Source organism: Albidovulum sediminicola (assembly GCF_025751575.1).
Lineage (GTDB): Bacteria > Pseudomonadota > Alphaproteobacteria > Rhodobacterales > Rhodobacteraceae > Albidovulum > Albidovulum sediminicola.
The window spans coordinates 111,734-166,264 of the sequence record NZ_JAOWLA010000006.1 but is presented as its reverse complement, the minus strand read 5'-3'; the positions used below and the strand labels follow the sequence as shown (position 1 = coordinate 166,264).

58 protein-coding genes and 1 tRNA gene (2 of these 59 only partly in view) are annotated in these 54,531 nt (G+C 67.0%); 40 read left to right on the top strand and 19 right to left on the bottom strand.

From position 1 onward, the window contains the following. Positions 1-2,817: the 3' portion of a non-ribosomal peptide synthetase gene (locus OE647_RS08370; protein WP_263721268.1), read on the top strand. 1,071 nt of this gene lie to the left of the window's left edge; the window shows 2,817 of its 3,888 coding nt (coding positions 1,072-3,888); its start codon lies beyond the left edge, outside the window; its stop codon occupies positions 2,815-2,817. 35 nt (positions 2,818-2,852) lie between these two features. Here the strand turns inward: OE647_RS08370 and OE647_RS08365 are convergent, their stop codons facing one another. Then, positions 2,853-3,284, bottom strand: a complete 432-nt coding sequence (locus tag OE647_RS08365) for a DUF302 domain-containing protein (RefSeq protein ID WP_263721267.1) — start codon at positions 3,282-3,284, stop codon at positions 2,853-2,855. Between the two features lie 235 nt (positions 3,285-3,519). Continuing rightward, the gene (locus OE647_RS08360; RefSeq protein WP_263721266.1) at positions 3,520-3,807 is read right to left on the bottom strand and encodes a cupin domain-containing protein; all 288 of its coding nucleotides are present in this window, start codon (positions 3,805-3,807) and stop codon (positions 3,520-3,522) included. Positions 3,808-4,064: 257 nt separating this feature from the next. Here OE647_RS08360 and OE647_RS08355 point away from each other — a divergent pair, with 257 nt between their 5' ends. The 8 genes from OE647_RS08355 to OE647_RS08320 all read left to right on the top strand — a co-directional run bounded on the left by OE647_RS08355 (position 4,065) and on the right by OE647_RS08320 (position 12,906). Next, positions 4,065-5,096: a LacI family DNA-binding transcriptional regulator gene (locus OE647_RS08355; protein ID WP_263721265.1), complete on the top strand. Its 1,032-nt coding sequence runs from the start codon at positions 4,065-4,067 to the stop codon at positions 5,094-5,096. A 119-nt stretch (positions 5,097-5,215) separates the two neighbouring features. Then, positions 5,216-6,517, top strand: a complete 1,302-nt coding sequence (locus OE647_RS08350) for an ABC transporter substrate-binding protein (protein ID WP_263721264.1) — start codon at positions 5,216-5,218, stop codon at positions 6,515-6,517. Between the two features lie 117 nt (positions 6,518-6,634). Beyond that, positions 6,635-7,501, top strand: coding sequence for a carbohydrate ABC transporter permease (locus tag OE647_RS08345; RefSeq protein ID WP_263721263.1), 867 nt, complete (start codon positions 6,635-6,637; stop codon positions 7,499-7,501). An 8-nt stretch (positions 7,502-7,509) separates the two neighbouring features. Further along, positions 7,510-8,340, top strand: coding sequence for a carbohydrate ABC transporter permease (locus tag OE647_RS08340; protein ID WP_263721262.1), 831 nt, complete (start codon positions 7,510-7,512; stop codon positions 8,338-8,340). A 10-nt stretch (positions 8,341-8,350) separates the two neighbouring features. After that, positions 8,351-9,355 carry an ABC transporter ATP-binding protein gene (locus OE647_RS08335; protein ID WP_263721261.1) on the top strand — a complete coding sequence of 335 codons (1,005 nt, stop codon included), beginning with the start codon at positions 8,351-8,353 and terminating at the stop codon, positions 9,353-9,355. After that, the gene (locus OE647_RS08330; RefSeq protein ID WP_263721260.1) at positions 9,352-10,125 is read left to right on the top strand and encodes an L-iditol 2-dehydrogenase; all 774 of its coding nucleotides are present in this window, start codon (positions 9,352-9,354) and stop codon (positions 10,123-10,125) included. The genes OE647_RS08335 and OE647_RS08330 overlap by 4 nt, the downstream gene beginning before the upstream one ends. 29 nt (positions 10,126-10,154) lie before the next feature. Then, positions 10,155-11,621, top strand: coding sequence for a mannitol dehydrogenase family protein (locus OE647_RS08325; RefSeq protein WP_263721259.1), 1,467 nt, complete (start codon positions 10,155-10,157; stop codon positions 11,619-11,621). Positions 11,622-12,396: 775 nt separating this feature from the next. Beyond that, entirely contained in the window at positions 12,397-12,906 is a 510-nt protein-coding gene (locus tag OE647_RS08320; RefSeq protein ID WP_263721258.1) for a Hint domain-containing protein, read from the top strand. Between the two features lie 3 nt (positions 12,907-12,909). Here OE647_RS08320 and OE647_RS08315 read toward each other — a convergent pair whose 3' ends face one another. Further along, positions 12,910-13,671, bottom strand: a complete 762-nt coding sequence (locus tag OE647_RS08315; protein WP_263721257.1) for an RlmE family RNA methyltransferase — start codon at positions 13,669-13,671, stop codon at positions 12,910-12,912. 68 nt (positions 13,672-13,739) lie between these two features. Continuing rightward, complete coding sequence (locus tag OE647_RS08310; RefSeq protein WP_263721256.1) at positions 13,740-14,852, bottom strand: Ppx/GppA phosphatase family protein; 1,113 nt, start codon at positions 14,850-14,852, stop codon at positions 13,740-13,742. Between the two features lie 292 nt (positions 14,853-15,144). On the opposite strand from OE647_RS08310, the gene OE647_RS08305 reads away from it, so the two are divergent. From OE647_RS08305 to OE647_RS08290, 4 genes are all read left to right on the top strand, one after another. Continuing rightward, positions 15,145-15,825, top strand: a complete 681-nt coding sequence (locus OE647_RS08305) for an outer membrane protein (RefSeq protein WP_263721255.1) — start codon at positions 15,145-15,147, stop codon at positions 15,823-15,825. A 236-nt stretch (positions 15,826-16,061) separates the two neighbouring features. Continuing rightward, positions 16,062-16,358 carry a virulence factor gene (locus OE647_RS08300; RefSeq protein ID WP_263721254.1) on the top strand — a complete coding sequence of 99 codons (297 nt, stop codon included), beginning with the start codon at positions 16,062-16,064 and terminating at the stop codon, positions 16,356-16,358. Positions 16,359-16,388: 30 nt separating this feature from the next. Next, positions 16,389-17,312, top strand: a complete 924-nt coding sequence (locus OE647_RS08295) for a methylenetetrahydrofolate reductase (RefSeq protein WP_263721253.1) — start codon at positions 16,389-16,391, stop codon at positions 17,310-17,312. A gap of 15 nt (positions 17,313-17,327) precedes the next feature. Beyond that, positions 17,328-18,287 (top strand): methyltetrahydrofolate cobalamin methyltransferase, encoded by a 960-nt coding sequence (locus tag OE647_RS08290; protein ID WP_263721252.1) that lies wholly within the window; start codon positions 17,328-17,330, stop codon positions 18,285-18,287. A gap of 57 nt (positions 18,288-18,344) precedes the next feature. Here the strand turns inward: OE647_RS08290 and OE647_RS08285 are convergent, their stop codons facing one another. Continuing rightward, positions 18,345-19,079: a GNAT family N-acyltransferase gene (locus OE647_RS08285; RefSeq protein WP_263721251.1), complete on the bottom strand. Its 735-nt coding sequence runs from the start codon at positions 19,077-19,079 to the stop codon at positions 18,345-18,347. Between the two features lie 67 nt (positions 19,080-19,146). Between OE647_RS08285 and msrB the strand changes: the two genes are divergently transcribed. After that, the gene (gene msrB, locus OE647_RS08280; RefSeq protein ID WP_263721250.1) at positions 19,147-19,563 is read left to right on the top strand and encodes a peptide-methionine (R)-S-oxide reductase MsrB; all 417 of its coding nucleotides are present in this window, start codon (positions 19,147-19,149) and stop codon (positions 19,561-19,563) included. Between the two features lie 5 nt (positions 19,564-19,568). Here msrB and OE647_RS08275 read toward each other — a convergent pair whose 3' ends face one another. Then, positions 19,569-20,024: an outer membrane protein assembly factor BamE gene (locus OE647_RS08275; RefSeq protein ID WP_263721249.1), complete on the bottom strand. Its 456-nt coding sequence runs from the start codon at positions 20,022-20,024 to the stop codon at positions 19,569-19,571. Positions 20,025-20,133: 109 nt separating this feature from the next. Here OE647_RS08275 and OE647_RS08270 point away from each other — a divergent pair, with 109 nt between their 5' ends. From OE647_RS08270 to OE647_RS08235, 8 genes are all read left to right on the top strand, one after another. Beyond that, positions 20,134-20,682 carry a YceD family protein gene (locus OE647_RS08270; protein ID WP_263721248.1) on the top strand — a complete coding sequence of 183 codons (549 nt, stop codon included), beginning with the start codon at positions 20,134-20,136 and terminating at the stop codon, positions 20,680-20,682. 199 nt (positions 20,683-20,881) lie between these two features. Further along, positions 20,882-21,088, top strand: a complete 207-nt coding sequence (gene rpmF, locus OE647_RS08265) for a 50S ribosomal protein L32 (RefSeq protein ID WP_263721246.1) — start codon at positions 20,882-20,884, stop codon at positions 21,086-21,088. Positions 21,089-21,111: 23 nt separating this feature from the next. Beyond that, the gene (plsX, locus tag OE647_RS08260) at positions 21,112-22,233 is read left to right on the top strand and encodes a phosphate acyltransferase PlsX (protein ID WP_263721245.1); all 1,122 of its coding nucleotides are present in this window, start codon (positions 21,112-21,114) and stop codon (positions 22,231-22,233) included. Continuing rightward, positions 22,230-23,204 (top strand): beta-ketoacyl-ACP synthase III, encoded by a 975-nt coding sequence (locus OE647_RS08255; protein WP_263721244.1) that lies wholly within the window; start codon positions 22,230-22,232, stop codon positions 23,202-23,204. The genes plsX and OE647_RS08255 overlap by 4 nt, the downstream gene beginning before the upstream one ends. Before the next feature lie 92 nt (positions 23,205-23,296). After that, on the top strand, positions 23,297-23,599 hold the full coding sequence (gene ihfA / locus OE647_RS08250; protein ID WP_263721243.1) for an integration host factor subunit alpha: 303 nt from the start codon (positions 23,297-23,299) through the stop codon (positions 23,597-23,599). An 11-nt stretch (positions 23,600-23,610) separates the two neighbouring features. Then, positions 23,611-24,345 carry a MerR family transcriptional regulator gene (locus tag OE647_RS08245; protein WP_263721242.1) on the top strand — a complete coding sequence of 245 codons (735 nt, stop codon included), beginning with the start codon at positions 23,611-23,613 and terminating at the stop codon, positions 24,343-24,345. Positions 24,346-24,420: 75 nt separating this feature from the next. Continuing rightward, positions 24,421-24,498, top strand: a tRNA-Pro gene (locus OE647_RS08240). A 57-nt stretch (positions 24,499-24,555) separates the two neighbouring features. Further along, positions 24,556-25,638, top strand: coding sequence for a 2'-deoxycytidine 5'-triphosphate deaminase (locus OE647_RS08235; protein WP_263721241.1), 1,083 nt, complete (start codon positions 24,556-24,558; stop codon positions 25,636-25,638). 14 nt (positions 25,639-25,652) lie between these two features. On the opposite strand, the gene scpB is transcribed toward OE647_RS08235, so the two are convergent. From scpB to OE647_RS08205, 6 genes are all read right to left on the bottom strand, one after another. Beyond that, positions 25,653-26,228, bottom strand: a complete 576-nt coding sequence (gene scpB / locus OE647_RS08230) for an SMC-Scp complex subunit ScpB (protein WP_263721326.1) — start codon at positions 26,226-26,228, stop codon at positions 25,653-25,655. A 65-nt stretch (positions 26,229-26,293) separates the two neighbouring features. Continuing rightward, complete coding sequence (locus OE647_RS08225) at positions 26,294-27,082, bottom strand: segregation and condensation protein A (RefSeq protein WP_263721240.1); 789 nt, start codon at positions 27,080-27,082, stop codon at positions 26,294-26,296. A gap of 3 nt (positions 27,083-27,085) precedes the next feature. Beyond that, positions 27,086-28,120 carry a glycoside hydrolase family 3 N-terminal domain-containing protein gene (locus tag OE647_RS08220; protein WP_263721239.1) on the bottom strand — a complete coding sequence of 345 codons (1,035 nt, stop codon included), beginning with the start codon at positions 28,118-28,120 and terminating at the stop codon, positions 27,086-27,088. Continuing rightward, on the bottom strand, positions 28,096-29,031 hold the full coding sequence (locus OE647_RS08215; RefSeq protein WP_263721238.1) for an SPOR domain-containing protein: 936 nt from the start codon (positions 29,029-29,031) through the stop codon (positions 28,096-28,098). The genes OE647_RS08220 and OE647_RS08215 overlap by 25 nt, the downstream gene beginning before the upstream one ends. A 67-nt stretch (positions 29,032-29,098) precedes the next feature. Beyond that, positions 29,099-30,844, bottom strand: a complete 1,746-nt coding sequence (gene argS, locus OE647_RS08210) for an arginine--tRNA ligase (RefSeq protein ID WP_263721237.1) — start codon at positions 30,842-30,844, stop codon at positions 29,099-29,101. A gap of 68 nt (positions 30,845-30,912) precedes the next feature. After that, positions 30,913-32,103 (bottom strand): deoxyguanosinetriphosphate triphosphohydrolase, encoded by a 1,191-nt coding sequence (locus OE647_RS08205; RefSeq protein ID WP_263721236.1) that lies wholly within the window; start codon positions 32,101-32,103, stop codon positions 30,913-30,915. A 69-nt stretch (positions 32,104-32,172) separates the two neighbouring features. Here OE647_RS08205 and OE647_RS08200 point away from each other — a divergent pair, with 69 nt between their 5' ends. From OE647_RS08200 to OE647_RS08190, 3 genes are all read left to right on the top strand, one after another. Continuing rightward, complete coding sequence (locus OE647_RS08200; RefSeq protein ID WP_263721235.1) at positions 32,173-32,505, top strand: HesB/IscA family protein; 333 nt, start codon at positions 32,173-32,175, stop codon at positions 32,503-32,505. A 168-nt stretch (positions 32,506-32,673) separates the two neighbouring features. After that, positions 32,674-33,453 carry an exodeoxyribonuclease III gene (gene xth / locus OE647_RS08195; protein ID WP_263721234.1) on the top strand — a complete coding sequence of 260 codons (780 nt, stop codon included), beginning with the start codon at positions 32,674-32,676 and terminating at the stop codon, positions 33,451-33,453. A 4-nt stretch (positions 33,454-33,457) separates the two neighbouring features. Continuing rightward, positions 33,458-34,735, top strand: a complete 1,278-nt coding sequence (locus OE647_RS08190) for an NAD(P)/FAD-dependent oxidoreductase (protein ID WP_263721233.1) — start codon at positions 33,458-33,460, stop codon at positions 34,733-34,735. Positions 34,736-34,740: 5 nt separating this feature from the next. Here the strand turns inward: OE647_RS08190 and OE647_RS08185 are convergent, their stop codons facing one another. Next, a complete protein-coding gene (locus OE647_RS08185) occupies positions 34,741-35,910 on the bottom strand; it encodes an FAD-dependent oxidoreductase (protein ID WP_263721231.1) in 1,170 nt (389 codons plus the stop codon). A gap of 66 nt (positions 35,911-35,976) precedes the next feature. Further along, complete coding sequence (gene dksA / locus OE647_RS08180) at positions 35,977-36,399, bottom strand: RNA polymerase-binding protein DksA (RefSeq protein WP_263721230.1); 423 nt, start codon at positions 36,397-36,399, stop codon at positions 35,977-35,979. 183 nt (positions 36,400-36,582) lie between these two features. On the opposite strand from dksA, the gene OE647_RS08175 reads away from it, so the two are divergent. The 7 genes from OE647_RS08175 to OE647_RS08145 all read left to right on the top strand — a co-directional run bounded on the left by OE647_RS08175 (position 36,583) and on the right by OE647_RS08145 (position 42,054). Next, positions 36,583-37,422, top strand: a complete 840-nt coding sequence (locus OE647_RS08175) for an AAA family ATPase (protein ID WP_263721229.1) — start codon at positions 36,583-36,585, stop codon at positions 37,420-37,422. A gap of 248 nt (positions 37,423-37,670) precedes the next feature. Further along, positions 37,671-39,038 carry a DUF2927 domain-containing protein gene (locus OE647_RS08170; protein ID WP_263721228.1) on the top strand — a complete coding sequence of 456 codons (1,368 nt, stop codon included), beginning with the start codon at positions 37,671-37,673 and terminating at the stop codon, positions 39,036-39,038. Next, on the top strand, positions 39,035-39,199 hold the full coding sequence (locus OE647_RS08165; protein WP_263721227.1) for a hypothetical protein: 165 nt from the start codon (positions 39,035-39,037) through the stop codon (positions 39,197-39,199). Before OE647_RS08170 ends, OE647_RS08165 begins: the two co-directional genes overlap by 4 nt. 4 nt (positions 39,200-39,203) lie before the next feature. After that, positions 39,204-40,385, top strand: coding sequence for a vWA domain-containing protein (locus tag OE647_RS08160; protein ID WP_263721226.1), 1,182 nt, complete (start codon positions 39,204-39,206; stop codon positions 40,383-40,385). Then, positions 40,382-40,723 (top strand): hypothetical protein, encoded by a 342-nt coding sequence (locus tag OE647_RS08155; RefSeq protein ID WP_263721225.1) that lies wholly within the window; start codon positions 40,382-40,384, stop codon positions 40,721-40,723. Before OE647_RS08160 ends, OE647_RS08155 begins: the two co-directional genes overlap by 4 nt. Next, positions 40,720-41,313 (top strand): DedA family protein, encoded by a 594-nt coding sequence (locus OE647_RS08150; protein WP_263721224.1) that lies wholly within the window; start codon positions 40,720-40,722, stop codon positions 41,311-41,313. Before OE647_RS08155 ends, OE647_RS08150 begins: the two co-directional genes overlap by 4 nt. Positions 41,314-41,349: 36 nt before the next feature. Then, positions 41,350-42,054 carry a M48 family metallopeptidase gene (locus OE647_RS08145; protein ID WP_263721223.1) on the top strand — a complete coding sequence of 235 codons (705 nt, stop codon included), beginning with the start codon at positions 41,350-41,352 and terminating at the stop codon, positions 42,052-42,054. A 55-nt stretch (positions 42,055-42,109) separates the two neighbouring features. Here the strand turns inward: OE647_RS08145 and OE647_RS08140 are convergent, their stop codons facing one another. The 3 genes from OE647_RS08140 to OE647_RS08130 form a co-directional block, all read right to left on the bottom strand. Beyond that, the gene (locus OE647_RS08140; protein ID WP_263721222.1) at positions 42,110-42,658 is read right to left on the bottom strand and encodes an RSP_2648 family PIN domain-containing protein; all 549 of its coding nucleotides are present in this window, start codon (positions 42,656-42,658) and stop codon (positions 42,110-42,112) included. After that, positions 42,655-43,854 (bottom strand): RSP_2647 family RNA methyltransferase, encoded by a 1,200-nt coding sequence (locus tag OE647_RS08135; protein WP_263721221.1) that lies wholly within the window; start codon positions 43,852-43,854, stop codon positions 42,655-42,657. The genes OE647_RS08140 and OE647_RS08135 overlap by 4 nt, the downstream gene beginning before the upstream one ends. Positions 43,855-43,938: 84 nt before the next feature. After that, a complete protein-coding gene (locus OE647_RS08130) occupies positions 43,939-44,109 on the bottom strand; it encodes a hypothetical protein (protein ID WP_263721220.1) in 171 nt (56 codons plus the stop codon). A 173-nt stretch (positions 44,110-44,282) separates the two neighbouring features. Between OE647_RS08130 and edd the strand changes: the two genes are divergently transcribed. From edd to OE647_RS08115, 3 genes are all read left to right on the top strand, one after another. Continuing rightward, positions 44,283-46,088, top strand: coding sequence for a phosphogluconate dehydratase (gene edd, locus OE647_RS08125; protein WP_263721219.1), 1,806 nt, complete (start codon positions 44,283-44,285; stop codon positions 46,086-46,088). A gap of 102 nt (positions 46,089-46,190) precedes the next feature. After that, positions 46,191-46,832, top strand: coding sequence for a bifunctional 4-hydroxy-2-oxoglutarate aldolase/2-dehydro-3-deoxy-phosphogluconate aldolase (eda, locus tag OE647_RS08120; protein WP_263721218.1), 642 nt, complete (start codon positions 46,191-46,193; stop codon positions 46,830-46,832). A 56-nt stretch (positions 46,833-46,888) separates the two neighbouring features. Further along, positions 46,889-47,116, top strand: a complete 228-nt coding sequence (locus OE647_RS08115) for a hypothetical protein (protein WP_263721217.1) — start codon at positions 46,889-46,891, stop codon at positions 47,114-47,116. 375 nt (positions 47,117-47,491) lie between these two features. On the opposite strand, the gene OE647_RS08110 is transcribed toward OE647_RS08115, so the two are convergent. Together OE647_RS08110 and OE647_RS08105 are read right to left on the bottom strand one after the other, a co-directional pair. Next, on the bottom strand, positions 47,492-47,767 hold the full coding sequence (locus OE647_RS08110) for a hypothetical protein (RefSeq protein ID WP_263721216.1): 276 nt from the start codon (positions 47,765-47,767) through the stop codon (positions 47,492-47,494). Positions 47,768-47,795: 28 nt separating this feature from the next. Continuing rightward, the gene (locus OE647_RS08105; RefSeq protein WP_263721215.1) at positions 47,796-50,579 is read right to left on the bottom strand and encodes a [protein-PII] uridylyltransferase family protein; all 2,784 of its coding nucleotides are present in this window, start codon (positions 50,577-50,579) and stop codon (positions 47,796-47,798) included. Between the two features lie 116 nt (positions 50,580-50,695). On the opposite strand from OE647_RS08105, the gene OE647_RS08100 reads away from it, so the two are divergent. From OE647_RS08100 to OE647_RS08080, 5 genes are all read left to right on the top strand, one after another. Then, complete coding sequence (locus tag OE647_RS08100) at positions 50,696-51,175, top strand: YbaK/EbsC family protein (RefSeq protein WP_263721214.1); 480 nt, start codon at positions 50,696-50,698, stop codon at positions 51,173-51,175. Positions 51,176-51,279: 104 nt separating this feature from the next. Beyond that, positions 51,280-51,732 carry a DUF2852 domain-containing protein gene (locus OE647_RS08095; RefSeq protein WP_263721213.1) on the top strand — a complete coding sequence of 151 codons (453 nt, stop codon included), beginning with the start codon at positions 51,280-51,282 and terminating at the stop codon, positions 51,730-51,732. A gap of 136 nt (positions 51,733-51,868) precedes the next feature. Continuing rightward, entirely contained in the window at positions 51,869-52,705 is an 837-nt protein-coding gene (locus OE647_RS08090; protein WP_263721212.1) for an arginyltransferase, read from the top strand. A 222-nt stretch (positions 52,706-52,927) separates the two neighbouring features. Further along, positions 52,928-53,533 carry a TRAP transporter small permease subunit gene (locus OE647_RS08085; RefSeq protein ID WP_263721211.1) on the top strand — a complete coding sequence of 202 codons (606 nt, stop codon included), beginning with the start codon at positions 52,928-52,930 and terminating at the stop codon, positions 53,531-53,533. After that, on the top strand, positions 53,530-54,531 hold the 5' portion of the coding sequence (locus OE647_RS08080; protein WP_263721210.1) for a TRAP transporter large permease. Its footprint extends 738 nt past the window's final position; only the first 1,002 of its 1,740 coding nucleotides appear in the window; it begins with the start codon at positions 53,530-53,532; its stop codon lies off the right edge, out of view. The genes OE647_RS08085 and OE647_RS08080 overlap by 4 nt, the downstream gene beginning before the upstream one ends.

Below are 54,531 nucleotides of genomic sequence, written 5' to 3'. Positions count from 1 at the left end.
TCCAAGCGCCGGATCGACCTGCGCGAGGAAGGCGACATGCCGCTTTCCATCGCGGTCTATGCGGACGCGGCGATGCGGATCGACCTCGAATTCGACCCGGAACTGGTGTCCGAGGACAAGGGGGCGCGGATGTTGACGCATCTGTGCAACCTGCTTTCGACGCTTGCCACCGCCGATCCCGATACCCCGGTTCACGCGCTAGAGATGATGGACGCGGACGAACGCGCCGCGCTTATCGCGCTCGGCACGCCGGAGCATACGGTCGGTGAACCCTTTGATCTGGTCGACCGCTTCCGCGCGACCGTCGCGCGGGCCCCCGACGCCATCGCGGTGGAAGCGGCGGGCATGGCGGACGACCGCCTCAGCTACGGCGCGCTTGAGGCCCGTTCCGACCGGCTGGCCGCCCTACTCCAGTCCGAGGGTGCGGGCCCCGGAGAGATCGTCGCCATCAAGCTCGGCCGCTCGCCGGATTATGTCGTGGCGCTCATCGCCGTACTCAAGACCGGCGCGGCCTTCCTTCCGGTGGACCCCGCCTACCCGGAGGCCGTAATCGCGCATATGCTGGGCGACAGCGCCGCGCGGCTGATCGTGACCGACGACGCGGCCTTTGCAGTTCCCGGCGCGCGCGTCATCAGGCCCGACGCAGATCCGGGCGATAGGACACTCTCCCCCTTGCGCCGGGATCCAAACGGCCGGGCCTATGTCATCTACACCTCTGGCTCCACCGGCTTGCCGAAAGGCGTGGTGATCCCCGACAGGGCGCTGGCTGGCCATGTCGACGCGGTGACGCGGCTCTATCGTCTTACCCCGGACGATCGGGTGTTTCAGTTCCTGAGCCTCTCCTTCGATTTCTCGCTGGAGGAGATCATCCCGACGCTCCTTTCGGGCGCGACGCTCGTGTTGCGCAGCGACGCTGCGGCAGACTCCGCGCGCACCTTCCTTGACGAGATCGCAAGCCAGCGCGTGACAACGGTTTACCTGCCAACGGCTTTCTTCCATGTCCTGGTCGATTTCATGTCGTCCGGCGGGCTGCGGATGCCGCCCGGCGTCCGAACGATGAACATCGGCGGCGAACGGGTCGATCCCCGGGTCCTGCGGGAATGGCTGCGGATTGAGCCCGAGATCGAGACGCTGAACGGCTACGGCCCGACGGAGACCACGATCACCTGCACTGTGTTTCGCGCAGGTCCCGATCTTCCCGAAGGCGAGATCCCGATCGGGTCCGCGACCGACCACACCTGCCTCTATGTCGCGGCCAAGGACGGCAGCCTTGCCCCCCGCGGTGCGATCGGAGAGCTGTGGATCGGCGGCGTGGGCGTCGGCGACGGCTATCTCGGCCTGCCGGACCGGACCGCCCTCTCCTTCCTGCCCGACCATTTCCGCGGCAAGGGCCGCGTCTACCGCTCCGGCGACAGGGCAAGCTGGCGCCCTGACGGCGACCTCAATTTCCTGGGCCGGAAGGACAGGCAGGTAAAGCTGCGCGGCGTTCGCATCGACCTGGGTCAAATCGAGCGCGCGCTGGAACGATCGCGACCGGACCTGCAGGTCCTGGCCGCCGTGCGCGACCCGAACACGCCCAAGGCGCGTCTGCTGGCCTGGGCCATGGCCCCTGACGGTGCCGCCCCGGTGGACATCGAGGCGCTGAACCGCGCAGCAAGGTCGGACCTGCCAGCCGCGATGCGCCCGCAGATCATCGCCGTCTCTTCCTTCCCGCGCACGGCCAGGGGCAAGATCGACCTCGCGGCGCTGCCGGAACCGGAACACCACCCCCCACGCGTCGAGGACGACACCCCGATGAGCGAGCTGGAGACACGGATTGCCGCGCTCTTCACCCAAACGCTCGGTGGCACTCCCATCGGCGCACAGGACGACTTCTACGAACTCGGCGGGCATTCGCTGCTGGCCGCGAGCCTTGTCGGTCGGATCGAAACCGAATTGGGCGCAAAGATCAGCGTGCTGGAGTTGCGCAAGAATCCGACGCCACGCGGATTGGCCGAGGTGATACGCCGGGGATCGAGCGGGCCGAGGAACATCTTCCCGATCCAGCCCCTTGGTAGCAGGCCGCCGCTGTTCGCCGTGCATATCCTGGGCGGTGTCGATGGCGATTACTACACTGGCCTGGCCGAACAGCTGGGACCGGACCAGCCGGTGCTTGGCCTTTCCATCGGCGTGCAGGCGCGCGACAAGCCGACCGGGATCGAGAATACCGCAGAGCGGTATCTGGAAGAGATTCAGGAGTTTCACCCCGAAGGGCCGATCAACCTTGCCGCTGTGTCGCTGGGGGCCTACTTCGCCTGGGAACTCGCGCGGCGCTTGCGCGCAGCCGGGCGGGAGGTTGGGCTTCTCGTCCTCTTCGATGCGGCGGGACCGGGCGGCCGGGGCAATGTCTCGGGCCTGGCGCGGGTCCGCGCCAACCTCCGGACGATCCGTCACCGTGGTTACGGGGCCATCCCGGCCGCCATCGCGAACCGCTTGGAGGACCTGCGCTTCCGGCGGATCGCCAGCCGCCGCAAGCACCGCGCAAGCGCGGGCGAGCATATGGAGCTTGTGACCGGCGTGGACTTCATCGTCGCCAACCAGATGGCCGTGGACGCCTATGTGCCGCAACCGATCGATGTGCCGCTTACCATCTTCCGATCACAGGAGAACTTCTTCGATTCCGAAGCCTGCATCCGCAGCGGGCTTGGATGGCAGCGGGTGGCGCAGGGCGGGTACGAGGTGATCGACGTGCCAGGCGGGCATCTGACGATGCTGGACCCGCCGCATGTCACGATCCTGGCCGGGCATATCGCCCGCGCGCTGTCCAAGGGCGGATGACCGGAGGCCCGGCGGCGGCCGTCGACGCGCGTCGCTCAGTCCGCGACGGCCTCGCGTGCGATCTCGTCCAGCAGGCTCTGGACCTCCTGCATGGGGCCTTCCGGATAGCTGCGATACCCCACAATGACCTGCCCGTCGGTATCGGCCACGAAGATACCGTAGGGGCAATGCGCGATGTTGAGGGGATCGGCCTCCATCACCCGGCGCGAGGTGACGGCGGAGCAGAACAGGAAGACGTCGGCCGCATCGAAAAGCTTCACATCGCTGCCGACATCGGCACCGGTCCGCTCCAGCATCGCGCCGACATGGCTGACGTAATCGACGACCAGCCCCCGTCCGACGATGGCGCTTTCCACCGCGAAGGTCGCGTCATCGAAACTGGCGTCGGTGGCATAGGTCGTCACGCCCTCCGCGAAGGCAGGGGCCGACAGGGCCAAGGCGAAAATGGGTAGGGCAATCGGTTTCATGGTGTCCTCCCGGGTCACTGACGCGCACAAGGTGCCGCGGCCGCCGCAGGGTCAAAAGAGCGTAACGAAATCCGGCGCGCCGCGGTGCTGGCGGCTTTCGTGAACGGCGCCACCCAAGTCATTGATCCACCGCCCATAAGCGCATGTCACGGCGCGGCGGCCAACACATTCAGATTATGCAGAATCAAGGTGCCGCGCAAGCGCGCGGCCGCCCTGCGGTGGCGACCGTCCGGCTCTACTTCAGTTCGACCTCGACGAAAGACATTGGGGCCGCGCCGCGGTTGATCACATTGTGCTCGACCCCGCAGGGGCGCTTGTATGCTTCGCCCGCGCGCACGGTCGCCTCACGCGCGGTGCCGCCGGGCTCTTCGAGCAGCATCGCGCAGTCGGTGACCGCGCAGATGACATAGTCCATCCCGTGCCTGTGCCAGCCGGTCTCGGCCCCCGACGCGAAATCGAAGCGGGTGACGCGCACGGCGTCGTCCTCCAGCAGAAGCGTCGCGATGGCTTGGGGTCGTGTCATCTTTGCGTCCTCCTTCAAGCGCGGTCGGGGCCGGTCATGCCTGCCGGCCTGCGTCGCTATTGGTCTATCCCAACTAGCCCGCGACCGGAATGGACTGCGAAACCGCCCGCGCCTCATGGCCGCCCCTTGGCCACGATGCCATGAGAGGCCGCCCATCAAATTTCGACCGCCAGCCTTGATTTTTTCCGCGCGGTAAGAAATTGTAAAAAGAAATCGTAAGTTTCACAGGCGGGCGACTGGCCCACGGATTGGCACCTATGTCGGCGGAAAAGATCAAGAACATGGAGGAGTTTGCCGCGCTCAGCGGGATCTCTCGCCCGACCGTGTCGAAATACTTCCATGACCCGGAGAGCGTGCGACCCTCGACGCGCGAACGGATCGAGAAGGCGCTGGAACAGTACGACTACCGGCCCAACATTTTCGCGATGAACCAGAACCGCAAGCTGACGAAGAATGTCGGCATTCTGGTGCCTTACCTCGCGGACCCCTTCTTCGCCGAGATCGCGCGGCGAATCGAGACCTCGATGATCCAGGCGGGGTATCGCCCCATCCTGCTCAGTTCACACGGCGATCCCCGGCTGGAGGTCGAGAACCTGGACCTGCTGCGCTCCATCAAGCCCGCAGGCGTGTTGCTGGCACCGTTGGGGCGCGCCTCCGAACGCGCGGCGATCGAGAGATTCTGCAAGGACATCCCGACGGTCAACTTCGACGCGAATATCGAAGGGGTCGGGGAAGCCTTCGTCGGCCATAATAACACCCAAGCAACTGAATTAATGATAGAATACCTTACAAGATCGGGGGAACCGCCGGTCTTCTTCGAGATGCGCTCGCCCCCCAACCCGAACGCGCGCAAACGGCACAAAGCCTATGTCGCGACAATGGAGCGGTTGGGTCACACGCCACACATTATCCAGGTAGAGGGAGAAGGCTGGGAGCTTGAGGAAATCGGCTACCGCGGCGGCATGACGGCGATCACCGGCCGGCAGCTTTCGACCAACACCATCTTTTGCAGCAACGACCGCCTGGCGATCGGCCTTCTGGCGGCGGCCTATGAGCTGGGCCTGCGGGTGGGGCTTGGCGGCGGTTGCGCGCTGCGGGTCGCCGGGCATGACAACCACCCGTTCTGCCGTTACACTTGCCCCACGCTGACGACGATTTCGCACAACTACGGCGCCATCGCCGCGACCAGCGCGCAGACCTTGGTCGAGCTGATCGAATCGGGGGAGCGCAGTGCCGAACGACGGACGCAGCTTTTCGATGGCGAGTTGATCATGCGGGCCTCTGCGTAGAGGCCTGATTTGGCGCGGGTGCAAAAATATAATTTACGCGCGTAAAAAATTAAATTGACTCCCCGCGCGCTTCGGCGTTAGGCTGTTTCCCGTCACATCCAGAAACAGGGAGGAGTCGGATGTACCTTAGGAACGCACTTTGTGCGGTTTCGGCGCTATCGCTTTTCGCGGCCGGCGCTGCCACGGCCGAGAACATCGTGATCGCGACCGTCAACAACGGCGACATGATCCGCATGCAGGGCCTGACCGACGATTTCACGGCCAAGACCGGTCACACCGTGGAGTGGGTCACGCTTGAGGAAAACGTGCTGCGCCAGCGCGTGACCACGGACATCACGACCAAAGGCGGTCAGTTCGACATCATGACGATCGGCATGTACGAAACGCCGATCTGGGGCAAGAACGGCTGGCTGGTGCCGCTGAACGATCTGTCTGCCGACTACGACGTCGCCGACATCCTGCCGGCCATGGCGGGCGGCCTGTCCTACGAGGGGACGCTTTACGCCGCGCCCTTCTACGGCGAAAGCTCGATGGTCATGTACCGCACCGACCTGATGGAAAAGGCCGGGCTTTCCATGCCCGAGGCGCCGACCTGGGACTTCATCCGCCAGGCAGCCGCCGCGATGACCGACCGCGCCAACGACATCAACGGCATCTGCCTGCGCGGCAAGGCCGGCTGGGGTGAGGGTGGCGCCTTCATCACCGCGATGTCGAACTCGTTCGGTGCGCGCTGGTTCGACATGGACTGGAAACCGACCTTCGACAGCGAGGCCTGGCTGAACACCCTGACCTTCTTCAAGGGCATGATGGACGAGAGCGGCCCCGCCGGCTACGCGACCAACGGCTTCAACGAAAACCTGTCGCTGTTCCAACAGGGCAAGTGCGGCATGTGGATCGACGCGACGGTTGCGGCGTCGTTCGTGACCAACCCCAACGACTCGACCGTGGCCGACAGCGTCGGCTTCGCGCTGGCACCGGACAATGGTCTGGGCAAGCGGTCGAACTGGCTTTGGGCCTGGGCGCTTGCCATTCCGGCCGGCACCCAGAAGGAAGCGGCCGCCAAGCAGTTCGTCGAATGGGCGACCTCGAAGGGTTATATCGAACTGGTGGCCTCGAAAGAGGGCTGGGCCAACGTTCCCCCGGGCGCGCGGACCTCGCTTTATGAGAACCCGGACTACCAGGCTGTGCCGTTCGCCAAGATGACGCTCGACTCGATCCTGTCGGCGAACCCGAACAGCCCGACCGTGGATGAAGTGCCCTATGTCGGCGTCCAGTTCGCCGCGATCCCGGAATTCGCGGGCATCGCCACGGACGTGAGCCAGGAGTTCTCGGCCGCCTACGCCGGTCAGCAGACCGTGGAAGAGGCGCTGGCCAAGGCCCAGGCCATCGCGACCGACGCAATGGAAGCCGCCGGCTACTAAGCCCGGGCTTCCGACGCCGGGGGGGCGGTCCGCCGCCCTCCGGCCCCCACCGATCCTTGCAAAGACCAGGACACCGCAAGCACTGTGCATCTTGCGCAATCAAGGGAGGTTTGCCCGATGGCCACGAAAGCTTCGCGTTCCGCCGCCCGCGTCATGATGGCGCCCGCCGTCATCCTGCTTTTGGGCTGGATGCTCGTGCCGCTGATCATGACCCTGTGGTTCTCTTTCCGGAACTACCAGCCCCTGCGCGGCGGCGACCTGGGTTTTGCCGGGTTCGACAACTACATCCGATTCGTCACCTCCTCGGCGTTCTGGCCCGCGGTGGTCGCAACGCTCGTTATTGTCGTGGGCGCGCTCGCCATCACCGTAATGCTTGGGGTGCTGCTCGCCATCCTTCTCGACCAGCCGATGTGGGGACAGGGGGTTGTGCGCATCCTCGTCATCGCGCCCTTCTTCGTCATGCCGACCGTCTCGGGCCTGCTGTGGAAGAACATGTTCCTCGACTCGGTCAACGGGCTGTTCGCGCATCTCTGGAAGTTCTTCGGCGCGACGCCCGTCGAATGGCTGATCGAAAATCCCTTCCTGAGCATCATCGTCATCGTCTCCTGGCAGTGGCTGCCGTTTGCCACGCTGATCCTTCTGACCGCGATCCAGAGTCTCGACAGCGAGCAGCTGGAGGCCGCCGAGATGGACGGCGCGCCGGTCCTCAAGCGGTTCTGGCACATCGTCATCCCGCACCTGAGCCGGGCGATCACCGTCGTGATCCTGATCGAGACGATCTTCCTCTTGTCGATCTTCGCCGAGATCTTCGTGACCACCGCCGGCGCCTTCGGAACCAAGACGCTGACCTACCTGATCTTCCAGCGCGTGCTGGAAAGCCAGAACGTGGGCCTGGGTTCGGCAGGCGGGGTCTATGCCATCATCCTTGCCAATATCGTCGCGATCTTCCTTATGCGGATCGTCGGCAAGAACCTGGACGCGTGAGGTAGACCATGGCACGTGCCGTCACACAACGCCGCAAGACCTTCAACACCGCCCTCGCCTGGGCCGTCGGGCTCGTGATCTTCTTCCCGATCCTCTGGACAATCCTGACCAGCTTCAAGACCGAAGGCGATGCCATCGCCTACCCGCCGAAGTTCCTGTTCTTCGACTGGACGCTGGAAAACTACTCGATCGTCCAGGACCGTTCGGACTACATGCGCTACCTGTGGAACTCGGTCATCATCGCCGGGGGCTCGACGCTCCTGGGGATCATCGTGGCCGTCCCTGCGGCCTGGTCGATGGCCTTCGTGCCCTCGAAGCGGACCAAGGACATCCTGATGTGGATGCTGTCCACCAAGATGCTGCCTGCGGTGGGCGTGCTTTACCCGATCTACCTGATGTTCATCAAACTCGGGCTGCTTGACACCCGCACCGGCCTCGTGATCGTGCTGATGCTCATTAACCTGCCGATCATCGTCTGGATGCTTTACACCTATTTCAAGGAAATCCCCGGCGAGATCCTGGAAGCGGCGCGCATGGACGGCGCCACCCTGCGGGAGGAGATCCTCTACATCCTGACGCCGATGGCCATCCCGGGCATCGCCTCGACCGTTCTTCTGAACGTCATCCTTGCCTGGAACGAGGCCTTCTGGACGCTGAACCTGACGGCGGCGAAAGCCGGTCCCCTGACCGCCTTCATCGCCAGCTATTCCAGCCCCGAGGGCCTGTTCTACGCGAAACTCAGCGCGGCCTCGACCATGGCCATCGCGCCGATCCTGATCCTTGGCTGGTTCAGCCAGAAACAACTAGTTCGCGGCCTGACCTTCGGCGCGGTGAAGTGAGGGGAAAGACATGGGACGCATCGTACTCGACAAGGTGAGCAAGCGCTTCGGCGATGTCGAAGTCATTCCGCCGATCGACCTGGTGATCGAAGACGGGGAATTCGCGGTCTTCGTCGGCCCCTCGGGCTGCGGGAAGTCCACGCTGCTCAGGCTGATCGCGGGACTTGAGGACGTGACGAGCGGTCAGATCCGCATCGACGGCAACGACGCCACCAACCTGGCCCCGGCCCAGCGCCGGCTCGCCATGGTGTTCCAGTCCTACGCGCTCTACCCGCACATGACCGTGCGCAAGAACATCGCCTTCCCGCTGCGCATGGCCAAGCTCGACAAGGCGGAAATCGACAAGCGCGTGGCCAACGCCGCCGCCGTCCTGAACCTGACCGACTATCTTGACCGGCGCCCCGGCCAGCTTTCGGGCGGCCAGCGGCAGCGCGTCGCCATCGGGCGGGCCATCGTGCGCGAACCCGCCGCCTTCCTCTTCGACGAACCGCTTTCGAACCTCGACGCGGCGCTCAGGGTGGGCATGCGGCTTGAGATCAGCGAGCTGCACAAGCGCCTGGCCACGACGATGGTCTACGTGACCCACGACCAGGTCGAGGCGATGACCATGGCCGACAAGATCGTCGTGCTGCGCGCGGGCCATATCGAGCAGGTGGGCTCGCCCCTCGAACTCTACCGGACCCCGCGCAACATCTTCGTCGCAGGCTTCATCGGGTCCCCCCGGATGAACTTCATCGAAGGGGCCGAGGCCGCCAAGCACGGCGCCCACACCATCGGCATCCGCCCGGAACATATCGCGGTGTCGTCCGAGGCCGGTCCCTGGTCCGGCGTGGTGGCCGTGTCCGAGCACCTGGGCTCCGACACATTCTTCCACATTCACGACAGCGGTCTGGCCGAAACCCTCACAGTGCGCGCCGACGGAGAGGTCGGATTTCGCCACGGCGACCGCGTCTATCTGACCCCGCGAGACGACCAGTTCCACCGCTTCGACGCCAAGGGGCTTCGGATCGAATGAAGCGGCTTGAAGGGAAGACCGCCCTGATCACGGGCGCAGGACGGGGCATCGGGCGTGCCTTCGCCGAAGCCTATGTGCGCGAGGGCGCGCGCGTGGCCATCGCCGATATCGACCTGGCCCGCGCAGAGGCGACCGCCCGCGACATCGGCCCTGCCGCGATGGCGGTCGAAATGGACGTGACGCGCCAGGACAGCATCGACGCGGCGGTCGCGGCGGTGGCCGAGGCTTTCGGGCAGATCGACATCCTGATCAATAACGCCGCCATATTCTCCGCCGCCCCGATCGTGGAGATCGAGCGCGCCGACTACGCGCGCGTCTTCGACATCAACGTGGCGGGCACCCTTTTCACCCTGCAGGCCGTCGCGCGCCACATGATCGAACGCGGCATTCGCGGCAAGATCATCAACATGGCCTCGCAAGCGGGGCGACGGGGCGAGGCGCTGGTCGCGGTCTACTGCGCGACCAAGGCCGCGGTCATCAGCCTGACCCAGTCGGCCGGGCTGAACCTGGTCGCGCACGGGATCAACGTCAACGCCATCGCCCCCGGCGTCGTCGATGGCGACCACTGGGATGGTGTCGATGCCTTCTTCGCGAAGTATGAGGGCAAGGCGCCCGGACAGAAGAAGAAGGAAGTCGGTGAAGCGGTGCCCTACGGGCGGATGGGGACGGCCGAGGACCTGACCGGGATGGCGATCTTCCTGGCCTCGGACGAGGCGAACTACATCGTCGCGCAGACCTACAATGTCGATGGCGGAAACTGGATGAGCTGACCAATGCTCACGCGCGAGGTGCCCAAACCATGAAACTCAGCAACGCGACCCTCGGCCAGTTGCCCACCAACGTCCTGCGTCCCCACTATGACCGGTCGGCCCTGACGCCGGGCATCGTCCATATCGGCCTTGGCAACTTCCACCGGGCGCACCAGGCCTGGTACCTGCACCGCCTCATGCAGGCGGGCGAGGCCATGGACTGGGCGATCGTCGGCGCCGGTGTGCGCCCATACGATGCCGCGATGCGAGAACGGCTGCGCGCGCAGGACTGCCTGACCACGCTGATCGAGCTCGACCCCTCCGGCATCTCGGTCGAGGTGACGGGCGCGATGATCGACTACCTGCCCATCGTGGAGGGCAACGCCCCCCTTATCCGCAAGATGGCCGAACCCGCGATCCGCATCGTGTCGATGACCGTGACCGAGGGCGGCTATTACCGCGACGGCAAGACCGGCGGTTTCGACGCCACGCACGAGGACATCCGCCACGACGCCGCGAACCCGGACCGTCCGCGCACCGTCTTCGGCGCCATCATCGCCGCGCTGCGGCTGCGCCGGGACGCCGGCCTGCCCTCCTTCACCGCGCTTTGCTGCGACAACCTTCAAGGCAACGGGGCGATCCTGCGCCAATGCGTGGTGGAGCTTGCGCGGCTTTCCGATCCGGATCTGGCGGGCTGGATCGACACCAACACCGCCTTCCCGAACTCCATGGTCGATTGCATCGTCCCCGCGACGACACCAGAGGTGATCGAACGGGCGCGGCAACTCGGCATCGACGACGCGGCGCCGGTCACGCATGAGAACTTCCGCCAATGGGTGATCGAGGACGACTTCTGCGCCGGCAGACCAGCGTTCGAGAAGGCCGGCGCGACGCTGACCGACGACGTGCACAGCTACGAATCCATGAAGCTTCGCATCCTCAATGGCGGCCACCAGCTTCTGGCCAATGTGGGCGAGCTGCTCTCGGTCCCCACGATTGCTGACTGCATGGCCGACCCGCAGATCCGCGCCTTCTTCCGCAAGGTCGAGGAAGAGGAGATCGTGCCATTCGTCGCACCTGTCCCCAGCATGACGCCCGCAGCCTATCTGGACCTGATCGACCGGCGGTTCACCAACCCGCAGATCCGCGACACCACCCGCCGCGTGGCCTTCGACGGCTCGTCCCGCCATCCGGGCTTCCTGTTCCAAAGCCTGCGCGACGCGCTCGCCGCCGGGCAATCGGTGCGCGGCCTGGCGCTGGCAGAGGCTCTCTGGGCGCGGATGTGTGCGGGCGAGCGCGAGGATGGATCGACCATCGAACCCAACGACCCGAACTGGGACGACCTCCGTCGCGCGGCGCTGGCCGCACGCACCGCCCCCGCTGTCTGGCTCGCCCAGCCCGGGATCTACGGCACGCTTGGGGCCGAGCCGCCCTTCGCGACCGCATTCGCGGACGCGCTCGCCCGCCTGTGGCGCGATGGATGCCGTGAAACAATCGCGCGCTTCCTTGCCGACTAACCACTGCCGACAAGGCGCCTGGCCTGAAGCTTGCGCGCAGGGCGGAGCCCGGGCGGGCGGGCTTTGTATGCGGCAGCCCGATCCGCGGAACGCCGGCCGCAAGGCCCCATGACGCTACAAATCAGCGCTTCCGAAACGGTCTCGGATCCTCGGAAAGAGGCGATTCATGGGCGTTTCTTGGGAAAATACATATTGCGCGACTCACAACGCAATTGGCGACACATTTACGCCATACTCAAGCGCAATAGAATCATCAAAATGCAATCATAGGTTGATCATCACCCAATTCAGGCGTATTCCTCAGCGGAATTGTCTATTGTTTCCAACTAAAAACCCGTCACGGAGGGAAAAATCGGACCCTTCAGCGCGGCACACAAAAATTTCATTTGATCGCAAATCGGAAACAATTTCTTGGACCATCCAGACAAAAACTAACTAAAGGATAACAACCTTTAGACTTTTGTTTCGGGCGGCCACAACCAGATCTTCCGCCCGTTTTTCATGAATGACTTCGGACCCGCGAAAAGCGGACGTCACTCAAAAAAACGCCTTAACCCCGCCGCGAATTTCGTGTTCCCTTAGCTCATGGCGGTTCCGGAAAGCTCCACCTCCGGGACCTCCAAGTAACCAGTAGCGTAGTACCAGTGCTGTTTTTTAACGAGTATTGCCGACCGGGGTCGGCGCGTTGATACCACGGTGAGGTGTGCCGGGGCCGAAGTCTGCTCCGCCCCGGCATGCCTCGTGGTAACGGCACTGCAACAGGATCGGTCGATCTATGCAGAGCCATTTCGATCACCACCAAAGCGATTTCAAGGCCGCCGTCGCGCGCGCGCAATGGGCGCGCCCACGCACGGCAGAATGGACCCTGCCGGGACTTTGCTGGAACGCGCATGTCACGACCTCGTTCGGAGAGATGCCGATTCAGGGGCTGCGCAGAAACGATCCCGTGCGAACGGTCACGGGGGCCTTCGTGAAGGTCGTCGCGACCGACAGGATGAAACTCGACGAAGAGTTCCTGGAGCACTGCCCGGATGCCGCCCCTGTCAGAATTCCGGCCAACTGCTTCGGTCCCGGCCGCCCGCGCAATGACCTTCTGGTCTCACCCCACCAGATGATCGCGACCTCAGCGAACCCCTCGGCGCCGGAGTTGCGCCGCGCGCGCGATCTGCTGCAACGCCCGGGCGTGATGCGCCAGCCGAGCTTCGGCCATGACTACTACCTGTTTCACTGCGGCATCTCGACCTCGATCAGCGTTGAAGGCGTGCTGATCCCGACCGCCCCCTGAGGTCTAGTCCTCGGGCGTCTCGTCCCCGGCCTTGCCCACGCCCTTGCCCTCGCGGCCCCGGAACCCGGTCGCGACGACGAATTTTTCGGAACTGTCGGCGCGGCTTGCGGGGGGTTTCACGTTGGCGACCTTGGTGAAGGCGCGCTTGAGCATCGCCTGAAGCTCGCTTTCCGCGCCGCCGGCCAGCACCTTGGCCACGAAGGTCCCGCCCTCTTCCAGCACATCGAAGGCAAGCTCCACCGCCGCTTCGCAAAGGGCCATGATGCGCAGGTGGTCGGTCCCCTTGTGGCCGGATGCCGAGGCGGCCATGTCGCTCATCACCACGTCGGCCCGCCCGCCAAGCCATGCCTTGACCTTGTCGTCGGCGCCCTCGGACAGGAAGTCGAGCTGATGGATCTCGGCGCCCGCGATGGGCTCCACCTCCTGAAGATCGACGCCGATGACCCGTCCGACCTTCTTGCCGGACTTCTCGCCAAGGGCGTTCACGCGCTCAACCGCCACCTGGCACCAGCCGCCCGGCGCGCAGCCAAGGTCCACGACCCGCGCGCCCGGCACCAGGAAGCGGTACTTGTCGTCAAGCTCCAGGATCTTGTAGGCCGCGCGTCCGCGGTAGCCTTCTTTCTTGGCGCGCTGGACGTAGGGGTCGTTCAACTGCCGCTCCAACCAGAGGGTGGAGGACAGCTTGCGCCCCTTGGCGGTCTTGACCCGCACGCGCAGCTCCCGCTGCCCGCGGCCCGAGGTCTTGCCGGATGGTGTCTTGGCCATGTGCTGCGCCCTACCCTTTCGTTGCGGCCCAGATAGACCGGCGCGCGCGATCCCGCAACCGCAGAGCCTTAGTAGGGCCCGTCCTCCAGCACCCCGTCCGCCGACATCTGCGCGTAAAGCAGCCCCTCGCGCAGGCCGCGATCCGCGACCGACAGCCGGTCGGTCGGCCAGATGCGCATCAGCGCCTGAAGGATCGCCGCGCCCGACATGATCAGCGTGTGCCGGTCGCGCCCGATCCTGGGATCGGTCCGCCGCCCCTCTGGCCCCAGCGCCAGGTATTCGCGGATGACCCGGTCGATCTGGTCCGAGGTCATGCGCAGCCCGTCCACCTTGGTCCGGTCATAGCGCCTGAGGCCAAGGTGGCTGGCCGCAACGGTCGTGACCGTGCCCGAGGTGCCGATGATCTGGAACCCCTCGCGCGACTGGCTGGCGCTGTAGGGAGAGAAATCGGCCAGCTTCTCCTCAAAGAACCAGCTCATCAGCGCAAAGCGCGCGGCGTCGTCGTCGACATCGTTGAACTGGTCGTTAAGCGTCGCGACCCCCAGCGGGACGGAGATCCAGTCAACGACCTTCGCCGCCGGGAACGGGCTCGCGGGCGGGTGAAAGCCCGCGTGAAGGCGCATAATCGCGCGCGGGCGATCGCCGCGCGGCACCGCCGACAGGTCGATCCAGACCAGTTCTGTCGAACCGCCGCCGATATCGACGACCAGAAGCTGTTCGGTGCGGGTGGAGACGAGCGGCGCGCAGGACACCACCGCCAGCCGCGCTTCCTCCTCCGGCTCTATGATGTCCAGCGACAGACCGGTTTCCCGCCGGATCATCCTGAGGAAGTCGCGTGCGTTCTTCGCCCGGCGGCATGCCTCGGTCGCGACCAGGCGCATCCGGCGCACTTCAAGCTGGTCGAGCTTGCGGCGGCAGATCTGAAGCGCCTGGATCGTCCGCGACATGGAGGCGCGGCTGAGCCGGCCGGAAGCCTCCAGCCCCATGCCGAGCTGGACGGATTTCGAGAAGCTGTCAACGACATGAAACTGGCTGCCCTTCGGTTGGGCGACCAGCATGCGACAACTGTTTGTCCCGAGGTCCAGCGCCGCATAAAGCTGCGCGGGATCGGGTTTTGCGGCCTTGAGCGGCTCGACCGGGACCGGGAACGCGCCCTGACCGCCAGGACGCCTGGGCGCCATCTTCGCGCCCTCCGAACTTGAGTTGGGTCCAGATTAGACGCCCCCCCCGCATCAATCAAGCTGGCTTTCCGGTGAGAATTCGAACCCGTCGGATCGCGTTGACCACCACCGACTGGGACAACCCGTCGTGTGTCCCAAGGGCAACTTCGGCGAAAACCCGCCGACGAATTGTCACAAATTGCTCATCATGCCGTTCACATGGACCTAGAATCACACCTTGAATGCGTCCTTCGCTTGAGGCGGCGAAAAACTGCCGACCTCTGGACGATGTTGAAAAGAAAAGGGGTGAGGCATGAAGATCGGCATATTTGCAATCGCGGCAATCTGTGCGGCAACCGGCGCTTGGGCCGGAGGCATGGGTGAGACCGCCGAAGAGCCGGCGACCTTTGCGCCGGTCGCAGACTACGATTGGTCGGGCGCCTACGTGGGCCTAGGAATCGGGATCGCTGATGGGTCGGTCACCTGGGAGGCGACGGGCATAGGCTCCGGTAGCAAATCCGGGTTCGACGGAACAACCTTCTCGGTGCGTGCGGGCCGCGACTGGCAGCGCGGCAACTTGGTGTTCGGCGCCCTGCTCGAAGGGGTTTCGGGGACCGTTTCGGCCGTCGATGACGTGAACACCGTGTTCTTCTGCGGGAGCGCAGGGGGCTGCACCACAGAGATTGAAGACTATTACTCGGTCCGCGCGCGGGTGGGCCGCGCCGTGGGCCAGACCCTAATTTTCGGGACGGTGGGGCTCGCGTCGGCGCAAGTCACGGGCTCCACCCCGGCCTTCGGCATCCATGGCGAGGACCGGCTGAACGGATGGGCCTACGGTCTCGGCGTTGAACATGCGGTACGCGACAACCTGACGGTTTCCGCCGAATATGTGCTCAACGATCTTGGCACGCTGGACCTTCCGTTCGCTTGTGGCCCGTGCCATACCGAAGTCAAGTTCGGCACGCTGCAACTCGGGGCCAACTATCGCTGGTAAGCCGCCAACCAGAGCGTGAGATCTTTGTGCCACCCCCGGAAGTCCGGGGGTGTTTTTTTGGCCCCCTCAAGCAGCCTCGTCGACAACAAGAGACTTTGCGCATTGCGACGCTGGCGCGAGGGGCGCGGTGCCGCTATCACGGAATAAAAGTCGCTCTAATGGCGCACCATGTCGAAAACCGTCATCGCCTGTCGCAAGAGGCGGCGTATTGAGGGGCCAGCAATCGAGGATTCGAAATGGCAGAGGTCACCATCGTCTACTGGCGCGACATCCCGGCCCAGATCATCGTGGGCAAGGGGCGGCGCGGCGTGAAAAAGCCTTTGCCGGAACGGTTCGAGCAGGCCATCGACCGCTGCGCCATGAAGATCGGCGCGCGTGACACCGACGCCTACCTGGCCGAGTGGCGCAAGGCCGCCCCGGTCCAGATCGAGGGCGAGGACGAAACCGTCGCGACCGCGGAACTTGCCCGGATCGAGGCTGAATACGACAATGAGCGCATCAAGGCGCTGATCGCGAACGACGGCTGGGCCTGAGTGCCCCGCCAGAACCTTTGGAGAGCCGCCATGGCACTTTTGAACTTCCGCCGCAAGGAAACCCCCGCCCCCGCCGGGTCCGCCGAGGCGACAGAGGCCTTCCTGGCCGGCTACTCGATCGAGGTGATGCCGCGCACCGCCGAGAAGGTCGAGGATTTCCGTGAAATCCTGCCAAAGGGCACCCGCGTCTACATCGCCCATATCGAGGGCACGCCGATCGAGGACATGGTCGCGACGGCGAAGCGGCTGAACGCCGAGGGCTTCCCGGTGATGCCGCACTTCCCCGCGCGCATCATCAAGGACAAGGCGACGCTGGCCAACTGGATCGAGCGCTACAAGGCCGAGGCGGACGTAAAGCAGGCGCTGCTGCTCGGCGGCGGCATCTCCACCCCGCATGGCGACTTCGACAACTCCATGCAGTTGATCGAAACCGGCCTCTTTGACGGGTTCGAGCGGCTGCACGTCGCGGGCCACCCCGAGGGCAACAAGGACATCGACCCCGACGGGTCGGACAAGAACGTCATGGCCGCGCTCAAGTGGAAGCAGGCGTTCAAGGAGCGTAGCGACGCCAAGATGGCGATGGCCACGCAGTTCTGCTTCGAGGCGAAGCCCGTCATCGCCTGGGTCAACCGCCTGAACGCCGAAGGCGTCGACATTCCGGTCCATATCGGCGTGGCGGGCCCCGCGAAGCTTCAGACCATGATCAAGTTCGCGATCGCCTGCGGCGTGGGCCCCTCGCTGAAGGTCCTGCAAAAGCGCGCGATGGACGTGACGAAACTGCTTCTGCCCTACGAACCGAACGAGTTCGTGGCCGAGCTGGCCGCCCACAAGGCCGCCAACCCCTCCTTCGGCATTGAATCCGTCCACTTCTTCCCGCTGGGCGGGATCAAGACCAACGCAACCTGGGCCATCGAGCATGGCGGCAAGTCCGCCGTCCCGGCCGCGAAAAGCTAAGAGATAAGGTGAACCATGACCCGTACCGTCGTTGAATCGAAAACGAAAACCGTCGTCATCGGCTTTGACGAGCCGTTCTGCGTGATCGGCGAGCGCATCAACCCCACGGGGCGCAAGAAGCTGGCCGCCGAGCTTGAGGCGGGCGATTTCTCGACCGTCGAAAAGGACGCGCTGGAGCAGGTGGCCTGCGGGGCGATGGTGCTCGATGTCAACGCGGGCGTGGTCTACAACTCCAACCCGAACCCGAACGAAACCGAACCGCCGCTGATGACGAAGATGATCAACATCGTCCAGGGGCTGGTCGATGTGCCGCTTTGCATCGACAGTTCGGTTCCCGGCGCGCTGGAAGCCGGCCTCGCCGCCGCCGAAGGCCGCCCGCTCCTGAACTCGGTCACGGGCGAGGAAGAGCGTCTGGAGCTCGTTCTGCCGCTGGTCAAGAAGTACAACGTTCCTGTCGTCGCGATCTCCAACGACGACACCGGGATCTCCGAGGACCCGGACGTCCGCTTCGAGGTGGCGCGCAAGATCGTGCAGCGCGCCGCCGACTTCGGCATTCCGGCGCATGACATCGTCGTCGACCCCCTGGTCATGCCGGTCGGCGCGATGGCGACGGCGGGCCGTCAGGTCTTCACCCTGGTCAAGCGCCTGCGCGAGGAGCTGGGCTGCAACACGACCTGCGGCGCCTCCAACATCTCCTTCGGGCTGCCGAACCGTCACGGCATCAACGCCGCCTTCCTGCCGATGGCGATCGGCGCGGGCATGACCTCCGCGATCATGAACCCGGTCCGCTCGGTCGAGATGGAAGCGATCCGCGCCGCGAACTTCCTGATGAACCACGACGCCAACGGCGGTGAGTGGATCAAGTTCTCCCGCGTTCTGGACGCGGTCAAAGAGGGCAAGGACTTTGCCACCGCCTCGGCCGAGGTTGCCGCTGCTGGCCGTGGTGGCCGTGGCGGGCGCCGCGCGCGCGGCTAAGGCCCCAAGGCCATAACCTGAATGCGACGAATGCCCCGGGGAAACCCGGGGCATTTTTCATTGCCCCTGACGCGCCATTGCCTGGAGCGCCGCCAGCCGCGCGAGCGGCATGGCCGCGACATCGACCAGCGTGAAGACATGAAGCGTGTCGAGATCGCGGTCGATCACCGCCTCGGCCCCGACGCGCCCACCCATCGCCAGGTAGCTGCGCAAGAGCGGCGGCAGGCCCGCGCGCGCGACATCCGGATCAGCGGTGGAACCGCCCGTCAGCACGACGCGCTCCGCCGTCCTCGCGGCGACCTGCCAGGGGGCGGCCAGCAGGTAGCGCGCCGCCAGCAGCCTCAGGGCTGGCGCGTGGCGCGCCGGATCGGCGCCCGGGAAGGACGAGCAGCCGAAAAGGCGGGTGACGCCCCCTTCCCCCAAGGCGCGCGTCAGCGCGGCCCAAAGCAGGCGCAGCACGTCGGGGTCCTGCGTGGCAACAGGCGCCAGGCAAAGACGGCCAAGCTCCGCCATCGGGGACCTAATGCGGGTCATGGCGGGCACATCGTAGAACTGCGCGGAATAGCTGTCCGCGAAGGCCTCGCCCGAGGGCAGGAGGAGAACGCGGCAGCTTGCCAGGACCGGCCCACCGTCGCGCGGCGCGACCAGCAAGTGGCGGCAGCGGTCGTCCCATGCGTCACGGTCGTCGGCGCCGCCCCGGAACGCCTGCGCCCGCAGCGCCAGAACAGCCTCCAGATCCCCGGCAGAGGCGGCAAAACGCGCGACATAGCGCCCGCGCTCCAGTCCTGACATCGTGATCGCCTCCCGCTTGGCCGGGCGGGGCCAAGGCCCTACATTCGGTGCCAGAGTTTTCGCATAGATGACAGACCTGCGACAGGACCCCATGACAGCCAAGATCCAGAAATCCGACGATGAGTGGCGCGCCCAGCTTTCCGAGCTTGCCTATAAGGTCACGCGCAAGCACGGGACTGAACGCGCCTTCACCCATGACGACTTCCCCAAGGGCCCCGGCACGTTCCATTGCGTCTGCTGTGGCGCGCCCCTCTTCGACGCGGCGACCAAGTTCGACTCCGGCACCGGCTGGCCAAGCTTCTGGCAGCCCCTGACGGCTGAGGCGGTTGGCGAAAGCGAGGACCGCAGCTGGTTCATGCGCCGGACAGAGGTCCATTGCGCGGCCTGCGAGGCGCATCTGGGCCATGTCTTTCCCGACGGCCCTGCGCCCACCGGGCTGCGCTACTGCATCAACGGCGTGGCGCTGACCAAAGAGTCCGGCTGACGCCCCTACTGGGCGAACTGGTCGGCCGTGAAGTTGCCGATATTGCCCAGAAGCTGACGCAGGAAGCTCAGGCCCTTGATATTGCTGTCAGTCACGCGCCGCGACAGGGCGATTACCTGGCCGTCCTCCAGCGCGAAGCGCTCAACGTTCTCGACAACGCCGTCTTGGTCGAAGCTGATGGCGACGACCTGACGCTCGACCTCCTCTGGCGCTTTCCAGGCGAAATGCTTGAAGCGGCTGCCGACGTAGTACCAGCCCGATTCCGCCAGCACCCCGATCGAGGAGGGCCGTCCGACGGCGGTTGCCACGTCCTGCTTGGTCGATTCGCCGACGACGACCTTTTCCAGGTCCGCGTCCGCCGGCGCGTAGCCGTGATTGCGGTAGACGGTCGTGCATGCGGTCAAAGCCAGGAGCGCAAGCCCCATCGCGACCAGACGAACCGCTTTCGCCACCTTGATCATGCAGCCCTCTTGCCTCGCCGCCTCTTGCCTTCTATCCGGCTTATAGCATGCGGCAGGGGCCCTTCAAGGCAGCAATCCCTTCCGCGCCCCGAACCCGGAGGTCGTCACCGTGACAGAAACCCCGTCCTTTTCCCACCCCCTGCGTCCGGCGGAGCTTGCCGGACGCAAGCCTACGCGCTTTCGCCTCACGCCCGACGCGGGCGCGCGCGACCGGATCGCGGCGGCGCTTGGCCTGTCGGCCCTGCCCGAGCTTGCCTTCATCGGCGAACTTGCCCCGCAGGGCCGCCGGGACTGGCTGCTGACGGCCAAGCTGACGGCCAGGGTGGTCCAGCCCTGCATCATCACGCTCGCGCCCGTGACGACGAAGATCAATGAGGCCGTGACGCGCCGCTACCTGGCCGACATGCCCGAGCCCGAGGGCGAGGAGGTCGAGATGCCGGAGGACGACAGCGTCGAGCCCCTGCCCGCGGTCATCGACCTGGGCACGGTCCTGACCGAGGCGCTGGCGCTTTCGCTGCCGCTCTACCCCCGCGCGGAGGGGGCCGAGCTGGGCTCCGCCCAGTTCGCCGAGCCGGGCGCCGAACCCCTGACGGAAGAGACCAGACGGCCCTTTGCGGGGCTTGCGGACCTGATGAAAAAAGGTCAGAAGGACGCCTGAGAAAGGGACGCGGCCGCAGCGCTTCTGGCGCTGGCGGAACTTGTGGAAAAAGGCCAAGAAAACACTTGCGCCCGCCCGCAAACGCAGTATGTTCCCGGCCTCGCTTGAATATGGGTTCTCACCCGGTCGCAGTCCGGCAACCAGTGACGAAAACCCAAGGAAATCCGGGGCTTGCCCCCTAATAACCCGAGGTTGAGACATGGCTGTCCCTCAGAACCGAGTCACGCGGTCCCGCCGCAACATGCGCCGCGCCCACGATGCACTGGTCGCTGCGAATCCCAATGAATGCCCGAACTGCGGCGAACTCAAGCGCCCGCACCACGTGTGCGGCGCCTGCGGCCACTACGATGGTCGTGAGGTCGTTGCGCAGGCTGCCGAGGTCGATCTGGACGAAGACGCGGCGTAAGCTGCGTCCCGTCGGCTTGCGGCATGTCATCAGAGCTCGACCCGGCTTTTGAGACCGTGCCGCAGGCACCTGCGCGGCGAATCGTGATATCCGTCGACGCCATGGGTGGCGACCGGGGACCGGCAGCGGTTGTTGCCGGTCTTGCGCTGTCTGCGGCGGAGCATCGGGATATCGACTTCCTGCTGCACGGTAATGAAGCCGAGCTTTCCGCTCTGGTCGCCCGGCGCCCCGAACTGAAGGGGCGTGTCCGCGTCGTTCACGCCGAGGGCGTCGTGCGGATGGAAGACAAGCCGAGCCAGGTCCTGCGGACGGGCTCGAACACCTCGATGTGGTCAACGATCGAATCCCTGCGCCAGGGCGATGCCATGGCGGCGGTCAGCTGCGGCAATACCGGCGCGCTGATGGCGGTGTCGATGATCCGGCTGCGCAAGCTGCCCGGCGTGAACCGACCGGCGATCGCCTGCCTCTGGCCCTCGCGCGGGCCGAAACCCTTCAATGTCATGCTGGACGTGGGTGCCGACATCAAGGCCGACGCCCCTGATCTTCTGCAGTACGCGCTGATGGGCGCATCCTATGCCCGCAACGGGCTTGGCTACGACCGGCCGCGCGTCGGGCTTCTGAACGTCGGCACCGAGGACCACAAGGGCCGGGCCGAACTGCGCCAGGCGCAGGAACTGATCGCCTCGGCGACCGAGACCGGGAACTTCGATTTCGTCGGCTTCGTCGAGGGCGGGGACCTGCCCTCGGCCAAGGTGGATGTGATCGTCACCGACGGCTTCACCGGCAACATCGCGCTGAAGACCGGCGAGGGCACCGCGAAACTGGTGGGCGAACTGCTGCGCGAGTCGCTGCGGGCGACGCTTCTGTCCAAGATCGGGGCGCTTTTCGCGATGGGGTCGCTCAAGCGGCTGCAACTGCGCATCGACCCCCGCCGCGTCAACGGCGGCGTCTTCCTGGGCCTGAACGGCACCGTGGTGAAATCGCATGGTTCCGCCGATTCCACCGGCGTCGCGGCGGCGATCACGCTGGCTTACAGGCTTGCCCGGTCGGGCTTCCAGGAGCGTCTGGCCCAGCGGGTTGCCTCTCTCGCGGAGGCGGCGCAGGATGCCGGTGAAGGCAATAACAAGAACGGGAACACCGAATGACGATCCGTGCCGTTGTGAAGGGCGTGGGGCACTACCTGCCCGAGCGCGTGGTGCCGAACAGCGAGTTCGAGGCCCGCGTCGACACGACGGACGAATGGATCCGCAGCCGCTCCGGTATCGAGCGGCGCCATTTCGCGGCCGAGGGCGAAACGACCTCGGAAATGGGTGCCAAGGCGGCACAGGCCGCGCTTGACGATGCGGGGCTGACGCCCGGCCAGATTGACGCGCTGATCGTCGCGACATCGACCCCGGACCTGACCTTCCCCTCCGCGGCCTCGATGGTCCAGGACAAGATCGGCATGCGTCAGGGCTTTGCCTTCGACGTGCAGGCGGTCTGCGCCGGTTTCGTCTATGCGCTTGCCAATGCCAACGCGCTGATCCTGTCGGGGCAGGCCAAGCGCGTCATCGTCATCGGCGCCGAAACCTTCAGCCGCATCCTCGACTGGGAGGACCGGGCAACCTGCGTGCTGTTCGGCGACGGCGCGGGGGCGCTGGTGCTTGAGGCTGCCGAAGGCACCGGGACCACCGCGGATCGTGGCATCCTCGCGACTGATCTGAACAGCGACGGATCCTACCGAGACCTTCTTTACGTCGACGGCGGCGTATCGACCACCGGCACCTCCGGCCGGCTTCGCATGCAGGGCAACCAGGTCTTCCGCCATGCGGTGGAAAAGCTGGCCGCGACGGCCCATGCCGCGCTGGAAAAGGTTGGGCTGAGCGGCGAGGACGTGGACTGGATCGTTCCGCACCAGGCGAACCTGCGCATCATCACCGCGACCGCGCAGCGCATGCAGGTCCCGATGGACCGCGTGGTCGTCACCGTGCAGGATCACGGCAACACCTCGGCGGCATCGATTCCCCTCGCGCTGTCGGTCGGAAAGGCGCGCGGGCAGATCAAGGAAGGCGATCTGATCGTGACAGAGGCGATCGGGGGTGGCCTAGCCTGGGGTTCTGTCGTCGTCAGGTGGTAAAAACCCGCCTGAATTGGTCACGTCAAGCCATTGATATTGACTTGGGAATGCCGAGCCCTCATCCTTTGGCGAAGGTAACCCGGGGGGACGTGATGAGCGACAAGACTCTGACGCGGATGGATCTGACGGAAGCGGTCTTCCAGGAAGTGGGCCTGTCGCGCAACGAATCGGCGCAACTCGTCGAGAGCGTCCTGCAGCACATGTCCGATGCGCTGGTCTCCGGAGAGTCGGTGAAGATCTCATCCTTCGGGACATTTTCCGTCCGGGACAAGGCCGCCCGCATCGGCCGCAACCCCAAGACCGGGGACGAGGTTCCGATCCACCCCCGCCGTGTGCTGACGTTCCGACCCTCGCATCTGATGAAAGATCGCGTCGCGGCCGGCAACAAGGCCTGAGGCCGCTGCCCATGCCGAAATCGGCCGAGGCGTTCCGCACGATCAGCGAGGTCGGAGAGGCGCTCGACACCCCCGCGCATGTGCTGCGATTCTGGGAAAGCCAGTTTGCGCAGATCAAGCCGATGAAGCGCGCGGGCGGGCGGCGGTATTACCGGCCACAGGACATCGCCCTTCTGGCGGGGATCAAGAAGCTCTTGCACGACGACGGTATCACCATCCGCGGGGTCAAGAAGATCCTGCGGGAGAACGGGGTGAAGTATGTCGCGGCGCTTGCCCCGGCGGCCGAGGGTTCGTCCGGGGCTGAAGCGAGCCAAACCCCTCCGTCTGCCGCCGTCACGTCAGCACCTGTTTCAGCCCCGGTTCCGCCGATAACAGCGCCTGCCCCTCCGGTGTCCGCGCCTGCGGCCCCTTCCCCGGTCGCCAGGCCCACCGCCGCGCCCCGCCCGGCGCCGCGTCCCTCGGCGGACGACAACCAGCCCTTCCTGCCCTTCGGCCTTGGGGACGCTTCCCCAGCGCCCGAAGCGCCGATGGAGGTCGACGTGCCGCCACAACCCGACACGCGGGACGGCACGGTTCACGCCTTTCCCTCGGGTGAGGCGGCGCAGGCCGTGCCGCTCGCGGTTCGAATCCGGGCCATGGACCCCGCCGCCGTGGCGCGGAATCGACCGATCCTGCGGCGGGTCCACGACCGGCTTCAGGCACTGGCGGAGCGTCGTCGCACCGCCGGAACCCCGCCCGAGGGATAATCCGCACAAGGACTTGTCCGCGATGCGTTTTGACGCTTGCCCCTGCCGTGCCAATCGTCCTATACACCGCCCCGTCGGGCCGTGGCGCAGCCTGGTTAGCGCGTCCGTCTGGGGGGCGGAAGGTCGTGAGTTCGAATCTCACCGGCCCGACCAACACCGAAACGCCCACCCCTTTGCAGGGGTGGGCGTTCGCACATGCGGGGGAAGGCCATGACCGTCAGCGGCGTCCTGGCAGACAGCGGCATCCGAAATCTGATCGACAAGGGCGCGATCACCGCCACCGTGCCCGTGGCCGAGGGCCAGATCCAGCCTGCTAGTCTCGACCTGCGCCTTGGCACCGTGGCCTACCGGGTCCGGGCCTCGTTCCTGGCCGGACAGGGCCACAGCGTCGCCGCGCGGATCGCCGAGTTCGAGATGCACCGCATCGACCTGACCAAGGGCGCCGTGCTGGAAAAGGGCTGCGTCTATGTCGTGCCGCTGCTGGAGTCGGTTCGCCTTCCGGCGGGCACCTCGGGGGCGGCCTCGGCCAAATCCTCGATCGGCCGGCTTGATCTTCTGACCCGCGTCATCACCGACAACGGCACGGAATTCGACCGCGTGCCCGATGGGTACACCGGCCCACTTTATGTCGAGATCTGCCCGCGCTCCTTCTCGGTCCTGGCGCGCACCGGGCAGATGCTGAGCCAGATCATCTTCCGCCAAGGCCAGACCCGGATCGACGATGCCGAGCTTGCCGCCATCCACGCGCGCACGCCCATCGTCTCTGGCCCGGCGGTGATTTCCGACGGGCTGGCCTTTTCCGTGGGCCTGCGGCCCGAATCCGGCGATTTGGTCGGCTACCGCGCCAAGCCCCATGCCGGGGTCATCGACCTTGACCGCGTGGGCCACTACGACCCCGCCGATTTCTGGGAAGAGGTGCGCACACGCGAAGGGCGCATCATCCTGGACCCCGGCGCCTTCTACATCCTCGTCAGCCGGGAGGCGATCGCGATCCCCCCCGACTGCGCTGCCGAAATGGCGCCATACCTCGCCATGGTCGGTGAATTCAGGGTCCATTACGCGGGCTTTTTCGATCCCGGCTTCGGCTACGATGCGGCCGGTGGCGCCGGGTCGCGGGGCGTTCTGGAAGTCCGCTGTCACGAGGCGCCCTTCGTCCTGGAACACGGTCAGGTCGTCGGACGGCTGATCTATGAGCGCATGGTCTCCGTGCCGGAGCGGCTTTACGGCGTGGACATCAAGTCCAACTACCAGGGCCAGGGGCTGAAGCTGTCCAAGCACTTCCGCGCGGGCTGACGGCCCCGGCCCGCCTAGTCCTCGAACATCTCGCTCTGCCCGCTCTGGTCCTCGCCCTCGTCGTCGCCCTGCCCCAGTCCCGGCATGGGGCGATTGTCGAGAAGCCCCGCCGCGCGCAGTTCCTTGAGCCCCGGCAAGTCGCGCGCGCTCTCCAGCCCGAAATGGTCCAGGAACGATTGGGTGACGACGAAGGTCACCGGACGCCCCGGCGTCATACGGCGGCGGCCGAAGCGGATCCACTCCAGCTCCAGCAACTGGTCGATCGTGCCGCGGCTGACGGCGACCCCACGGATCTCCTCGATCTCGGCCCGGGTGCAGGGCTGGTGATAGGCGATGATCGCCAAGGTCTCGATCGCGGCGCGCGACAGCTTGCGCGTCTCCACCACTTCCTTCTGCATCAGGAACCCGAGGTCGGGCGCGGTCCGGATCGCCCAGGCGTCGCCCACCTTGACCACACGCACCCCCCGCCCCTCATAGCGGCGGCGCAGATAGACCAGCGCCTCCGCCGGATCCGCGCCATGGGGCATCCGGGCCGCCATCTCGGCCACCGTCACGGGATCGGACGAGGCAAAAAGGATCGCCTCCACCATCCGTTCCTGTTCGGCGATGGGTGGGGCCTCGAACAGGCTCTTTTCGGGTTCTTGGACGTCGTCGGTCACTGCGGCTTCCGTCTGATCGCGATGGGGGCAAAGGTGTCGGACTGTCTTAGCTCGATATGCCCCTGCTTGGCGAGTTCGAGTGAGGCGGCGAAGGTCGCCGCGGTGGCCGAGCGCCGCCGTGCGGGGTCCGCCGACCAGCCGTCCGGAAGGTAGCTGACAAGGTCCGTCCAGTCGCCGGCGAAGCCGATGAGGCCCCGCATCCGGTCCAGAGCCTGCTCCATCGTGAAGACATGTTCACGATCGAAGGCATAGGGGCGGAACTCGTCATGGGTGCGGATGCGCGCATAGGCCTGCATCAGGTCCAGAAGCGTGGCGCTGTAGTGGATCTTGCGGCTGCGCTGGACATCCTCGGGCAGGCCGCGCGCGAAGAAGTCGCGCCCCTTCTGATCCCGCGCCATGAGCCGCGCGGCGCTTTCGCGCATCGCCTGAAGCCGTTCAAGCTGGAAGGCGAGATGGGCGGCCAGTTCCTCGCCCGAGGGACCGTCCTCAGTCGGATCGGGGGGCAGCAGGAGCCGCGATTTCAGAAAGGCGAGCCAGGCCGCCATCACCAGGTAGTCCGCCGCAAGCTCGATCCTGAGCTTCTTGGCCTTCTCCACGAAGACGAGGTATTGCTCGGCGAGTTGCAGGACCGAGATGCGCCGCAAATCGACCTTCTGCGTGCGCGAGAGCGTCAGCAACAGGTCAAGGGGGCCTTCGAAGCCATCGACGTCAACGATCAGCGCCTCGGCCTGAAGCCGGTCGCTGACGGACTGCGCGTCCTCTTCGAAAAGGCTCGGACCGGCCATGCGCTATCCCTTCAGAAGCGTCTCAAGTTCGGCTTCCAGAAGGGCGGTGTCAATGGGCTCGGGCCTTTCGCGCGCCGCCAGCGCGGTGGCGGCCCGGCGAAGCGCCTCATCGCTCATCCCCCCAGCGGCATCGACGGTTCCGGCCATCTCCTCAATCGTGCCGTTACAGTGAAGCACGATATCGCAGCCCGCAGTCATCGCCGCACGGGCGCGTTCGGCGGGCGTGCCCGAGAGCGCCTGCATGGTGATATCGTCGGTGAGCAAGAGCCCCTGAAAGCCGATCCGGCGGCGGATCAGGTCGATCATCACCGGCGACGCCGTGGCCGGGCGGTCGGGATCGATCGCCGTGAAGCGGATATGGGCAGTCATGCCGATCGGCAGGTCCGAAAGCGCCTTGAACGGCGCGAAATCGGTGCGCGTCAACTCCGCCTCGGGCGCGGTGACGGTGGGCAGTTCCAGATGGCTGTCGGCAACCGCGCGGCCATGGCCGGGAATGTGCTTGAGGACCGGCAACACGCCCCCCGCCAGAAGCCCGTTCGCCGCTGCCCGCGCCGCGCGCGTGACGGTGGCGGCGTCGCTCCCGAAGCAGCGATTGCGCAGGAAGGGATGCGTATCGGGCCCCGCGATATCAGCCGACGGCGCGCAGTTGGCGTCAATGCCCACCTTGTGAAGCTCGTCCGCGATCAGGCGGTAGCGCAGCCAGATCCCCCGTTCCATCACCTCGGGGGGCGAAGCCTCGACCTGGTCCAGTGGTGGCAGCCATTCGCGCCAATGCGGCGCGCGCAGGCGCTGGACCCGGCCGCCTTCCTGGTCGACCAGAACCGGCGCGTCGCGCCCGACGGCCTCGCGCAGCGCGTCGGTCAGGCGGCGCACCTGTTCGGGCGCCTCGATATTGCGGGCGAAAAGGATGAAGCCCAGGGGGTTCGCCTCACGCAGGAACGCGGCCTCCCCAGCGCCCAGCGCCGGCCCCTGGCATCCGAGGATCGTGGCCGAGGGGCGAGTGCCCTGCCCCCTTACTTTGTCTGCGTCGGCACGCATTGGGTGCTTTCCGCCAGCAGGACGGAGCAGAAGCGCCGGGCGTCCTCGATATCCTCGAACCCGGCCACCCGCAGCCGGACGAAGCTGTTGCCGCCGGACTGCGCCTGTTCGATCACGCGCTGCCGTGCCTCCATCAGGGCGCCGTAGCGGGCGACGATCCGATCCCATTCCAGGCGCGCCTCAGCCTCGGTGTCGAAGGAGCCAAGCTGGGCAAGGCTGGTGCCCACGGGCAGCGCGGCGGGGTTCACATCGACCGCGACGGGCGCGAGCGCCATCGCCACAGCGGCCGCGATGGCATCCGCGTCGGCGTCATACGCGTCAGCAGGCGCGGCGGCCGAGAAGACGCGCGCGGGACGTGCCACGGGACGCTGGGCCGCCAGTTTGTCGGCCCCGGGTTCCGGTGTTTCGGGTTCCAGAAGCGGCTCTGCCGCCCCATCGGGAAGCGGGTCGGCCAGAGGCACCTGCGCCAACGGCGGCGCCGCGATAACCTCGGTTTCCGGCGCGGCGGGTTCAGGCTCCGCCACCGGCGGAAGCGCGGGAAGAGAGGCGAGTTCGCCGCCCGCCAGATCCTCGGGCGCGAGGCCAGCCGTGCCCGGTGCCAGCGTCAACGTCTCCGCCGGCGGCGCGGCCACGCCATCCGCCGCAATCGCATTGACCGAAAGGCCAGTATGTTCGGCCAGTTCGCCGCCCGGATTGTCGGGCGCCACCCGTGCGGGCCCTTCCAAGGCCTTGATCACCGGAATGCCGGTCACGTCGCGCACAGCAAGCTTGTAGCCCCAGACGAGAAGCCCGGCGACCAAGGCGGCAGAGGTAAGCGCCCCCGCCATGCCGATGAATTTCTGCATCTTTTCCGCACGGTCGGGCGCATAAGCCCGCTCCGCCGGGAAATCGTCGAAATCGATATCCGCCATGCTCCGCCTCGCTTCGGGCGGCGGACCGCCCGGCTTGCCTGTCACGACCCGGGCGTGGCGCCTGTTGTCAGCGCATTTCTTCCGCGGGGGTCACGCCAAGGATACCAAGACCTGCGGAAATAACAACGCCCGCGGCCCGTGCCAGTGCGATTTTCGCCTGTGAAACGGGGGCATTGCCCTCTTGCACGAAGCGAAGGCTGGTATCCTCGTTGCCGCGGTTCCACAGCCCGTGGAGATCCGAGGCCAATTCGTAAAGGTAGAAGGCGACGCGATGCGGCTCATGCCCGCGCGCGGAGATCTCCACCAGGCGCGGCCATTCGGCGATCTTGCGGGCCAGCGACAGTTCGGCATCGTGCGCCAGATGGGCAAGGTCCGCGCCCGCCAGCGTCGCATCATCCGCCGCGATCCCAGCCTCGGCCGCCTTGCGGATGACCGAGCAGACGCGGGCATGGGCGTATTGGACGTAGAAGACCGGGTTGTCCTTCGACTGTTCCAGCACCTTGTCGAAGTCGAAATCCAGCGCCGCGTCGTTCTTGCGGGTGAGCATGACGAAGCGCGTGACATCCGGACCCGCCTGCTCGACCACGTCGCGCAGCGTCACGAAGGTGCCCGCGCGCTTCGACATCTTGAAGGGCTCGCCGTTCTTGTAGAGCTTGACGAGCTGGATCAGCTTGACCTCCAAGGGCACGCGCCCGTCCGACAGCGCCGAGACGACCGCCTTGAGGCGTTTCACATAGCCGCCGTGATCCGCGCCCAGGATGTCGATCAACTGGTCGTAGCCGCGCTTCACCTTGTCCCAGTGATAGGCGATGTCGGGGGCGAAATAGGTCCAGCTGCCATCCGATTTCTTCACCGGACGGTCCACGTCGTCGCCATGCGCGGTGGAGCGGAACAGCGTCTGTTCGCGCTCCTCCCAGTCCTCAGGCAGCTTGCCCTTGGGCGGCTCCAGCGTGCCCTCGTAGATCAGGCCCATGCCGCGCAGCGTCTCAATCGCCTCTTCGACCCGGCCCGAGGCGGTGATCGCGCGCTCGGAGGAGAAGACATCCATCCGGACGCCCAGAAGCGCCAGATCCTGGCGGATCATTTCCATCATCCGCTGGGTCGCGAATTCGCGCACGTCCGCCAGCCAGTCAGCTTCGGGCCTGTCCAGAAGCGAGGCGCCGTATTTCGCCTTCAGCGCCTCGCCGACCGGGATCAGGTAGTCGCCGGGGTACAGCCCCTCGCGGATCTCGGGGCTGAGGCCGTTGGCCTCGCGGTAGCGTTCATAGGCGGAGCGTGCCAGCACGTCGACCTGCGCGCCCGCGTCGTTGATGTAGTATTCGCGCGTCACCTCATGGCCCGCGAAATCCAGAAGTGCTGCCAGCGCATCGCCGAAGACCGCGCCGCGGGTATGGCCCACATGCATCGGCCCGGTGGGGTTGGCGGAGACGAACTCCACGTTCACCTTCACGCCGCGCCCCATGTCGGACCGGCCGAAGTCCCTGCCCTGCCCGAGGGCTGCCGCCACCACACCGCGCCAGGCGTCAGGCGTCAGGCGCAGGTTCAGAAAGCCAGGGCCTGCGACCTCGGCGGTCACGATGCGCGGATCGGCGGAAAGTTTCGCGGCCAGCGCCTCGGCGATCGCGCGGGGCTGCTGTCCGGCGGGCTTGGCCAGCACCATCGCGGCGTTGGTGGCCATGTCGCCATGGGCCGCATCGCGCGGCGGCTCGACCGCGACATTGGACATGTCGAGCCCGGCGGGCAGCGCGCCCTCGGCCTGCATTGCGGCAAGAGCGTCGAGCACCGCCGCGCGGATATCGGAGAAAAGGTTCATTTTTGTGTCCTTCGTTCGTTCGGGGGATGCCAGAGCCGACCGCCCGCGTCAATGGCGGGCGCGCGGCCTCAGGCCCCGGCCGTATCGAACAGGCGTTCGTGTTCCTGGATCGCGAAACGGTCGGTCATGCCCGCGACATAGTCGAGCACGACGCGCGCCAGTTCGGTTTCATCCCGCGCGGCGGCGACATCGGCGCGCCATTCGGCGGGCAGTAGCCCCGGCTCTTTCAGGAACAGCGGGAAAAGGTCCCGTACCATGGCCGTCACGCGCTGACGCTCGACCACCACGGACGGCGCGCGATACATGCGGGTGAAGAGGAACGACTTGATCGCCTTGAGGTTCTGGTAGAGCGGCTTTGAAAACCGGATGATCGGGCCGTCCATGTCGCGGATCTCTTGCGCGGATTGGGGCTGGCTCCCTTCTAGCCGGTTCTGCGCGACGGCGATGACGTCCTCCACCATCACGCCGAAGACGCGGCGCAACGCCTCATGCCGACGCCGCGTGGGGTCAAGGCCGGGGTGAAGGCGGTCGACCTCTTCGAAGGCGGGCCCCGTCACGGGAAGCTCCATCAGGTCATCCTCGCTGAAAAGCCCCGCGCGCAGCCCGTCATGCAGGTCATGATGGTTATAGGCCACGTCATCGGCCACCGCCGCCACCTGCGCCTCGGCCGAGGCGAAGGTGGACAGCTCCAGATCCCAGGCCGCGTTGCACTCGGCCAGCGCGTAGGGCATCTCCTCGCCCTCCGCGACGGCATGGGAACCGGAGGCGCGCGGCCCGATCACCGGCCCGTTGTGCTTGGCGATGCCCTCCAGCGTTTCCCAGGTCAGGTTCAGCCCGTCGAACCCTGCGTAGTGGCGTTCCAGCTTGGTCACGATCCGCAGCGCCTGGGCGTTGTGGTCGAAGCCGCCGTAGGGGGCCATCAACTCGTGCAGCGCGTCCTCTCCGGTATGGCCGAAGGGCGGATGGCCGAGGTCATGGGCCAGCGCCACGGCCTCGGCCAGTTCGACGTTGAGGCCGAGCGTGCCCGCGATGGTGCGCGCGACCTGGGCCACCTCGATCGTGTGGGTCAGGCGGGTGCGGTAATAGTCGCCCTCATGCTCCACGAAGACCTGGGTCTTGTGCTTGAGCCTGCGGAAGGCCGAGGAATGGATGATCCGGTCCCGGTCGCGCTGGAAGGGCGAGCGGAAGGTGGACATGCTTTCGGGATGAAGCCTGCCGCGGCTTTCGTCGGGGTGGCAGGCATAGGGTGCGAGCGTCATCTGGCCGTTCTTGTCGTTCCGTTGGCTTCTCATATATTGTGTGAGGATGGAAATGACACTGGTTTTCCCATGGACCTGAACCTGCCCCCGAAAGTGACCCCCCGCGCCTTCGCGCGGCTGGCGGAGATCAATGCCGATGCGGACGCGGAGAAGGCGCTGCGCGTCGCGGTCTCCGGCGGCGGGTGTTCCGGCTTCCAGTACGAGATCACGCTCGACGATCCCGCGCCCGATGACCTGGTGCTGGAGGGCGCCGGCCAGAAGGTTCTGGTCGATGCGGTGTCGCTGCCCTTCCTCGCCAATGCGACGATCGACTTTTCCGACGAACTGATCGGCGCGCGTTTCGTGGTCGAAAACCCGAACGCGACTTCTTCCTGCGGCTGCGGGACGAGCTTTTCCATCTAAGCAATGCCGCGCGCGCCGTTCCGGCGCGCAAGCCATCTGTCGCGCCCCCTGCGGCGCAGGGGCCGCTCCGGTGCCTCCGGCGGGGGTATTTGGGGCAATGAAGAAGGGGCCATGCTTGCCCTTGGCCGTGATCCCGGCGACAACGGGGGCGAGCGAGGGAGGCCAGCCATGAAGATCGCGACGTTCAACATCAATGGCGTCAAGGCGCGGATCGAGGCGCTGACGGCCTGGTTGGAGGCCGCGCGGCCGGACGTGGCCCTGTTGCAGGAGATCAAGTCCGTCGACGAAGGGTTTCCGCGCGAGGCCTTCGAGGACATGGGCTATTTCGTCGAAACCCACGGGCAGAAGGGCTTCAACGGCGTCGCGATCCTGTCGAGGCTGCCACTGGAGGATATCGAGCGTGGCCTGCCCGGCGATGACGAGGATGTTCAGGCGCGCTGGATCGAGGCGACGGTGGTGGGCAAGACCGCCGTGCGCGTGGTCGGGCTTTACCTGCCCAACGGCAATCCCGCGCCGGGCCCGAAGTTCGACTACAAGCTGGCCTGGATGGCGCGAATGAAGGCTCGGGTGGCCGAGATGCTGGTGGAAGAGATGCCGCTGGTCCTTGGCGGCGACTACAACGTGATCCCCCAGCCCGTCGATGCCGCGAAGCCGGAAGCCTGGGTGGAGGATGCGCTTTTCCGACCCGAGTCGCGCGCGGCCTTTCGGTCGATCTTGAACCTCGGCCTGACCGAGGCGATTCGGACCCGCGATCCGCGGCCCGGGGTCTATACCTTCTGGGACTACCAGGGCGGGGCCTGGCAAAAGAACAACGGCATCCGCATCGATCACATGTTGCTGAGCCCGCAGGCGGCGGACCTTCTGCGCGACGCGGGCATCGACAAGGCGGTGCGCGATGGCGACAAGCCCTCGGACCATGTTCCGGTCTGGATCGAGCTGGACGCCTGACGGAATGACCGCACCGGACACCTATTACGCGCGCACGGCCGCCGAGCGGCGGGTGCGGCCTTCGCTGACGGGGCGGGAGGAGGCCGAGGTCGCCATCGTTGGCGGCGGCTTCGCGGGTCTGACGACCGCGTTGGAACTGGCGCGCGCGGGCGTCCGCGTGGCGCTGGTGGAGGCGGAGGGCGTCGGCTTTGGCGCCTCGGGCAGGAACGGCGGGCTGGTCAGCCCGGCCTTTGCGGGGGGTGATGCGGCGATCCGGGCGCGCGTGGGGCCCGAGGCGGCCCGCGCGCTGCATCTGCTCTCGATCGAGGGGGTGGAGAGGCTGCGCGCGACGATCCGCGACCTGGGGATCGACAGCTCGGGGCTGGTTCCGGGGCTCTTGAGCCTGCGCCGCTTCGATCGGGCCGACGATCTGAAGGCGCATGTCGCGGAATTTGCCGACGACTACGGCTATCGCATCAGCTATCTGGACCGGGTGGCGCTGGCTGAGCATGTGACCAGCCCGCGCTATTTCCACGCCATCCACGATCCGAACGCCTTTCACATCCATCCGTTGAACACCCTGTGCGCAATCGCGGCGGAGGTGGAACGGCTGGGCGGACAGATCCATGAAGGCACCCCCGCGACGGGCGTCGGGCTGGACGGCCCGGTCAAGCGCATCGAAACGCCCGACGGACGCATCGAGGCGGCGCGCATCGTCTTCGCGACCGGGGGCTATACCGGTGGGCTGGTTCCGCGGCTCAAACGCGCGGTCCTGCCCATCGCCACCTACATGATGGCGACCGAGCCCGCACCGGACCTCATCGCCAGCGCGATCCGTACCCGCGCCTGCATGTATGACGACCGGCGTGCGGGCGATTACTACCGGCTCGTCGAGGGTGGACGGCGCTTGCTATGGGGAGGGCGGATCACGACGCGGGCGGCGGACCCCGCCGGGATCGCGCGCGAACTTCGGCGCGAGATGTTCACCGCCTACCCGCAGCTGGAGGGATTGCGGACAGAGATCGCCTGGTCCGGCCTCATGGGATATGCGCGCCACCTGATGCCGCAAGTCGGAGAACTGGCACCCGGCGTCTGGCACATAAGCGCCTTCGGCGGCCACGGGCTCAACACCACGGCGATCGCGGGCAAGGTCCTGGCCGAGGCGATGCTGGGCGAAAGCGACCGTATCCGCCTGTTCGCCCCTTTCGGGTTGGACTGGGCCGGGGGGCCGCTGGGGCTGGTGGCGGCGCAGCTGACCTACTGGAAGCTGCGCGCGCAGGATTGGTGGCGCGAGCGCGGTTGAGTCTCTCAGGCCGTCACATCGTGGCTGTAAAGCCAGTCGAAGCGGTTCAGCATCGTCGCGGGGGCGAAGCGGTTGAGAAGCTTCAGCCCGGCATGGGCAAGGTCGCGGCGCACCCCTGATAGGTGATAGTTCGTTGCATTCGCGTTCGCGGCCGCCACGATGCGGCGCGCGCGCGCCTGGCGCGCGGCCTGGTAGGCGGCCAGCCCCTCCTCGGGCGAAGCGGCGTCAGAGAGCGTCGAGGCAAGGACCCACGCATCCTCCAGCGCCATGTTGGCCCCCTGGGCGAGGAACGGCAGCGTCGGATGGGCCGCATCGCCCAGGATCGCGGCGCCATGCCCGTACCAGCGCTCCGCGACCGGGTGGCGGAACAGTCCCCAGAGGTTCGGGCGCTCGATCCGGTCGAGCCAACCGCGCACCTCGGGCACGAAATCCTCGAAGGCGATGCGCAGCGCCAGCGGGTCGTCGGTCAGCGACCAGCTTTCCTCGGCCCAGCGGCGGCGTTCCTCCACCGCGACGATGTTGCGCTGGCGGCCGCCGCGCAGGGGATAGCTGACGACATGGCGCCCCTCGCCCATGAAGACCTGCGCGACCGGGCGAATGCCGGGCTCGGCCGACAGCGTCGCGCGCCACGCGACCTGATGGGTGAAGAAGGGCGCGACCTTGCCGCAGAGCGCCTCCCGCACCTTGGAATGGAGGCCGTCCGCGCCGATCAGCAGATCGACCTCGACCTCGGCGCCCTGCGCGGTGCGCAGGCGCGGGCGGCCCTGCCCCAGGGTCACGCCCTCGATCTTCTGGAGCAGCCTGATCTCCACGCCCGCCGCGCGCGCGCCTTCGGCCAGAAGGGTGACAAGGTCCGCGCGGTGGAAGAAGCGGAAAGGCTGCGCCGGGCGTTGCTTCAGCAGGTCGAGCTTCAGCACCTGCCCCCCCGTTTCGCCGTCGATCAGTTCGACCGCCTCGGCACGCGTTCCCTCGCGCTCGGCCTCGGCCTCAAGGCCAAGTGCCGCCAGAATGCGGTGGCCGTTCGGCGTGATCTGAAGCCCGGCGCCGACCTCGCGAATCTCCGGCGCCTGTTCGAGGACCGTGACCTCCGCCCCCCTCAGCGCCAGCGCCCGCGCGACCGCCAGACCCGCGATCCCCGCGCCGATAACCGTGACCTGACTGCCCTTCACCACCACCTCCGAAAACGAAAGCGCCGGAGCCCTGCGACCCCGGCGCCGAATCTTCCGACCCCGCGAAAGGGTTCAGTCGTCGCGATGCACGCGCTCGCGCCGCTCGTGACGTTCCTGCGCCTCAAGCGTCATGGTCGCGATCGGGCGGGCATCGAGGCGCTTGAGCGAGATCTGCTCGCCCGTCATCTCGCAATAGCCGTATTCGCCGTTCTCGATGCGGCGCAGCGCGGAATCGATCTTGGCAACCAGCTTGCGCTGGCGGTCGCGGGTCCTGAGTTCCAGCGCCCGGTCGGTTTCCTCACTGGCGCGATCGGCGATGTCGGGCACGTTGCGCGCGCTGTCCTGAAGCCCTTCGAGCGTTTCCGCCGATTGCTCCAACAATTCGCTCTTCCAGGCGATCAGCTTGCGGCGGAAATATTCCAGCTGCCGATCGTTCATGAAGGGCTCGTCCTCGGCGGGACGATAGTCCTCGGGAAGAAAGGTTTCGGCCTTCATTTCTGCTCCCTTCCTGCCTCCGGACCCGTTCGTCATTTCTGCAATCGTCATCCGGTACATCCTCGGGCGCTCCCTTACCGCAACGCTGGGGGGATGTCACTAGCTGTCGCCCAGTCTTGCGGCAATTTGATGGCCCGCGTATCTCTGAAATCGGGCAGGCAGGTCAGAAGGAGGCAGCAGCCGATGAAATTCAACGGCACGGCGGACTACGTCGCAACCGAGGATCTGACCGTTGCGGTCAATGCCGCGGTCACGCTTGAACGGCCGCTCCTCGTGAAGGGGGAGCCCGGCACCGGCAAGACCGAGCTTGCCCGGCAGGTCGCGATGAGCCTCGGCCTTCCGCTGGTGGAATGGCATGTGAAATCAACGACAAAGGCGCAACAGGGCCTTTACGAATATGACGCCGTCTCGCGCCTGCGCGACAGCCAGTTGGGCGACGAGCGCGTCCATGAGGTCAAGAACTACATCCGCAAGGGCAAGCTCTGGCAGGCCTTCGAGGCCGACACCAAGGTCGTCCTGCTGATCGACGAGATCGACAAGGCCGACATCGAGTTTCCCAACGACCTGCTCCAGGAACTCGACCGGATGGAGTTCCACGTCTACGAGACGGGTGAGACCATCCGCGCCCGCCAGCGGCCAGTGGTCATCATCACCTCGAACAACGAAAAGGAACTGCCCGACGCCTTCCTCCGGCGCTGCTTCTTCCACTACATCCGCTTCCCCGAGGCCGAGACGCTGCAGCGCATCGTCGCGGTACATTTCCCGAGGATCAAGGAAACCCTGCTGGCCGAGGCGCTGACGCAATTTTACGAGATTCGCGAAACGCCGGGGCTGAAGAAGAAGCCCTCCACGTCCGAGGTTCTGGACTGGCTCAAGCTGATCCTGGCGGAGGACCTGACGCCCGCCGATCTCAAGCGCGATCCGCGCCAGCTTCTGCCGAAGCTCCACGGGGCGCTCTTGAAAAATGAACAGGACGTCGCGCTGTTCGAGCGACTGGCCTTCATGGCACGGGCGGGCCGCTAGCCCGGACGGCCCTTTCACCAAGCCGTGGGTGGACAAGCTGCGGGGAATTGCGCACATCTGACGTTGCGCGGCACGCCGATGCCGCCGGAGGACTTCATGACGGACCCCCTGCCCCTTCCTGCCCGAAAGCCATCGGTTCTGCCGGAACCACGGCGCGTTCGGGCAAGGCGCGGCCACACGCCGGTGACCTGGGCGCCCACTTCCCCTGTCGGGGCCACGTCCCCCTGCACCAAGCACACCCGTCCCTGATGCGCCGCGCCCTCGTCTCCCTTGCCCTCATGTCGCTCCTGGTCGCCTGCGCGCCCGTGCCGCCCGCGCCGCCGTCCGCCGCACGGGCGCCGATCACCGACCTCCCCCCCATGCGCGTCTTCACCCAAAGCGCGCCGCAGCGCCCGATGCGCCCCAATGCGGAGATGGCACGAAACTTCCTCGACCTCGTCTTCCGCCTCGAAACCGGAGAGCGTCTGCCGGTCATGACCCGGTTCGAGGAGCCGGTGACCATCGCCCTCGCCGGCGCGGTCCCGCCGACGGTGGAGATGGACCTGGGCCGGCTCATGTCACGCCTGCGCAACGAGGCCGGGATCTCCATCCTGCGCACCGAAGGCGCGGCCGCCATCACGGTCGAGTTCCTGCCGCGCCGCACCATGCAGGCGCTGGTCCCCCAGGCAGCCTGCTTCGTTGAACCCGGCGTCTCCTCCTGGATGGAGTTCCGGGGCAAGGCGCGTTCGGTTCAGACCGACTGGTCGCGGCTGACCCGGCGCGACCGGGTCGCGATCTTCATCCCCAACGACACCGCCCCCCAGGAGGTCCGCGACTGTCTGCATGAGGAGATCGCGCAGGCGCTCGGCCCGCTCAACGACCTTTACGAACTGCCGGATTCGGTCTTCAACGACGACAATTTCCACACCGTCCTGACCGGCTTCGACATGCTCATGCTGCGCATCCACTACGCGCCGGAACTGTCCAATGGCATGACGCGCGAAGCGGTGGCCGCGCGGCTGCCCGCGATCTTCGCACGGATGAACCCGGCGGGCGAACGTCCGGCAGGGGCGCCCCTGCCACCCACGCCCCGGGCCTTCTCCAACGCCGTCGCGACCGCGCTTGGCCCCAAGGGCGCTGCAACCAAGCGGCGCAGCGCCGCCGCCCGCGCCGTCGCCATCGCGCGGGAAGGCGGCTGGCGCGACGAACGCACGGGTTTTGCGCTTTACGCCTTTGGGCGGCTGATCCAGGGGCGTGACGCGGGCGCGGCCCGCACGGCATTCCTGGGCGCCCGCGCGGCCTTCAGCGCCATCCCCGGCACCGACATCCAGCGCGCGCAGGCCGACCTGCCGCTGGCGACGTTCGAGCTGAGCCGGGGCAACACGGCCGAGGCCCTGGCGCTCGTCCGCGCGGCCATGCCCGCCGCCCGCCGGGCCGAGAACGCCGCCCTTCTGGCGGAACTCCTGCGCACCGAGTCCGCCGCCTACCGCGTGATGGGGCTAGCCGAAAAAGCGGCGGCCATCCGGCTCGACAGCCTTGGCTGGGCGCGCTATGGCTTCGGCTCGGCCGAGGAGATCGCGAACTTCGACGCGAGCTTCCGCACGATCGAACGCATGGCAAGGGGAACTGGAAAATGATCATCGCCGCGGGCTTCGTACTGGGGGCGCTGCTGGGGTGGATGGCCGCCCGCAAGCGACAGGGAAACCGCTTTGACAAGGTGCAATATACCCTTGTCTACGCTATCATTTTCACGATTCTCGCTCTCTTCGTCACGCTCTTCATCGACCGCATGACCTGATCCCATGTTCCTGCCGTTCTTCGAAACCCTGCGCAAGACCGGCATCCCCGTCTCTCTGCGCGAATACCTGGGATTTCTGGAAGGGCTGGCGGCGGGCCTCGCGACCTATGAGGTCGAGACCTTCTACTATCTCGCCCGCACCGCGATGGTGAAGGACGAACGCCACCTCGACCGCTTCGACCGCGCCTTCGCCGAGGCTTTCAAGGGGGTTGAGGCGCTCACCCCCGAACAGGTTCTGGAGGCCCTGGACCTGCCCGCGGAGTGGCTGGAAAAGCTCTTGGAGCGCACCCTGACGCCTGAGGAAAAAGCCCAGATCGAAGCTTTAGGAGGCTTCGACAAGCTTATGGAAACCCTCAAGAAACGGCTTGAGGAGCAGAAGGGACGCCACCAGGGCGGATCGAAGTGGATTGGCACCGCCGGCACCTCGCCCTTCGGGGCCTATGGCTACAACCCCGAAGGCGTGCGCATCGGCCAGAAGGAAAGTCGCCACCAGCGCGCCGTCAAGGTCTGGGACAAGCGGGAGTTCCGCAACCTCGACGACACGGTGGAGTTGGGAACGCGCAACATCAAGGTCGCGCTGAAGCGCCTGCGCCGCTGGGCGCGCACCGGCGCGGCAGAGGAACTGGACCTGCCCGGCACGATCCGCGCGACCGCCGAACACGGCTACCTGGATGTTCAGACCCGGCCCGAACGGCACAACGCCGTCAAGGTGCTGCTGTTCCTCGACGTGGGCGGCTCCATGGACCCGCATATCCGGGTGGTGGAGGAGCTTTTCAGCGCCGCACGGGCGGAGTTCAAGCATCTGGAATACTACTACTTCCACAACTGCCTTTACGAGGGCGTCTGGCGCGACAACCACCGCCGCTGGGACCAGCAGACCCCGACATGGGAGGTGCTGCGGACCTATGGGCCCGACTACAAGGCGATCTTTGTCGGCGACGCCTCCATGTCGCCCTATGAGATCGCCCACCCCGGCGGGGCGAACGAGCACTGGAACAAGGAGGCCGGGCAGGTCTGGCTGGAACGCGCGCGCGGCCAGTGGCCCTCGAACGCCTGGCTGAACCCGCTGCCGGAGCGTTACTGGCCGCACACGCAATCGGTTGGCATGATCACCCGCATTTTCGAGGGCGCGATGTTCCCGCTCACGCTCGACGGGATCGGGCGGGCGATGAAGGCGCTGACATGAGGGCGCTTGCCCATCTCTGGCGCGAACACCGCCTGGCGCTTCTGGTCTTTGTCGGTGGCGCGGTGGTGGCGGTTCTTTTCGCGGTCCGGCTGGCGGTCTTCTCGCTTTACTGGGCGGACCCCGCGCATCGCCAGCAGGAACCCGACGGCTGGATGACACCGCGCTACATCGCTCGCAGCTGGCATGTCCCGCAGGAGGACCTGGCGCGGCACCTCGATCTCGCGCCCGGCGGCGACGCGCGGATGACGCTCGATGACATCGCCCGGGCGCGCGGCATCCCGCTTGAGACGCTTCTGGCCGATCTCGCGGCCTATCTCGCCACGCGGACCGGTGAATGAGCGACTGGCTTCTTTCGCTCCTGCCCGACTACGGGCTGTGGCTGCTGGCGGTCGGCACCTTTCTGTCCTGCCTGGCGGTTCCGGCCCCGGCCTCGCTCCTGATGCTGGCGGGCGGCGGATTTGCCGCCACTGGTGACTTCACGCTCTGGCAGGCGATGGCGGCGGCGCTTCTGGGCGCGGTGGCGGGCGATCAGACCGGCTTTGCGCTTGGCCGCTTCGGCGGCGCCCGCTTTGTGGCGCGGCTGGAACGCGGGCGCCGTCGTGCGGCGATGGTGGCACGGGGCCGCGAACTGCTGACCCGGGGCGGCCTGCCAGCGGTGTTCTTTTCGCGCTGGCTGGTCAGCCCTGCGGGGCCTTGGGTCAACCTGGCCGCCGGGGCGATGGGGCATGGCTGGGCCCGCTTCACCACGGCCGGCATTGCGGGCGAGCTGGTCTGGGTCGGCCTTTACACCGGCATGGGCCATGTCTTCGTCGGCAATCTGACTGCGGCAGAGGATCTGATCGGCTCCGCCCTCGGCCTCGTGGGCGGGGTCGCGGCGATGGTACTGGCGGGGCTTTGGCTGCGCGCGGCCCTGCGGCATCGCGGCTGACTTCCGTTTCTGCGCGCCCGCCCCCATATTGCAGCCATGCTGAAGCTTGTCCCCATCCTGCTGGCGGTCCTTTACGGGCTGGTGCTCTATCACTTCTCCGCCTGGCGCACGCGCAGGGAGTTGGACGCGCGGTCGCGCCCGCTGGACGACCCGGCGCTCTTGCGGGTGGTCGACCGGCTTGCCGAGCCGCTGGGCGTGGCCCAAGTGCCCGTCCGCGTCTATGAGATCGAGCCGGTCAACGGCCTTGCTGCCCCCGACGGGCGGATCTTCCTCACCCGCGGGTTCGTGAAGAAATTCAACGCCGGGGAGGTGACGGGCGAAGAGATGGCCAGCGTGATCGCGCATGAGCTGGGACATGTGGCGCTTGGCCACGCACGCCGCCGGATGATCGACTTTTCGGGTCAGAACGCGATCCGGGTGGTTCTGGTCGCGGTCCTTGGCCGGATCCTGCCGGGCGTCGGCTTCTATGTCGCGAACTTCCTCACCGGGCTGCTCGCCGCGCGTCTGAGCCGTCAGGACGAGTTCGAGGCCGACGAATGGGCCTCCGCGCTGCTCATCAAGGCGGGGATCGGGACCGGGCCGCAGAAATCGCTTTTCGCCAAGCTCGGGCGACTGACGGGGACCGAGGGGCGGCGCCCGCCGGTCTGGCTGGCGAGCCACCCCGACACCGATGCGCGCATCGGCGCGATCGAGGCGAACGAGCGTCGCTGGGGCTTGGCAGCCCCCATTTCGCGCGCCTGAGGCAGGCTGCGGGAGCCTCCGGCGGGAGTATTTGGCGCCAGAATGAAAGCGAGGGTCAGTTGGGGGGCGTCAACGCCTTGCCAAGGCGCGGGATTTTCGCGCGCTTGAGAAGGGCGCGCAGGGGCTGCGGCTCGCCCGACAGATCCTCGGCGCGGGCGCGGACCCGTTCGACGGCAGCGGCGACCGGGTCCGGTGCGCCCAGCCAGAGGTCGAGAAGGAAACGGTCGGGATCGAGGCGCGCGATGCCTTCCTCTGCCAGCGCCTGTCGGGGGAAGTCGGCGGCGTTGAAGGTCACGATCACATCCGCGCCCCCGGCGATGGCGGCGGCGAGTACATGGATGTCGTCGACATCGGGCAGGTGCAGCCGCGCCGCAAGGCCGGGGCGTTCGGCCACCGTTGCCTTGGGGAAGTCTGCGCGCAGCCGCACGATTTCGCCCCGCGCGATCTCTTCCGCGCCGGGGCCGAGCTTGCGGGTGGCGCGGGCCCATTCCTCAAGGATGCGGTCGGACCAGAGGGGAGTGTAGAGGCCCGCCTGCGCCACGCCGGTCAGGATTTCGCGGAGGACCGTCGGATAAAGGACGCAGGCGTCGAGCAGTGCCTTCATCCGTCCAGCCGGAAGAACAGCGCCTTGAGATAGCCCGATTCCGCCAGTTGCGGCAGCATCGGGTGATCGGGGCCGGCATAGCCGGTGTGGAGGAGCTGACCGCGCCGCCCGCCACGCCCGATCCCGCGCGCCGAGGCATTGCGGAACTGCGTGAGGTCGGCGGCATGCGAGCAGGAGCAAAGGCCCAGGAAGCCCCCCGGCGCGACCAGGGGCGCCGCCAGGCGCGCGACGCGCTCATAGGCACGCAGGCCCGCCTCCAGCGCGGGTTTGGAGGGCGCGAAGGCCGGCGGATCGCAGACCACGAGGTCGAAGGTCTCGCCCTCGGCGGCCAGCGCCTCCATCACCGCGAAGGCGTCGCCCTGGCGGGTTGCGAAGCGTGCGCCCGCCCCCGCGGCCTCGGCCCCACGTTCGGCCAGTGCGAGTGCGGTCGCCGAGGAATCCACGGCGAGCGCGCACTCGGCCCCGCCCGCCAGCGCCGCGAGCGAGAAGCCCCCGACATGGGCAAATACGTCGAGCACGCGGGCGGCCTTCGCCAGGCGCTGCGCGAAGGCGTGGTTCGGGCGCTGATCATAGAACAGGCCGGTCTTTTGCCCGCCCAGCAGGTCGGCCATATAGGTCGCGCCGTTCATCGGCACGGGGATCGGGGCCTCGATCACGCCGGACAAGATCGTGGTTTCCTCGGCCAGCCCCTCCAGACCGCGCGACCTGCCGGTGCCGTTCTTGATGATCCGGGTGACGCCCGTGACCTCGGCCAGCGCGGCGGCAATCTCCTCGATCAGCGTTTCGGCCCAGGCGGCGTTGGGCTGGATCACCGCGGCATCGCCGAAGCGGTCGATCACCACGCCGGGAAGCCCATCGGATTCGGCATGGATGAGGCGGTAGAAGGGCGCGTCATAAAGCCGGTCGCGCAGCGCGGCCGCACGCGCGATGCGGGCCGCCAGCCAGGGGCGGTCGATCACCGCCCCCGGGTCGCGGTCCATCATCCGCGCGATGATCTTGGACTGGACGTTGACGGTGACAAGGCCAAGCGGCCGCCGCTCCGCATCCTCAAGCACCGCGAGGGCACCCGGCGCCAGCTTGGAGGTCCGCCGGTCCGTCACAAGCTCATCGGCATAGACCCAAGGGAAGCCGTGGCGAATTGCGCGGGCCTCGGCCTTGGGGCGCAGGCGGACGATGGGTAGCGGGCTGTCGGTCATGGGAAGGATCCGGGTGTGGTTTGTCTTCCCTTAAAGGCTTCGCAAGCCGGGCGAAAGGGTGCGTTGCCGCGCCCTGCCCCGGTTTTAGCGGGCGACGAGCGCGCCGCGGCGCAGGAGAAGGCGCGAAAACGCGCGCGCAGCCGCACGCACGGCGCGGGCGGTCATATCGCCCACCGCTTCGGCACGAAGCTGATGCGCGCGAGCGATGATCGCGGCATGGGAGGAGATTTCTTTGCGAAGGATCGGGTCGGACATGGTAAGCTCCGGTATCGGGTATTGTGGCTGCGGCGTGACTTAGGCCGCGTTCTGGGGCTTCGCCACCGCCAAACCCGAATGCCCGCCATGCGTCTGCAACAAGCGTCACTTCTGGCGTTGTTAGCGCTAACTTAATGTGCTACAGACGCGGCGACTTGCCAAAGGGGGCGCCCATGCCGCTTCATCAGACCATTGCCGATGTCACCGGCCGTATCCGCGACCGCTCTGCCGAGACGCGCCGCGCTTATCTAGAGCGGATCCGCCGCGCGGCGGAGGACGGACCGGCCCGCGCCCATCTGAGCTGCGGGAACCAGGCCCATGCCTATGCGGCCATGGGCGCGGACAAGGGGGCGTTGGCGGGTGCGCGCCAGCCCAACATCGGGATCGTCACGGCCTACAACGACATGCTCTCGGCGCATCAGCCCTATGAGCATTATCCGGAGAAGATCCGCGCCGCCGCCCGCCGGGCGGGCGCCACGGCCCAGGTCGCGGGCGGCGTGCCGGCGATGTGCGACGGTGTCACGCAAGGCCAGCCGGGGATGGAGCTGTCGCTCTTCTCACGCGACGTGATCGCGCTTTCGGCCGGTGTCGCGATGAGCCACAACTGCTTCGACGCCTCGCTTTACCTTGGCATCTGCGACAAGATCGTGCCGGGGCTGATCATGGCCGCGGCGACCTTCGGCCATGTTCCGGCAATCTTCGTGCCCTCGGGGCCCATGACCTCGGGCCTGCCCAATGACCAGAAGTCGAAGGTGCGGCAGCAGTTCGCGACCGGCGAGGTCGGGCGCGACAAGCTGATGGAGGCCGAGATGGCCTCCTACCACGGACCGGGCACCTGCACCTTCTACGGCACCGCGAACACCAACCAGATGCTGATGGAGTTCATGGGCCTGCACCTGCCGGGCGCCGCCTTTGTCAATCCCGGCACCCCCCTGCGCGAGGCCCTGACCGAGGCCGCCGTGGCGCGTGCCGCCGCGATCACCGCCCTTGGCAACGACTACACCCCGGCGGGCGAGGTTCTGGACGAGCGCGCCTTCGTCAACGGCATGGTCGGCCTGATGGCGACGGGCGGATCGACGAACCTGGTCCTGCATCTGCCCGCCATGGCGCGTGCCGCGGGCATCCTGCTCGACCTCGAGGACTTCGCCGCCCTGTCGGAGGCCGTGCCGCTGATGGCCCGCGTCTACCCCAACGGCATGGCCGACGTGAACCATTTCCATGCGGCGGGCGGCATCGCCTTCATGATCGCGGAGCTTCTGGACGCCGGCCTCTTGCACGAGGATGTCCGCACCGTCGCGGGCACCGGACTTGCGCGCTACGCAGCGGAGCCGAAGATCCTCGACGGCGCACTGACCTGGACCGAGGGCCCGCGCGAAAGCCTCAACGACAAGATCCTGCGCCCCGCGACCGATCCGTTCCAACCCAGCGGCGGGCTCAAGCAACTCGCGGGCAACCTTGGACGCGGGGTGATGAAGGTCTCGGCCGTCGCGCCGGAGCGCCACGTGATCGAGGCCGCGGCGCGCATCTTCCACAGCCAGGACGAGGTCAAGGCGGCCTTCAAGCGGGGAGAGTTCACCTCCGATTGCGTGGTGGTCGTCCGCTTCCAGGGGCCGCGCGCCAATGGCATGCCGGAACTGCATTCGCTGACCCCCACGCTTTCGGTCCTCCAGGATCGGGGGCTGAAGGTGGCGCTGGTCACGGACGGGCGGATGTCGGGCGCTTCGGGCAAGGTTCCCGCCGCGATCCACATCAGCCCGGAGGCCGCGGTGGGCGGCCCACTGGCGCGCCTGCGCGAAGGCGACCTCGTCCGCGTCGATGCGGTGGCGGGCACGCTTCAGGCGCTGGTACCGGATTTCGACGACCGGGCGCCCGTCATGGCCGACCTTTCGGCAAACCGCCACGGTATCGGACGCGAGCTTTTCGAGGCCTTCCGCACCCATGCGGGCCCCGCTGAAACCGGCGGCGCGCTGGTGACCTGAGGGGCGCGAAACGGTCTTGCACCAAGGTTTCACTCTGTTCCAAATACTCCCGCCGGAGGCTTCCACGGGCCATCCCGGGCGCAATGCCGAAAGGACCCTGACATGACCCCAGCCGAACAAAGCCGTCACGCCCTCGAAATCTGCGCGCTGGCCCCGGTGGTCCCGGTCCTGGTCATCGAGGACGCGGGCCTGGCGGACGGGCTGGCCCGCGCCCTGGTCGCAGGCGGCCTTCCCGCGCTTGAGGTCACGCTCAGAACCCCCGCCGCGCTCGACGCAATCCGCGCCATGGCCGAAGTGCCGGGCGGGGTCGTGGGGGCCGGGACGCTGCTGACGCCCGATGACGTGAAGGCCGCCAAGGCGGCGGGCGCGCGCTTCGGCGTCTCGCCCGGCGCGACCGACCGGCTTCTGGACGCCTGCGCGGAACACGACCTGCCGCTCCTGCCCGGCGCGGCCACCGCGTCCGAGGTGATGGCGCTTCTGGAGCGCGGCTACACGGTGCAGAAATTCTTCCCGGCCGAGGCGATCGGCGGCGCCAAGGCGCTTGGCTCGCTTGCCTCGCCGCTGCCGCAGGTGCGTTTTTGCCCGACCGGCGGCATCGGCCTGAAGACCGCGCCGGACTACCTGAGGCTTCCCAACGTCCTCTGCGTTGGGGGCAGCTGGGTCGTGCCGAAAGATCGCGTGGCGGCGGGCGACTGGCCCGCGATCGAGGCGCTCGCGCGCGAGGCCGCCGCCCTGCCCCGCTGATCCACGCGACCCTCAAGCCGGGCCAGTGCCCGGTGCACCGCCCGGTCCGAGGCCGCGTGTCCCAGGATCAACCAGCCCAGCGCCAGCATGGCCCCATACCCGGCGGCGAGCGTCCCGGGCCTGGGGAATGCGCCCGCGACCACGGCCAGCGCCGCCACGCCCAGCCCCAACCCGGCAAGCGCGGCGGCCAGCGCGCAGCAAAGCCGGTTGCGTCGGAGCGTCAGAAGCACCTGTACCGCTCGGTCATCGCCGGGCCGGACGGGTTCCGCCCCCGCAAGGAGTGAACAGGCCACCTGCATGGCCAGACCAAAAAGTGCCACGTAAAGGCCCCACGCCAAGGCGGAATCCGCGGGCCCCTCCGGGGAGAACCTGGTCGTCAGGCTGGCAGCCCCGATCGCGGCGGGGCCAAGCAAAAGCGCCGGGACACAGACGGCCGGGCGCGGTTTCGCTGAAATGCGCTTCATCAGATCACTCGTCAAAACCATCCACTTCCCCCAGCGAACCACGTAAATGTGGCCCCCGGATGGCGCGCGAAAGAACCGCCCCCCCCCCGGCGGAGGCGCGCGGCACATGGCTTTGACAAGCCCATGGTTTGAAGATCAAACGGCGGTGGCGCGGCGAGAAACCCGCAAAGCACCGCCTGTGGCAGGCTCGTGACCCTATCCGCGCGCGCCCAGTCGTCCCATGCGGCCACCTCGGCGCGCGGCCTTGGGAGCCTCGGTCAGCCCGGCTTCAAGCACGGCATTCATCGGATGGCCCTCGTTGGTAAAGGCATAGGTGGCGATCAAGACCCGCATGGCTTCGCGCGCATCGGTGCCGGCAGCGATGCTAAGCGCCCAGTCGAGGAAGATCGACCGGCATTCGCCCGGCGTGATTCCCTCGATCGCGTAGCTTTCGCGCACCAGCCCCTTGGGATCGGCCTTCGAAAGGTCCATCAGTTTCCTCGCCATATTCACCCCGCCGTCAGTCGCCCGGCGCGCCGAGATGACGGTCCGCAATCGCTGCAACGGCAGCTACAGTATCGTTCAGCCGGTGGCGAAGTCCATCGAGATCTTCGCATCCCGCCTCGCGCATGAGAAAGGCCCGGCCGCCCTCGCCGATCGCCTCCAGATCCAGCGCCCGGTCGCTCAGCAGGCGACCGCCCGCCTGGAGCCGCCAGAGGAAGCGGTAGGCGCCCTGCAGGGTGCCTTCCTCCTCCTTCGTCAGCAGGCCCGCGCGCAGGCCTGCGCGCAACTGCGCCTCGACCCGGCGGGCGGGGTCGGCGGCCTGAAGCGTGACCATCTGCGCCAGAAGCTCCAGATCCTGAAGCCGACCGGGGCCGATCTTGGCTTCCCAGTCTCCGTCAGCGGCCTTGGCGGCGAAGATGCGCGCCCGCATGTCGGCCACATCGGCGCGCACCGTCGCCCCGCCCGCCTTGGCCGCCAGAACCTCACGCCGGATCGCCTCCACGTCGGCGGCAAGCTCGGGCGAACCCGCGACCGGGCGCGCGCGCGTCAGCGCGAGATGTTCCCAGGTCCAGGCCTCGGTCATCTGGTAGTCGCGGAAGCCTGTAAGCGCCGTCGCCACCGGCCCCTGCCGCCCCGAGGGGCGCAGCCGCATGTCGACCTCGTAAAGCTGGCCCTCCGACATCTGCGCGGTCAACGCGGTGACCAGGGCCTGCGTCAGGCGCGCGTAGTATTGGCGCGCGGCAAGCGGGCGCTTCCCGTCCGAGGCATCGACCCCTGCGGCATCGTAGATCACGATCAGGTCGAGGTCGGAGGCCGCGTTCAGCCGTTCCGCCCCGAGCGAACCCATGCCCATGACCACCGCCCCCCGGCCCGGCGGCGCGCCGTGCTTGCGCGCGAACTCCGCGAGGCAGGGCTCCCACAGCGCGGAGAGGCAGGCCTGCGCAAGCTCGGCATATTCGCGCCCCGCGGTCTGCGCATCGATCAGCCCGCGCAGGTGATGGACACCGACGCGGAAGTGCCATTCCTTGGCCCAGCGCCGGGCCGCATCCAGCTTGCGTTCGTAATCCGGGATTTCCGCCAGCCGTTCCGCCAGTTCGCCCCGAAGCGCCGGAAGCCCCGGCCAGGGGGCGAAAAAATCGCCGCCGATCACCGCGTCCAGCACCGCCGCATTGCGCGAGAGATAGGCCGCGAGCGCCGGTGAGGTTGCACAAATATCAACAATAAGGTCAATAAGCTGCGGATTGGCCTCAAAAAGCGAAAACAACTGCACGCCGGCCGGCAGTCCCCGAAGAAAACCGTCGAACTGGCTCAGCGCCTCTTCCGGGTTCGCCGCGCGCTGAAGGCGCGACAGGATTTCCGGCTCCACCCGCTTGAATATGCGCGTCGCGCGTTCCGAACGCAGCGCCGGATAGGCCCGCCATCCGTCCACGAGCGCGCGCATCTCGGGGCGCATGCTCGGGGCGGCGCGTATCTCGCCGGGGGCGAAGAAGCTTTCGGTCAGTTCCGCCACCCGGTCCAGACGCTCGCGCAGGGTCTTGCGCAGCGCGTCGGTGTCGCCGATCCCCATCATCCGCGCGATCACGTCGAACCCCTCGGGCATGACGGGCAGCGCATGGGTCTGGGCGTCGCCGACCATCTGCAACCGATGCTCGACCTCGCGGTGATCGCGGTAGTGGCGGGTAAGCTCGTCCGCCACCCCTTGCGTGATCCAGCCCTTCCAGGCCAGCGCGGCAAGACCGCCCACGGTATCGCGCTGACGCAGGTCGGCGTCTCGCCCGCCCGCGATCAGCTGCCGCGTCTGGGTGAAGAACTCAATCTCCCGGATGCCACCGGGACCGAGCTTCAGGTCGCGCCCCTCCAGCATGGAGCGGCCGTGCAGGCCCTTGTGGTCACGGATTCGCAGCCGCATGTCGTGCGCGTCCTGAATGGCCGCGAAGTCGAGGTGACGGCGCCAGACGAAGGGCGTCAGCGTGGCCAGGAACCTCTCCCCCGCCGCGATGTCGCCAGAGGCCGCCCGGGCCTTGATATAGGCCGCGCGTTCCCAGGTGCGGCCCTGCGCCTCGTAATACTGTTCCGCCGCGCCCATGGAGATGCAGACCGGCGTGACCGAGGCATCGGGCCTGAGCCGCAGGTCGGTGCGGAAGACATAGCCCTCCGGCGTCATGTCCGAGAGCATCGCGGTCATGCGGCGCACGATGCGGATGAAGGCGGCGCGCGCCTCCTGCACGTCGTCGGGGGCGTAGCGGGATTCGTCGAACAGGCAGATCAGGTCGATGTCGGAGGAATAGTTAAGTTCCCCCGCCCCGGTCTTGCCCATGGCGATGGAAACCATCCCCGCAGCGGTCGCCGCATCCTCGGGCACCGCGCCGGGGATCTTGCCGCGGCGGATGTCGTCGGCGACCAGCGCCGAAAGCGCGCGCGAGACCGCCACGTCGGAGAGCCGTGTCAACGCGCCCGTCACCTCCTCCAACGTCCAGACACCGCCAAGGTCGGCCAGCGCCGACAGAAGCGCAATCCTTGCCTTGGCCTGACGCAAGGCGGACCCCAAGGCCGCGCTCGCCACCCCTTCGCCCAGCGACAGCGCGTCCTCAAGCGCGTCCTCGGGGCTGCCGGCCAGTGCCGCCTCGATCCAGTCGGCCTCGCGCGCCATCAGGCCGGCGAGGTAGGGGCTGCACCCGGCAGTCCCCTCCAGAAGCGCCCGCAATTCCGGCGCGAGCGCGGCGAAGCGGACACGCGGTTCCTCGGTCCGGGCGGGATCGTGGGGGATGGGGCAGCGGGTCAGGCGCGAAGCGAAGCTCATGGCCGCACAGTAGCGGCGCGCGCGGCGCGGTCAACGGGGCCGCGCCCCGCGCGACGGCGGCCATTGAACTTCGCGCGCGGGCATGGGATGCCGGGGCCGGACGCAGGGAGGACAGGATGAGCAAGAGCCTGAAACGCGTGGAGGCGGCACTGGCCGCGGCCGGGGTCAGTGTGCGCATCACCGAGATGCCGGGATCGACTCGCACGGCCGAGGAAGCTGCGGCGGCAGCGGGTTGCGCGCTGGACCAGATCGCGAAGTCGATCATCTTTCGCGGCGAAAGCTCGGGCCATGTCGTCCTTTTCGTCACCGCAGGCGGTAACCGCGTCGATCCGGAACAGGCGAGCGCGCTGGCCGGTCAGCCGCTGGGCCGGGCCGATGCCGACCTGGTCAGGGCCGAGACGGGCTTTGCCATCGGCGGGGTCGCGCCCCTGGGCCTGATCGCCCCGGTCGAGACCTATTTCGACCCTCGGCTTCTGGACTTCGACGTGGTCTGGGCCGCCGCCGGAACCCCGCGCCACATCTTCGCCATCGCGCCGCAGGACCTCCTCCGGATCACCGGGGCGCGGCAAGCCGCGTTCACCGCCGCGCGGGGCTGAAGCCCGAATGTTAAAATAATTCACTTCACGCCTTGAATGCGCCGGGGCGCATACCGATCTCCGGTAATGTGAAAAGGGTTCACATCTTGTGCGGAGGACGCGGAATGAGCACGATCGCCACCTGGCCTTCACGGGCCGAAAGCTGGCTCGACGAGCGCGGGAAAGGCGCATGGATCATTGCGATGATCCTGGGATTCATCATCTTCTGGCCGCTGGGCCTTGCCCTTCTGGCCTATATGATCTGGAGCAAACGCATGTTCGCAAACCGTTGCGGCCGGAGCCGCCATCACGACACCCCCTGGAACCACGCCCGCCGGCACGGGTTCCGGTCGTCGGGCAACAGCGCCTTCGACGCCTACAAGGCCAATACGCTCGACCGGCTCGAACGCGAGCAGGAAGAGTTCGAGGCCTTCCTCAAGCGGCTGCGCGAAAGCAAGGACAAGTCCGAATTCGATCAGTACCTGGACGAGCGGGCCCGCGCCGCGCGTCAGGGCGGCGAGGAGACCGATCGGGACGCGCGACCGGGCGATACCCCTGCCGGTAGCGGCGCTTACTGAAACGCCTTTGCCGGGCGGCGGCTTCCCGCCACCCGGCATTGCTCCTATGCTGCGCAAAAGCCGGAGGCGCAGGAAACACTTGGCGGATAGGAAGTCCCTTGCTAACGTCCCTGCGATCGGCAATCCCAAGGGCCCCATGCGCCATACGCTTCCCATCGCGCCCCAGTTCTATGTGACGGCGCCCCAGCCCTGCCCCTATCTCGACGGGCGGTCGGAGAGGAAGCTATTTACCGCGCTTCAGGGCGAGAACGCCAAGCGCCTGAACGACGCGCTGTCCAAGCAGGGGTTCCGGCGGTCGCAGAACGTGCTTTACCGGCCCTCCTGCGCGGAATGCACCGCCTGCCTGTCGGCGCGCATCCGCGTGGCCGATTTCGAACCGAACAAGAGCCAGCGGCGCACGCTTCGCAAGAACGCGACGCTTCGGCGCGATGCGACCAGCCCCTGGGCGACCGAGGATCAGTTCGCGCTCTTCCGCCGCTACCTCGACAGCCGCCACGCCAAGGGCGGCATGGCCGACATGGACATCTTTGAATTCGCCGCGATGATCGAGGAGACGCCGGTCAAGAGCCGTGTCGTCGAATATTCCGACCGCGCGCCCGGCACGGCCGGCACACGGGATCTTGTCGCGGTCTGCCTGACCGACGTGCTCGATGACGGGCTATCCATGGTCTACAGCTTCTACGAGCCAGACCGCATCGGCGCGAGCCTTGGCACCTATATCATCCTGGACCATGTGGCGATCGCCCGCTCCATGGGGCTGCCATATGTCTATCTGGGCTACTGGGTGCCGGGCAGCCGCAAGATGGGTTACAAGGCCAATTTCGGGGCGCTGGAAATCTACAAGAACGGCAGCTGGCAGGACATCGGCGATCCGGAAGGCCACAGCGGCGAGACGCATCCGCTCTCGGTCGATCCGATCGCCGAGCAGGTTGCCCGCATCGCCTTGCCGGAAGCCCATCCGAAGGCGGGATGAAGGCGCGGCACACCGTCGCGGGCAAAGCGCCCCGCTTGACCCAAGGTCAATCCCACGCGCCGCTGGCGTGCGCCCCCAAGCCTGTGCACTATGCGGCCATCGCATTCGCCCGGCCCAGCCGGACCGTTGGCCGGGTTCCCGGGGGTGCCGTGTAAAACAGGTTGAGTGACCAGTTTCCCGTTTCGGGCAAGGCGCAACCAGCGCCAGGGGAGGATAAAGGCAATGCAAGCACTTCTGTCCCTCGCGAGGGGCATTGACCGGCTCAACGAATGGGTCGGCAAATCCGTGATCTGGCTGATCCTTCTGGCGATCCTCGTCAGTGCGGTCAACGCGATCATCCGCAAGGCGTTCTCGGTCTCGTCCAACGCCTGGCTGGAGCTTCAGTGGTACCTTTACGGCGCGGCCTTCATGCTGGCTGCCGCCTACACGCTGAAGGAAAACGAACATATCCGGATCGACATTTTCTATGGCACCCGGTCGCGGCGGGCGCAGCATTGGATCGACCTGATCGGCCACGTCCTGTTCCTGACGCCCTTCGTGGTCCTGATGACCTGGATGACGGCGCCCTACGCCTATCAGGCCTGGAAGATCGGGCAGATCTCCACCAACGCCGGGGGGCTGGTGATCTGGCCCGCGCGGGCGGTTCTGGCCGTGGGCTTCGCGCTGCTGACGCTTCAGGCGATCTCCGAAATCATCAAGAAGATCGCGGTGATGCGCGGGTTGATCGAGGACCCGCATCCCTTCGTCTCGCATCACCAGGCGGCAGAGATTGAAGCCGTCGCCATGGCCGAAGATGCCACCCGCCGGACCGGAGACAAGCCCGAATGATCGAATTCATCGCCATCAACATGGCACCCATCATGTTCGCCTCGCTGGTGGTCTTCCTCCTGCTGGGCTACCCGGTCGCCTTCTCGCTTGCGGCGAACGGGCTTATGTTCTTCGCCATCGGCGTCTGGCTCGCGCCCTGGTCCGAGCACACGATCACGCTCGACTGGCCGCTTCTCTTCACCATGCCCCAGCGATTGTGGGGAGTGCTCTCGAACGAGACGCTGCTGGCCATTCCCTTCTTCACCTTCATGGGGATCGTGCTGGAGAAATCCGGCATGGCAGAGGACCTTCTGGACACGATCGGCCAGCTTTTCGGCCCGGTCCGGGGCGGCCTTGCCTATGCGGTCATCGTGGTGGGGGCGCTGCTGGCGGCGACAACGGGGGTCGTGGCGGCCTCGGTCATCGCGATGGGGCTGATCTCGCTTCCGATCATGCTGCGCTACGGCTACGACCGGCGCGTGGCGACGGGGGTGATCGCGGCCTCCGGCACGCTGGCGCAGATCATCCCGCCCTCGCTGGTGCTGATCGTGCTGGCCGACCAACTCGGCCGGTCGGTCGGCGACATGTACAAGGGGGCGCTGGTGCCCGGCCTCGTGCTGACCGGGCTCTACCTTGGCTATGTCTTCGTTGTCTCGCTCGTCCGGCCCGCCTGGGTCCCGGCCCTGCCGAAAGAGGCACGCACGCTTGGCCAGGGGGTACCCTCGCTTCTCGTGGCACTGGCTGCGGCGGTCGCCATCGGCTACGGCGCCCATGTCTGGCTGGTGCCGACGCAAGGCGCAAATGCCGATATCCTCGGCGCCTCGCTGGCGGTGGCGGTCGTCTACGGCTTTGCCGTGATCGACCGGGCGCTGGGGCTCAAGATCCTCAGCCGCCTTGCCGGTCAGGTGATCATGGTGCTGATCCCGCCCCTGGCGCTGATCTTCCTGGTGCTGGGCACGATCTTCATGGGCGTCGCGACCCCGACCGAGGGTGGCGCCATGGGGGCCGTCGGCGCCTTG

Coding starts and splice junctions, on each gene's coding strand:
- OE647_RS08365 (WP_263721267.1), bottom strand. CDS start 3,284: ATGAAACCGATTGCCCTACCCATTTTCGCCTTGGCCCTGTCGGCCCCT.
- OE647_RS08360 (WP_263721266.1), bottom strand. CDS start 3,807: ATGACACGACCCCAAGCCATCGCGACGCTTCTGCTGGAGGACGACGCC.
- OE647_RS08355 (WP_263721265.1), top strand. CDS start 4,065: ATGTCGGCGGAAAAGATCAAGAACATGGAGGAGTTTGCCGCGCTCAGC.
- OE647_RS08350 (WP_263721264.1), top strand. CDS start 5,216: ATGTACCTTAGGAACGCACTTTGTGCGGTTTCGGCGCTATCGCTTTTC.
- OE647_RS08345 (WP_263721263.1), top strand. CDS start 6,635: ATGGCCACGAAAGCTTCGCGTTCCGCCGCCCGCGTCATGATGGCGCCC.
- OE647_RS08340 (WP_263721262.1), top strand. CDS start 7,510: ATGGCACGTGCCGTCACACAACGCCGCAAGACCTTCAACACCGCCCTC.
- OE647_RS08335 (WP_263721261.1), top strand. CDS start 8,351: ATGGGACGCATCGTACTCGACAAGGTGAGCAAGCGCTTCGGCGATGTC.
- OE647_RS08330 (WP_263721260.1), top strand. CDS start 9,352: ATGAAGCGGCTTGAAGGGAAGACCGCCCTGATCACGGGCGCAGGACGG.
- OE647_RS08325 (WP_263721259.1), top strand. CDS start 10,155: ATGAAACTCAGCAACGCGACCCTCGGCCAGTTGCCCACCAACGTCCTG.
- OE647_RS08320 (WP_263721258.1), top strand. CDS start 12,397: ATGCAGAGCCATTTCGATCACCACCAAAGCGATTTCAAGGCCGCCGTC.
- OE647_RS08315 (WP_263721257.1), bottom strand. CDS start 13,671: ATGGCCAAGACACCATCCGGCAAGACCTCGGGCCGCGGGCAGCGGGAG.
- OE647_RS08310 (WP_263721256.1), bottom strand. CDS start 14,852: ATGGCGCCCAGGCGTCCTGGCGGTCAGGGCGCGTTCCCGGTCCCGGTC.
- OE647_RS08305 (WP_263721255.1), top strand. CDS start 15,145: ATGAAGATCGGCATATTTGCAATCGCGGCAATCTGTGCGGCAACCGGC.
- OE647_RS08300 (WP_263721254.1), top strand. CDS start 16,062: ATGGCAGAGGTCACCATCGTCTACTGGCGCGACATCCCGGCCCAGATC.
- OE647_RS08295 (WP_263721253.1), top strand. CDS start 16,389: ATGGCACTTTTGAACTTCCGCCGCAAGGAAACCCCCGCCCCCGCCGGG.
- OE647_RS08290 (WP_263721252.1), top strand. CDS start 17,328: ATGACCCGTACCGTCGTTGAATCGAAAACGAAAACCGTCGTCATCGGC.
- OE647_RS08285 (WP_263721251.1), bottom strand. CDS start 19,079: ATGTCAGGACTGGAGCGCGGGCGCTATGTCGCGCGTTTTGCCGCCTCT.
- msrB (WP_263721250.1), top strand. CDS start 19,147: ATGACAGACCTGCGACAGGACCCCATGACAGCCAAGATCCAGAAATCC.
- OE647_RS08275 (WP_263721249.1), bottom strand. CDS start 20,024: ATGATCAAGGTGGCGAAAGCGGTTCGTCTGGTCGCGATGGGGCTTGCG.
- rpmF (WP_263721246.1), top strand. CDS start 20,882: ATGGCTGTCCCTCAGAACCGAGTCACGCGGTCCCGCCGCAACATGCGC.
- plsX (WP_263721245.1), top strand. CDS start 21,112: ATGTCATCAGAGCTCGACCCGGCTTTTGAGACCGTGCCGCAGGCACCT.
- OE647_RS08255 (WP_263721244.1), top strand. CDS start 22,230: ATGACGATCCGTGCCGTTGTGAAGGGCGTGGGGCACTACCTGCCCGAG.
- ihfA (WP_263721243.1), top strand. CDS start 23,297: ATGAGCGACAAGACTCTGACGCGGATGGATCTGACGGAAGCGGTCTTC.
- OE647_RS08245 (WP_263721242.1), top strand. CDS start 23,611: ATGCCGAAATCGGCCGAGGCGTTCCGCACGATCAGCGAGGTCGGAGAG.
- OE647_RS08235 (WP_263721241.1), top strand. CDS start 24,556: ATGACCGTCAGCGGCGTCCTGGCAGACAGCGGCATCCGAAATCTGATC.
- scpB (WP_263721326.1), bottom strand. CDS start 26,228: ATGGTGGAGGCGATCCTTTTTGCCTCGTCCGATCCCGTGACGGTGGCC.
- OE647_RS08225 (WP_263721240.1), bottom strand. CDS start 27,082: ATGGCCGGTCCGAGCCTTTTCGAAGAGGACGCGCAGTCCGTCAGCGAC.
- OE647_RS08220 (WP_263721239.1), bottom strand. CDS start 28,120: ATGCGTGCCGACGCAGACAAAGTAAGGGGGCAGGGCACTCGCCCCTCG.
- OE647_RS08215 (WP_263721238.1), bottom strand. CDS start 29,031: ATGGCGGATATCGATTTCGACGATTTCCCGGCGGAGCGGGCTTATGCG.
- argS (WP_263721237.1), bottom strand. CDS start 30,844: ATGAACCTTTTCTCCGATATCCGCGCGGCGGTGCTCGACGCTCTTGCC.
- OE647_RS08205 (WP_263721236.1), bottom strand. CDS start 32,103: ATGACGCTCGCACCCTATGCCTGCCACCCCGACGAAAGCCGCGGCAGG.
- OE647_RS08200 (WP_263721235.1), top strand. CDS start 32,173: ATGGACCTGAACCTGCCCCCGAAAGTGACCCCCCGCGCCTTCGCGCGG.
- xth (WP_263721234.1), top strand. CDS start 32,674: ATGAAGATCGCGACGTTCAACATCAATGGCGTCAAGGCGCGGATCGAG.
- OE647_RS08190 (WP_263721233.1), top strand. CDS start 33,458: ATGACCGCACCGGACACCTATTACGCGCGCACGGCCGCCGAGCGGCGG.
- dksA (WP_263721230.1), bottom strand. CDS start 36,399: ATGAAGGCCGAAACCTTTCTTCCCGAGGACTATCGTCCCGCCGAGGAC.
- OE647_RS08175 (WP_263721229.1), top strand. CDS start 36,583: ATGAAATTCAACGGCACGGCGGACTACGTCGCAACCGAGGATCTGACC.
- OE647_RS08170 (WP_263721228.1), top strand. CDS start 37,671: ATGCGCCGCGCCCTCGTCTCCCTTGCCCTCATGTCGCTCCTGGTCGCC.
- OE647_RS08165 (WP_263721227.1), top strand. CDS start 39,035: ATGATCATCGCCGCGGGCTTCGTACTGGGGGCGCTGCTGGGGTGGATG.
- OE647_RS08160 (WP_263721226.1), top strand. CDS start 39,204: ATGTTCCTGCCGTTCTTCGAAACCCTGCGCAAGACCGGCATCCCCGTC.
- OE647_RS08155 (WP_263721225.1), top strand. CDS start 40,382: ATGAGGGCGCTTGCCCATCTCTGGCGCGAACACCGCCTGGCGCTTCTG.
- OE647_RS08150 (WP_263721224.1), top strand. CDS start 40,720: ATGAGCGACTGGCTTCTTTCGCTCCTGCCCGACTACGGGCTGTGGCTG.
- OE647_RS08145 (WP_263721223.1), top strand. CDS start 41,350: ATGCTGAAGCTTGTCCCCATCCTGCTGGCGGTCCTTTACGGGCTGGTG.
- OE647_RS08140 (WP_263721222.1), bottom strand. CDS start 42,658: ATGAAGGCACTGCTCGACGCCTGCGTCCTTTATCCGACGGTCCTCCGC.
- OE647_RS08135 (WP_263721221.1), bottom strand. CDS start 43,854: ATGACCGACAGCCCGCTACCCATCGTCCGCCTGCGCCCCAAGGCCGAG.
- OE647_RS08130 (WP_263721220.1), bottom strand. CDS start 44,109: ATGTCCGACCCGATCCTTCGCAAAGAAATCTCCTCCCATGCCGCGATC.
- edd (WP_263721219.1), top strand. CDS start 44,283: ATGCCGCTTCATCAGACCATTGCCGATGTCACCGGCCGTATCCGCGAC.
- eda (WP_263721218.1), top strand. CDS start 46,191: ATGACCCCAGCCGAACAAAGCCGTCACGCCCTCGAAATCTGCGCGCTG.
- OE647_RS08110 (WP_263721216.1), bottom strand. CDS start 47,767: ATGGACCTTTCGAAGGCCGATCCCAAGGGGCTGGTGCGCGAAAGCTAC.
- OE647_RS08105 (WP_263721215.1), bottom strand. CDS start 50,579: ATGAGCTTCGCTTCGCGCCTGACCCGCTGCCCCATCCCCCACGATCCC.
- OE647_RS08100 (WP_263721214.1), top strand. CDS start 50,696: ATGAGCAAGAGCCTGAAACGCGTGGAGGCGGCACTGGCCGCGGCCGGG.
- OE647_RS08095 (WP_263721213.1), top strand. CDS start 51,280: ATGAGCACGATCGCCACCTGGCCTTCACGGGCCGAAAGCTGGCTCGAC.
- OE647_RS08090 (WP_263721212.1), top strand. CDS start 51,869: ATGCGCCATACGCTTCCCATCGCGCCCCAGTTCTATGTGACGGCGCCC.
- OE647_RS08085 (WP_263721211.1), top strand. CDS start 52,928: ATGCAAGCACTTCTGTCCCTCGCGAGGGGCATTGACCGGCTCAACGAA.